The organism is Spirilliplanes yamanashiensis (assembly GCF_016863475.1).
Lineage (GTDB): Bacteria > Actinomycetota > Actinomycetes > Mycobacteriales > Micromonosporaceae > Spirilliplanes > Spirilliplanes yamanashiensis.
In genome coordinates this window covers 56,083-112,390 of sequence record NZ_BOOY01000001.1, presented here as the reverse complement: position 1 = coordinate 112,390, position 56,308 = coordinate 56,083, and the positions used below count along the sequence as shown (strand labels likewise).

Annotated in this window: 49 protein-coding genes and 4 pseudogenes (1 of these 53 cut by a window edge); 23 read left to right on the top strand and 30 right to left on the bottom strand. The window is 74.7% G+C overall.

Annotation, left to right across the window (positions count from 1 at the left end; genetic code table 11):
* Positions 1-52: 52 nt before the first annotated feature.
* The 7 genes from Sya03_RS00535 to Sya03_RS00505 all read right to left on the bottom strand — a co-directional run bounded on the left by Sya03_RS00535 (position 53) and on the right by Sya03_RS00505 (position 5,667).
* Positions 53-877, bottom strand: coding sequence for a RecB family exonuclease (locus Sya03_RS00535; protein ID WP_203936244.1), 825 nt, complete (start codon positions 875-877; stop codon positions 53-55).
* A gap of 252 nt (positions 878-1,129) precedes the next feature.
* Positions 1,130-1,747 (bottom strand): MarC family protein, encoded by a 618-nt coding sequence (locus Sya03_RS00530; RefSeq protein ID WP_203936087.1) that lies wholly within the window; start codon positions 1,745-1,747, stop codon positions 1,130-1,132.
* A gap of 12 nt (positions 1,748-1,759) precedes the next feature.
* Positions 1,760-2,608: a PHP domain-containing protein gene (locus Sya03_RS00525; RefSeq protein ID WP_373316095.1), complete on the bottom strand. Its 849-nt coding sequence runs from the start codon at positions 2,606-2,608 to the stop codon at positions 1,760-1,762.
* A gap of 393 nt (positions 2,609-3,001) precedes the next feature.
* Positions 3,002-4,015, bottom strand: coding sequence for a PH domain-containing protein (locus Sya03_RS00520; RefSeq protein WP_203936085.1), 1,014 nt, complete (start codon positions 4,013-4,015; stop codon positions 3,002-3,004).
* A 6-nt stretch (positions 4,016-4,021) separates the two neighbouring features.
* Positions 4,022-4,180: a hypothetical protein gene (locus Sya03_RS00515; RefSeq protein ID WP_203936084.1), complete on the bottom strand. Its 159-nt coding sequence runs from the start codon at positions 4,178-4,180 to the stop codon at positions 4,022-4,024.
* Positions 4,181-4,296: 116 nt separating this feature from the next.
* On the bottom strand, positions 4,297-4,971 hold the full coding sequence (locus Sya03_RS00510; protein WP_306892542.1) for a DUF6758 family protein: 675 nt from the start codon (positions 4,969-4,971) through the stop codon (positions 4,297-4,299).
* A gap of 60 nt (positions 4,972-5,031) precedes the next feature.
* Positions 5,032-5,667 (bottom strand): TrmH family RNA methyltransferase, encoded by a 636-nt coding sequence (locus tag Sya03_RS00505; protein ID WP_203936083.1) that lies wholly within the window; start codon positions 5,665-5,667, stop codon positions 5,032-5,034.
* Positions 5,668-6,737: 1,070 nt separating this feature from the next.
* Here Sya03_RS00505 and trxA point away from each other — a divergent pair.
* The gene (gene trxA / locus Sya03_RS00500; protein ID WP_203936082.1) at positions 6,738-7,100 is read left to right on the top strand and encodes a thioredoxin; all 363 of its coding nucleotides are present in this window, start codon (positions 6,738-6,740) and stop codon (positions 7,098-7,100) included.
* A gap of 66 nt (positions 7,101-7,166) precedes the next feature.
* Here trxA and helR read toward each other — a convergent pair whose 3' ends face one another.
* Complete coding sequence (helR, locus tag Sya03_RS00495; protein ID WP_203936081.1) at positions 7,167-9,302, bottom strand: RNA polymerase recycling motor ATPase HelR; 2,136 nt, start codon at positions 9,300-9,302, stop codon at positions 7,167-7,169.
* A 215-nt stretch (positions 9,303-9,517) separates the two neighbouring features.
* Between helR and Sya03_RS00490 the strand changes: the two genes are divergently transcribed.
* From Sya03_RS00490 to Sya03_RS00480, 3 genes are all read left to right on the top strand, one after another.
* On the top strand, positions 9,518-11,755 hold the full coding sequence (locus tag Sya03_RS00490; RefSeq protein ID WP_203936080.1) for an intein-containing Rv2578c family radical SAM protein: 2,238 nt from the start codon (positions 9,518-9,520) through the stop codon (positions 11,753-11,755).
* Positions 11,756-11,776: 21 nt separating this feature from the next.
* Positions 11,777-12,184, top strand: coding sequence for a CoA-binding protein (locus Sya03_RS00485; RefSeq protein ID WP_203936079.1), 408 nt, complete (start codon positions 11,777-11,779; stop codon positions 12,182-12,184).
* A gap of 160 nt (positions 12,185-12,344) precedes the next feature.
* Positions 12,345-12,848 carry a DUF4190 domain-containing protein gene (locus tag Sya03_RS00480; RefSeq protein WP_203936078.1) on the top strand — a complete coding sequence of 168 codons (504 nt, stop codon included), beginning with the start codon at positions 12,345-12,347 and terminating at the stop codon, positions 12,846-12,848.
* A 66-nt stretch (positions 12,849-12,914) separates the two neighbouring features.
* Here Sya03_RS00480 and Sya03_RS00475 read toward each other — a convergent pair whose 3' ends face one another.
* On the bottom strand, positions 12,915-13,790 hold the full coding sequence (locus Sya03_RS00475) for an SDR family NAD(P)-dependent oxidoreductase (RefSeq protein ID WP_203936077.1): 876 nt from the start codon (positions 13,788-13,790) through the stop codon (positions 12,915-12,917).
* A 615-nt stretch (positions 13,791-14,405) separates the two neighbouring features.
* Between Sya03_RS00475 and Sya03_RS00470 the strand changes: the two genes are divergently transcribed.
* A complete protein-coding gene (locus Sya03_RS00470; protein ID WP_203936076.1) occupies positions 14,406-14,978 on the top strand; it encodes a DUF4190 domain-containing protein in 573 nt (190 codons plus the stop codon).
* A gap of 332 nt (positions 14,979-15,310) precedes the next feature.
* On the opposite strand, the gene Sya03_RS00465 is transcribed toward Sya03_RS00470, so the two are convergent.
* Together Sya03_RS00465 and Sya03_RS00460 are read right to left on the bottom strand one after the other, a co-directional pair.
* Positions 15,311-15,808, bottom strand: a complete 498-nt coding sequence (locus tag Sya03_RS00465) for a hypothetical protein (RefSeq protein WP_203936075.1) — start codon at positions 15,806-15,808, stop codon at positions 15,311-15,313.
* A gap of 64 nt (positions 15,809-15,872) precedes the next feature.
* On the bottom strand, positions 15,873-16,571 hold the full coding sequence (locus Sya03_RS00460) for an HAD family hydrolase (RefSeq protein WP_203936074.1): 699 nt from the start codon (positions 16,569-16,571) through the stop codon (positions 15,873-15,875).
* 99 nt (positions 16,572-16,670) lie between these two features.
* Between Sya03_RS00460 and Sya03_RS00455 the strand changes: the two are divergent.
* Both Sya03_RS00455 and Sya03_RS00450 read left to right on the top strand, forming a co-directional pair.
* Positions 16,671-17,633, top strand: a pseudogene (locus Sya03_RS00455) (DMT family transporter); the annotation flags it as partial.
* A 282-nt stretch (positions 17,634-17,915) separates the two neighbouring features.
* Positions 17,916-18,410, top strand: a complete 495-nt coding sequence (locus Sya03_RS00450) for a hypothetical protein (RefSeq protein WP_203936072.1) — start codon at positions 17,916-17,918, stop codon at positions 18,408-18,410.
* A gap of 49 nt (positions 18,411-18,459) precedes the next feature.
* On the opposite strand, the gene Sya03_RS00445 is transcribed toward Sya03_RS00450, so the two are convergent.
* Positions 18,460-19,332: a PhzF family phenazine biosynthesis protein gene (locus tag Sya03_RS00445; RefSeq protein WP_203936071.1), complete on the bottom strand. Its 873-nt coding sequence runs from the start codon at positions 19,330-19,332 to the stop codon at positions 18,460-18,462.
* Positions 19,333-19,368: 36 nt separating this feature from the next.
* Between Sya03_RS00445 and Sya03_RS00440 the strand changes: the two genes are divergently transcribed.
* From Sya03_RS00440 to Sya03_RS00430, 3 genes are all read left to right on the top strand, one after another.
* Positions 19,369-20,613: a magnesium transporter MgtE N-terminal domain-containing protein gene (locus Sya03_RS00440; protein ID WP_203936070.1), complete on the top strand. Its 1,245-nt coding sequence runs from the start codon at positions 19,369-19,371 to the stop codon at positions 20,611-20,613.
* Positions 20,610-21,143 carry a DUF1003 domain-containing protein gene (locus Sya03_RS00435; protein ID WP_203936069.1) on the top strand — a complete coding sequence of 178 codons (534 nt, stop codon included), beginning with the start codon at positions 20,610-20,612 and terminating at the stop codon, positions 21,141-21,143. Before Sya03_RS00440 ends, Sya03_RS00435 begins: the two co-directional genes overlap by 4 nt.
* A 134-nt stretch (positions 21,144-21,277) precedes the next feature.
* Entirely contained in the window at positions 21,278-22,429 is a 1,152-nt protein-coding gene (locus Sya03_RS00430; protein ID WP_203936068.1) for an Mrp/NBP35 family ATP-binding protein, read from the top strand.
* Between the two features lie 27 nt (positions 22,430-22,456).
* Here Sya03_RS00430 and Sya03_RS31805 read toward each other — a convergent pair whose 3' ends face one another.
* Positions 22,457-22,978 carry a twin-arginine translocase TatA/TatE family subunit gene (locus Sya03_RS31805; protein WP_203936067.1) on the bottom strand — a complete coding sequence of 174 codons (522 nt, stop codon included), beginning with the start codon at positions 22,976-22,978 and terminating at the stop codon, positions 22,457-22,459.
* 69 nt (positions 22,979-23,047) lie between these two features.
* Positions 23,048-24,307 (bottom strand): annotated as a pseudogene (locus Sya03_RS00420) (S1C family serine protease); the annotation flags it as partial.
* Positions 24,308-24,923: 616 nt separating this feature from the next.
* Between Sya03_RS00420 and Sya03_RS00415 the strand changes: the two are divergent.
* Positions 24,924-25,628 (top strand): O-methyltransferase, encoded by a 705-nt coding sequence (locus tag Sya03_RS00415; protein ID WP_203936066.1) that lies wholly within the window; start codon positions 24,924-24,926, stop codon positions 25,626-25,628.
* Here Sya03_RS00415 and Sya03_RS00410 read toward each other — a convergent pair.
* Positions 25,618-27,012, bottom strand: coding sequence for a leucyl aminopeptidase family protein (locus Sya03_RS00410; protein ID WP_370872131.1), 1,395 nt, complete (start codon positions 27,010-27,012; stop codon positions 25,618-25,620). The genes Sya03_RS00415 and Sya03_RS00410 overlap by 11 nt on opposite strands.
* Positions 27,013-27,147: 135 nt before the next feature.
* Positions 27,148-27,315 carry a DUF3117 domain-containing protein gene (locus Sya03_RS00405; RefSeq protein WP_203936065.1) on the bottom strand — a complete coding sequence of 56 codons (168 nt, stop codon included), beginning with the start codon at positions 27,313-27,315 and terminating at the stop codon, positions 27,148-27,150.
* Positions 27,316-27,540: 225 nt separating this feature from the next.
* Between Sya03_RS00405 and Sya03_RS00400 the strand changes: the two genes are divergently transcribed.
* The 3 genes from Sya03_RS00400 (at position 27,541) to Sya03_RS00390 (ending at position 30,222) form a co-directional block, all read left to right on the top strand.
* Positions 27,541-28,359, top strand: coding sequence for a PaaX family transcriptional regulator (locus tag Sya03_RS00400; RefSeq protein ID WP_203936064.1), 819 nt, complete (start codon positions 27,541-27,543; stop codon positions 28,357-28,359).
* 133 nt (positions 28,360-28,492) lie between these two features.
* Positions 28,493-29,284 (top strand): enoyl-CoA hydratase-related protein, encoded by a 792-nt coding sequence (locus Sya03_RS00395; protein ID WP_203936063.1) that lies wholly within the window; start codon positions 28,493-28,495, stop codon positions 29,282-29,284.
* A 128-nt stretch (positions 29,285-29,412) separates the two neighbouring features.
* Positions 29,413-30,222: a S1 family peptidase gene (locus Sya03_RS00390; RefSeq protein WP_203936062.1), complete on the top strand. Its 810-nt coding sequence runs from the start codon at positions 29,413-29,415 to the stop codon at positions 30,220-30,222.
* 171 nt (positions 30,223-30,393) lie between these two features.
* On the opposite strand, the gene Sya03_RS00385 is transcribed toward Sya03_RS00390, so the two are convergent.
* The 4 genes and pseudogenes from Sya03_RS00385 to Sya03_RS31800 form a co-directional block, all read right to left on the bottom strand.
* The gene (locus Sya03_RS00385; RefSeq protein WP_203936061.1) at positions 30,394-30,975 is read right to left on the bottom strand and encodes a hypothetical protein; all 582 of its coding nucleotides are present in this window, start codon (positions 30,973-30,975) and stop codon (positions 30,394-30,396) included.
* A gap of 20 nt (positions 30,976-30,995) precedes the next feature.
* Positions 30,996-31,592 (bottom strand): DNA-3-methyladenine glycosylase I, encoded by a 597-nt coding sequence (locus tag Sya03_RS00380; protein ID WP_275411412.1) that lies wholly within the window; start codon positions 31,590-31,592, stop codon positions 30,996-30,998.
* Between the two features lie 146 nt (positions 31,593-31,738).
* Positions 31,739-32,230: an SRPBCC family protein gene (locus Sya03_RS00375; RefSeq protein ID WP_203936060.1), complete on the bottom strand. Its 492-nt coding sequence runs from the start codon at positions 32,228-32,230 to the stop codon at positions 31,739-31,741.
* Between the two features lie 911 nt (positions 32,231-33,141).
* Positions 33,142-33,705, bottom strand: a pseudogene (locus tag Sya03_RS31800) (DivIVA domain-containing protein); the annotation flags it as partial.
* A 77-nt stretch (positions 33,706-33,782) separates the two neighbouring features.
* Between Sya03_RS31800 and folP the strand changes: the two are divergent.
* On the top strand, positions 33,783-34,652 hold the full coding sequence (gene folP, locus Sya03_RS00365) for a dihydropteroate synthase (protein WP_203936059.1): 870 nt from the start codon (positions 33,783-33,785) through the stop codon (positions 34,650-34,652).
* Positions 34,653-34,771: 119 nt separating this feature from the next.
* On the opposite strand, the gene Sya03_RS00360 is transcribed toward folP, so the two are convergent.
* Positions 34,772-35,149 (bottom strand): NADH-quinone oxidoreductase subunit A, encoded by a 378-nt coding sequence (locus Sya03_RS00360; protein ID WP_203936239.1) that lies wholly within the window; start codon positions 35,147-35,149, stop codon positions 34,772-34,774.
* A gap of 259 nt (positions 35,150-35,408) precedes the next feature.
* Between Sya03_RS00360 and Sya03_RS00355 the strand changes: the two genes are divergently transcribed.
* Complete coding sequence (locus tag Sya03_RS00355) at positions 35,409-37,280, top strand: 2-oxoacid:acceptor oxidoreductase subunit alpha (protein ID WP_203936058.1); 1,872 nt, start codon at positions 35,409-35,411, stop codon at positions 37,278-37,280.
* Positions 37,273-38,310: a 2-oxoacid:ferredoxin oxidoreductase subunit beta gene (locus Sya03_RS00350; RefSeq protein WP_203936057.1), complete on the top strand. Its 1,038-nt coding sequence runs from the start codon at positions 37,273-37,275 to the stop codon at positions 38,308-38,310. Before Sya03_RS00355 ends, Sya03_RS00350 begins: the two co-directional genes overlap by 8 nt.
* Here the strand turns inward: Sya03_RS00350 and Sya03_RS00345 are convergent.
* Entirely contained in the window at positions 38,307-38,915 is a 609-nt protein-coding gene (locus Sya03_RS00345; RefSeq protein WP_203936056.1) for a TetR/AcrR family transcriptional regulator, read from the bottom strand. The two genes, Sya03_RS00350 and Sya03_RS00345, sit on opposite strands and share 4 nt — an antisense overlap.
* Before the next feature lie 55 nt (positions 38,916-38,970).
* On the opposite strand from Sya03_RS00345, the gene Sya03_RS00340 reads away from it, so the two are divergent.
* The gene (locus tag Sya03_RS00340) at positions 38,971-39,312 is read left to right on the top strand and encodes a cupin domain-containing protein (RefSeq protein WP_203936055.1); all 342 of its coding nucleotides are present in this window, start codon (positions 38,971-38,973) and stop codon (positions 39,310-39,312) included.
* Here Sya03_RS00340 and Sya03_RS00335 read toward each other — a convergent pair.
* Positions 39,302-40,324, bottom strand: coding sequence for a potassium channel family protein (locus Sya03_RS00335; protein ID WP_203936054.1), 1,023 nt, complete (start codon positions 40,322-40,324; stop codon positions 39,302-39,304). The two genes, Sya03_RS00340 and Sya03_RS00335, sit on opposite strands and share 11 nt — an antisense overlap.
* 182 nt (positions 40,325-40,506) lie before the next feature.
* Between Sya03_RS00335 and Sya03_RS00330 the strand changes: the two genes are divergently transcribed.
* Complete coding sequence (locus Sya03_RS00330) at positions 40,507-41,013, top strand: phospholipase (protein WP_203936053.1); 507 nt, start codon at positions 40,507-40,509, stop codon at positions 41,011-41,013.
* On the opposite strand, the gene Sya03_RS00325 is transcribed toward Sya03_RS00330, so the two are convergent.
* Positions 40,932-43,619, bottom strand: a complete 2,688-nt coding sequence (locus Sya03_RS00325; protein ID WP_203936052.1) for an ATP-binding protein — start codon at positions 43,617-43,619, stop codon at positions 40,932-40,934. The genes Sya03_RS00330 and Sya03_RS00325 overlap by 82 nt on opposite strands.
* A 597-nt stretch (positions 43,620-44,216) precedes the next feature.
* Positions 44,217-44,447 carry an FmdB family zinc ribbon protein gene (locus Sya03_RS00320; RefSeq protein ID WP_203936051.1) on the bottom strand — a complete coding sequence of 77 codons (231 nt, stop codon included), beginning with the start codon at positions 44,445-44,447 and terminating at the stop codon, positions 44,217-44,219.
* On the opposite strand from Sya03_RS00320, the gene Sya03_RS00315 reads away from it, so the two are divergent.
* The 4 genes and pseudogenes from Sya03_RS00315 (at position 44,346) to Sya03_RS00300 (ending at position 50,181) form a co-directional block, all read left to right on the top strand.
* Positions 44,346-46,340, top strand: a complete 1,995-nt coding sequence (locus Sya03_RS00315) for a lytic murein transglycosylase (protein ID WP_239107018.1) — start codon at positions 44,346-44,348, stop codon at positions 46,338-46,340. The two genes, Sya03_RS00320 and Sya03_RS00315, sit on opposite strands and share 102 nt — an antisense overlap.
* A gap of 69 nt (positions 46,341-46,409) precedes the next feature.
* Entirely contained in the window at positions 46,410-47,432 is a 1,023-nt protein-coding gene (locus Sya03_RS00310; RefSeq protein ID WP_203936050.1) for a GNAT family N-acetyltransferase, read from the top strand.
* 85 nt (positions 47,433-47,517) lie between these two features.
* Positions 47,518-49,812: pseudogene (locus Sya03_RS00305) on the top strand (endonuclease/exonuclease/phosphatase family protein); the annotation flags it as partial.
* A gap of 63 nt (positions 49,813-49,875) precedes the next feature.
* Positions 49,876-50,181, top strand: coding sequence for a hypothetical protein (locus Sya03_RS00300; protein ID WP_203936048.1), 306 nt, complete (start codon positions 49,876-49,878; stop codon positions 50,179-50,181).
* A 50-nt stretch (positions 50,182-50,231) separates the two neighbouring features.
* Here Sya03_RS00300 and Sya03_RS00295 read toward each other — a convergent pair whose 3' ends face one another.
* The 5 genes from Sya03_RS00295 to Sya03_RS00275 form a co-directional block, all read right to left on the bottom strand.
* Positions 50,232-51,566, bottom strand: coding sequence for a fibronectin type III domain-containing protein (locus tag Sya03_RS00295; RefSeq protein ID WP_203936047.1), 1,335 nt, complete (start codon positions 51,564-51,566; stop codon positions 50,232-50,234).
* Between the two features lie 399 nt (positions 51,567-51,965).
* A complete protein-coding gene (gene hemB, locus Sya03_RS00290) occupies positions 51,966-52,949 on the bottom strand; it encodes a porphobilinogen synthase (RefSeq protein WP_203936046.1) in 984 nt (327 codons plus the stop codon).
* A gap of 53 nt (positions 52,950-53,002) precedes the next feature.
* Positions 53,003-54,583, bottom strand: coding sequence for a bifunctional uroporphyrinogen-III C-methyltransferase/uroporphyrinogen-III synthase (locus tag Sya03_RS00285; RefSeq protein ID WP_203936045.1), 1,581 nt, complete (start codon positions 54,581-54,583; stop codon positions 53,003-53,005).
* The gene (hemC, locus tag Sya03_RS00280) at positions 54,580-55,497 is read right to left on the bottom strand and encodes a hydroxymethylbilane synthase (protein ID WP_203936044.1); all 918 of its coding nucleotides are present in this window, start codon (positions 55,495-55,497) and stop codon (positions 54,580-54,582) included. The genes Sya03_RS00285 and hemC overlap by 4 nt, the downstream gene beginning before the upstream one ends.
* A protein-coding gene (locus tag Sya03_RS00275) for a glutamyl-tRNA reductase (RefSeq protein ID WP_203936043.1) crosses the window boundary here: on the bottom strand, positions 55,494-56,308 show its 3' portion. 487 nt of this gene lie beyond the right edge of the window; only the last 815 of its 1,302 coding nucleotides appear in the window; the start codon falls outside the window, past its right edge; it ends in the stop codon at positions 55,494-55,496. Before Sya03_RS00275 ends, hemC begins: the two co-directional genes overlap by 4 nt.

Below are 56,308 nucleotides of genomic sequence, written 5' to 3'. Positions count from 1 at the left end.
AGGTCGGGGGTTCCACTGCGGTGGACCGACCGGGAACGACCAACTACGGCAGTCAATCCGGGCGGTCGACCGCCGTCCACGGCTCCTTCGCCGGCATGGCCGACCCCGCCGGGCACACCCGCCGGAAGTCGCACCAGCCGCAGAGCGTGCCGGGCTGAGCGGGGAACGCCTCGTCCGGATCACCCCCGGCCGTTACGGCCTTCTCCGCCGCGAGGATGTCCCGGGCCGTCTCCTCCGCCCGCCCCACGTGCCGGTCCAGCGACTCGGGCGTGTGCTCGTGCGCCGCGACGGTGCCGGTCGGCAGGTGGTGCAGCTCGACGCGGACGCACGGGCGGCGGAAGACACGGGCGGCCGCGTACGCGTACAGCGCCAGAGCTTGGGATCCGCGGGCGTCGTCGGCGTCCAGCTCGGAGCGGCCGGTCTTGTAGTCGACGATCACGGCCTCCGGGCGGCCGTCGTCGTCCACCCGGGCGTCGATGCGGTCGGCGCGGCCGTTGAAGGCCAGGACCGAGGTCTTGGCGGCGACGACCCGCTCGACGCCGAGCGGCTCGTCGGCCGGGTCGAGGCCGGTCACGTACGTCTCCAGCCAGCCGAGGGCGCGGTGGTAGACGGCGCGCTGCTGGTCGGAGTCGCGGTAGCCCTCGGACACCCAGGTGGCGCGGAGCAGGGCGGGAACGATGGACGGGTCGCGACGGTCGGGCGCGGTCGCGTACCAGTTCTTCAGGGCCGTGTGCACGCTCGCGCCGAGCGAGTTGTGCGCCCACGGCGGGCCCTTCTGCGGGGTGGGGCGGTCGACGTAGGAGTACCGGTAGCGGCGGGGGCAGTCGGTGTAGGCGCCCAGCTTGCTCGGGGTGCACACGAACAGCCGCTCGGGCATCCCGGCGAAACCGAGCTGTTCGGGGATTGCCGCGGAAACGGTGCGGGACCGGGAGGAAGCCACCCCCCGATCCTTCCAGCACCCACCGACATTCCCCGAACGGGGGAAGCCGCCCGAGCCCCCCGGCAGCCGACAGATGTCGGTGCGGCTGTCGAGGACAGCCGGGGTAGCTCCGCCGGCCAAGCCGGCCGAGGACAGCCGAGGACAGCCGACCGGAAGCAGCGGAGGCCGGGGCAGCCAGTGAGGGAACGCTCAGCCGCCCGCCGCGTACTGCCGCACGAACGCCGCCACCGCGTCCGCGATCAGCTGGACCGCGATCGCCGCCAAGAGCAGACCCGCGATCCGCGTCAGAACCTCGATCCCGCCCGGGCGCAGGATCTTGACGATCACGCCGGAGAAGCGCAGGACCAGCCACACCGACAGCATCACGGCGACGATGCCGGCGCCGATGGACACGTACTCGGCGGCGCTGCCGTCGGAGCGTTGGACGAACAGCATCGTGGCGACGATGGCGCCCGGGCCGGCCAGCAGCGGGGTGCCCAGGGGTACGAGGGCGATGTTGGACGTCGACTGGGTGGTGGGTTCGTCAGTTTTGCCGGTGAGCAGTTCGAGGGCCACCAGAATGAGCAGCAGGCCGCCGGCGCCCTGGAGGGCGGGCAGGTCGACGTGCAGGTAGTCGAGGAGGGTCTGGCCGGCGACGGCGAAGACCACGATGACGCCGAGGGCGAGCGCGACGGCCTGGGTGCCGGCGCGGTGGCGCTGGCGGGCCGGGAGGGCGCCGGTGAGGGCCAGGAAGATCGGGACCATGCCGGGCGGGTCGACGATCACCAGCAGGGTCACGAAGACCTCGCCGAACAGTTTCAGGTCCATCGTGCCCGGACCCTACAGCGCCGGCACGCCGGTCGCGGCGGCCACGATCTTGTCGTACGCCTCGGGGGCGGTCGTGTTCGCACCCAGGGCGACGGTCTTGTGGGTGCCGTGGAAGTCGGAGGAGCCGGTGACGACGAGGCCCAGCCGGCCGGCCAGGGCGCGGATCTGGTCGCGTTCCTCCGGGGTGTGGTCCTCGTGGTCGGCTTCGAGGCCGAACAGGCCGGCGGCGGCGAGTTCGGTGATCATGGCGTCGTCGACGACGCGGCCGCGGCGGCTGGCGCGGGGGTGGGCGAAGACGGTGACGCCGCCGGCGGCGCGGACGAGGCGGATGGCGTCGAAGACGTCGAGGTCGAACTTGGGGATGTGGTAGCGGCGGCCGAGCCAGCGGCTTGCGAAGGCCTCGCTGGTGGTGGCGACGAGGCCGGCCCGGATGAGGGCCTGGGCGATGTGGGGGCGGCCGACGGAGCCGCCCGCGGCGTAGCCGGCGACCTCGGGCCAGCTGATGTCGACGCCGTCGGCGCGCAGCAGCTCGACCATGCGTTCGGCGCGGCGTTCGCGGTCGGCGCGCATGGCGGTGAGCTGGGCGACGAGCTCGGGGGCCGTGGGGTCGAACAGGTAGCCCAGCAGGTGCAGCGGGATGGGCGGGTCGGAGCCGTGCCAGCGGCAGGACAGCTCGGCGCCGCGGATCAGGGTGAGGCCGGCCGGGCGGGCCTCGGCGGCGGCGTCCCAGCCGCCGGTGGTGTCGTGGTCCGTGATCGCCAGGACGCTCAGGCCGGCGGCGGCGCCGGCGGCGACCAGCTCCGCCGGGGTGAGCGTGCCGTCGCTCGCGGTGGAGTGCGTGTGCAGGTCGATCCGGGTCACGCGGTGTGAGGTTACCGGGTGGTCGGGTGCCGCCGTCCCCTGCATGAACATCCCGCGGCGGAGCGCCCCGGGGGGGCATAGACGCATATCAGTCAGGACCGCCGCGGACCGGCGGCCGGCGTCGTTGCGTCACCGGCGGACGACGGGGAGGGGTGAGGCGGCGTGACCATCGTGGTCGGCGCGCCCGCGCCGGTCCACGCCGGCCCATGCGGGCGACACATTGCCGGCGGCGCGATGCCGGGAATGAGCGAGGCGGCGGCGATCTGCCGGAGTGGGACGGTGTGCGGTGTGGACGCCGGGCGTGGTCCAGGGCGGCGCCGCAGGCGCCGGCCCGGGCCGTCGTACCAGTGCGTGACCTGCGGCTGGGAGTCCCCCAAGGCGGGGTGACCCGCGTCAGGCGTCGCCGACCGCCTCGTCGTCCTTGCCGAGGCGGGCCTCGACGGCCTGCGGCTCGTACATCTCCTCGACGACCCGCAGGTACAGCTCGTTGGGGTTCGGCAGGTGCTTGACCTCGCGCAGGGCCTGGTCCTGACCGGCCGACTCCAGCACGAACGTGCCGTAGTTGAGCAGCCGGCCGAGCGGCGACTGCTCGTACTTCATGTCGGTGACCCGCAGCAGCGGCATCATGGCGACCTTGCGGGTGATGATGCCGTTGACGACCATGACCCGCTTGTTGGTCAGGATGAAGCGGTCGAAGTACCAGTCCGCGACCTTCCACGCCACCCAGCCCATGACGCCGAGCCAGATGAGGACGGCCGCCGTGGTCAGGCCGTCCACGTTCTGCTTGGCGAGGAAGCCGGACAGGTAGCCGAGTAGGAACGTCACGCCCACGCCGATGAGCAGCGGGGTGGTCAGGTGGATGAAGTGCCGCTTCCACTCGCCGCGGTAGCGCTCGGTGGGGAACAGGTAGCGCGCGACGAGGGTGCTGGGCTCGTCCTCCAGCGGCAGCACGCGCCGCGGGCCGGTGGGCAGGCCGTTCTCGTCCGTGCCGAGGCCCTCGAGCTCCTCCGCCGTGAACTGCGGGACGTAGCCGTGCCGCCGCTCGAAGTCGTCGTCATCGTCGTCCCAGCCGCCGCCACCGCCGCCGGTGCCGCCGCCTCCACCGCCGCCACCGCCACCGCCGCCGCCCGCTGCGGCCGCCGCGGACGGGGCCTGGGCGCGGCCGGTGGCGCGGGTCTCGTCACCGCCGTCGCCGAAGCCGGCGCTGGCCGCGTACGACGGACCGTCGGCGTAGCCGGCGCTCTCCGCGAAACCCGGGCCGGAGCTGCTGCCGCGGGCATACCGCGGCGTCTGCCGTGGATCGTCGTCGTCCACGAAGGCCGGGTCGTCGAAGATGAAGTCCGTGTCGTCGTCGCGGGGGCGGCGCGGATCCTCGTCGCCGGCCGGACGGGGGGTGTCCGGGCCCATCGTGGACTACGCCACGAGGTTGGTGAAGAAAGCGCCGAAGCCCTCGGCGATGTCACCGATCGTGCTGCCGAGCGACTGGAAGACGTCGGCGGCAGAATCAGGGTTGAAGGCGATGAAGAAGATCAAGAACGCGATGCCGAGCCAGGTGAGGACCTTCTTGATCATGACTGGCCTTCTCCTCCGTGCGGTTGACGGTCGCCGCCGCAGCAATACTCACGGTATCAGTTGCTGTGCACAGTGTGAACGATGTCCGGGAATCTGCGCCATACCCGGCGAACAGGTCAGACCCGTCCGTGCAGGTACGGCGACGGTGCCCCGTACACCAGCTCGGGCGGCACCCACTCGGACAGGTCATGAAGGTCGACAGTGTCCGCGAGGATGTAACCCGCGCTTGCCGGCCACGCTACCGCATAGAGCCACATTCCTCGGGCCTCACTCACGTATGCGCTCCGGTCCGCCGGTGACTTCACGCACCACAGTGGAGTCGGGTGCCCCCCGGCCCTGACCTTGGCATGTGGACCGGCATGGGTGCCCGACGAGCCCATCGACTCGGCCAGCAGCGCACCCGGATCGAGCCCCGGGATGCCCGCCATGCGGTTGCCCAGCCCGACCCCCGGCTGCTCCGCGACCAGCACGACGTCGGCCGGCCCGTCGCCCAGCGGCCCCGGCCCGCTGCACGCCACCACGGTGCCGCGCACCCCGGTGCGGTCGTCGCCGGCCCAGCCGATGCCGGTCACGGTCCACCCCGGCGGCAACGGCCACGGGCACCACACCGGCGGCCGCTCCAGCGACCCCGCGCCCTGCCCGACCGCCGACGCCACGATCTCCGGACCGATGTGCTGCGGCACGTGCAGAGGCGGCACCTCGCCGCAGTCCATGCAACGCCACGCGCTGTGCATGAGATCCGGCGGCCGGACCTCAGCACCACACCTGGGGCAACTCACGGTGACGCCCACCACCACACCGTGCTCGGCGGACCGCCCCCCGTCAAGCGGATCGGCGATTCCCGCCCCGCATCAGGCCTGTTCGTACCCGGGCGGGGGTCCCGCGTGCGCCCGCACCCACGCGTGCATCGCGATGCCGCTGGCCACACCGGCGTTGATCGACCGCGTCGACCCGTACTGGGCGATCGAGAACAGCTGGTCGCACGCGGCCCGCGCCGCGTCCGACAGCCCCGGCCCCTCCTGCCCGAACAGCAGCACGCACTCCCGCGGCAGCGTCACGCTCTCCATCGGCCGCGACCCCGGCAGGTTGTCGATCCCCACCACCTGCAACCCGGCCGCCCGCGCCCAGCCCGCGAACCCGTCGATCTCCGGATGGTGCCGCACGTGCTGGTACCGGTCGGTCACCATCGCCCCGCGCCGGTTCCACCGCCGCAACCCCACGATGTGCACCTCGGCGGCCAGGAACGCGTTCGCGTTGCGCACGACCGTCCCGATGTTGAGATCGTGCTGCCAGTTCTCGATCGCGACATGGAAGGGATGCCGCCGCCGGTCCAGGTCCGCGACGATCGCGTCGTGCCGCCAGTAGCGGTAGCGGTCGACGACGTTGCGGCGGTCGCCCTCGGCGAGCAGCTCGGGGTCGTAGCGGGGATCGGCGGGCGGCTCCCCCGGCCAGGGCCCGACCCCGACGGCCTGCTCGTCACCACTCACGGCCGATGAGGGTACGTCGTGAGCGAGGGTTGGGGGTTGGCGGGCTTGCGCGCCCGACCAGGTGCGGCTTGCCGGTACGGGTGCGGCGCGGCGGGCGGCGCGGCGGGCGGCGCGGCGGGCGGCGCGGCGGGCGGCGCAGGCCGTGCGGCGGCCTCGGCGTAGCCCGGGGCGTTCGTGACGCCGCCGCGGTAGGTAGCGGCGATTTGGGCCACCAGGCGCGGCAGAACTAACGGATGAAGCAGTGGCTGGGCGAGTTGGGCGCTCGGCGACCCGCTGGGCCGCTGGCGGGTGACGCGCGTGGCGGCGCGGACCGCGCCGCCCGGAACGCGGCGGCGTGGCGGTCAGGGCCCCGGCAGCAGCCCGGCGCGGTGGCGCGCTCGCCGCTCGAACCCGGCGGCGCGGGTCCGAACCGGCAGAGGTGGGCGGGGAGTGGCAGGTCAAGCCCGGCGGGGTGACGGTCGAACCCGGCAGCACTGCGGCGGGGCGGCCCGGACGCGGTCCGGACCCGGCAGGGGTGGCGGCGGCGAGGGCCTCACGTCCGGCCGCCGGCCCGCCCCGCCCGAGGCGGCCGGCGCGCGGGGACCGATCCACCCACGCTTCGACGGCCACCGATCGGCGCCTCCGGGGAAAGGGGCCGGGGGCGTGCCCCCGGACCACCTGACCCTGGACGCAATGAGCGGCGGGGCCCTCCCCGGCACCCGCCGCCCACGCTCTGTTGCAACAGATTTTGCCTCACCCTCCGTACTGCCGGATAGGTTTCAGGGGTGTGACCCAGGTCTCATTTAACTTTCTTTCCCATTACCTTGCGTTGGGCGATCATGTGCGCCGCGCGGATCATGACCAGCAGTCCATCCGGTCAGACGGCGTCAAATACGGACAGAAAGCGATTACTCTGCGGGTTGACCCGTGAGAGCGCTCTCGCTACCCACTGTGATGCAGCGTCCAGATAGGCCCGACATCGCCCGTTCACGAACGTCGCTGGACGGGTGTCGGCGGGCCACCCCGGGGAATGACAGAGGGGCCGGATTGGTTCGATCAGGCGTAGCCCGATCTGGAGATGGAGACACACCATGGCCACCGTTGCCCTGACCGCTGAGAACTTCGACGAGGTGACGAGCCGCGAGGGCATCGTCCTGATCGACTTCTGGGCGAGCTGGTGCGGTCCTTGTGTCCGGTTCGCGCCGACGTACGAGCGCTCCTCGGAGAAGCACCCGGACATCACCTTCGGCAAGGTCGACACGGAGGCCGAGCAGGCCATCGCGGCCAAGTTCGACATCCGGTCGATCCCGACCATCATGGCCGTCCGCGACGGCGTGATCGTGTTCGCGCAGCCGGGCGCCCTGCCCGAGAGCGCGCTGGAGAGCCTCATCGAGCAGGTCGAGGCCCTCGACATGTCGGAGGTCAAGGACAAGCTCGCCTCGCAGCAGAGCTGACCGTTCACCACCCGCACGAAGGCGCCAGGGATTACCGGTCCCGGCGCCTTCGGCGTCTGGGCGGGCCTAGGCGCCGCTGAGGACGACCAGCCGCCCGGTCGCCCGGGTCATCGCGACGTAGCGGTCGACGGCGCCCTCGATGCCCGTGCCGAACGACTCCGGGTCGACCAGCACGACCAGGTCGAACTCGAGGCCCTTCGACAGCTCCGGCGTCAGCGAGCGGACGCGCGGCGTCGCCGTGAAGGACGGGTCGCCGATGACGCAGGCGGTGCCCTCGGCGTGGGCGGCGAGCCAGTCGTCGAGGACCGCGGGCAGGTTTGCCCGGCGGCCGTGGGTGACCGGGACGCCGCTGCGGCGGATGGACGTCGGCACGTTGGCGTCCGGCAGCGCCGCCCGGATGACCGGCTCGGCCTCCGCCATGATCTCCGCCGGCGTGCGGTAGTTGATGCTCAGCGACGCCAGCCCGATCCGGTCCAGGCCGACGCGCTCCAGCCGCTCGCGCCACGACTCGGTGAAGCCGTGCCGGGCCTGCGCGCGGTCGCCGACGATCGTGAAGCTGCGGGACGGGCAGCGCAGCAGCAGCATCTGCCACTCCGCGTCGGTCAGCTCCTGGGCCTCGTCCACGACGATGTGCGCGAACGGCCCGGCGAGCAGGTCCGGGTCGGCGGTGCTCAGGGCCGCCCCGCCGGCCAGGACGTCCCGCAGGTCCGGCTGGCGCAGCATCGTCATCAGGCCCTCGCCGTCGTCGTGCACGGCGGACGCGATCAGGTCGTCGACGACGCTGTCCATGCGGGCGCGCTCGGCGGCGGCCGTGGCGTCGTTGCGGCGCCGGCGGCGGGAGGCCTCCGGGTCGCCGAGCCGCTGCCGGGCCGCGTCCAGGAAGGGCAGGTCGGACACCGTCCAGGCCCGCGGGTCCGCGCGCCGCAGCCGCCGCAGGTCGTCCGGGCCCAGCCCGGGGGCGCATTTGCGCAGGTACGCGGGCACCGTCCACAGGTCGCCGACGACGTCGGCCGCCTCGAGCAGCGGCCACGCCCGGTTGAACGCGGCGAGCAGGTCCCGGCTGCGGGCCAGCTCGCGCCGGTCGCCGTCGTACCGGTCGCTCAGGATCGTGAGCAGTTCCTCCCAGACCGTGTCGCGCGCCTCGTTGTGCGGGGTGCCCGGGTCGGGCGCCTCGAACGCCTCGGCCCAGTCCGCCGCGGTCACCCGGACCTCGGCCCAGTCGGTGGCGACCGTCATGGTCCCGGTGGGCGGGTCCTCGTAGAACCGCACGGCCGCCTCGACGACGCGCGCCACGTCGGCGGACGCCTTCAGCCGGGCCGCCTCCGGGTCGGGCTCGGCCCCGGCGGCGGCGCCCTCGGCGACGAGGTCGCGCAGGGTGCAGGTCTGCACGTCGTCCTCGCCCAGGCTGGGCAGCACGTCGGAGACGTAGGCCAGGTACGGCTGGTGCGGGCCCACGAACAGCACGCCGCCGCGGCGGTGCCCGAGGCGGGGGTCGGAGTACAGCAGGTACGCGGTGCGGTGCAGCGCGACGACCGTCTTGCCGGTGCCCGGCCCGCCGTCGACGACCAGGGCGCCCTGGGAGCCCGCGCGGACGATGGCGTCCTGGTCGGCCTGGATGGTGCCCAGCACGTCGCGCATCCGCCCCGACCGGCTGCCGCCGAGGCTGGCGATGAACGCGGACTGGTCGTCGAGCGCGGCGTGGCCCTCGAAGCCGTCGGCGGTGAACACCTCGTCCCAGTAGTCGGTGATCCGGCCTCGCGTCCACCGGTACCGGCGGCGGCTGGCCAACCCCATCGGGTTGGCGTGGGTGCCGCCGAAGAACGGCTCGGCGGCGGGCGAGCGCCAGTCGACCAGCAGGCGGCGGCCGCCGTCGTCGGTGAGGCCGAGCCGCCCCACGTACACGGGCTCGCCGCCGTCCGCGCCGACCATGCGGCCCAGGCACAGGTCGAGGCTGAACCGGCGCAGCGCGCGCAGGCGGGACGTCAGCCGGCGCACCTCGTCGTCCCGGTCCACCGCCTGCCGGCCCTTGCCGCCGGGTGCGCGGCGCGCCGCGTCGAGGCGGTCGGACAGGTCCGCGGTCACCCGTTCGAGGCTGTCCGCGATGGCCGCGAAGTGCCGCTCGTCGACGTCGATCAGCGCCGGGTCGGCCTTCGCGGCGAGGCGCTCCGGGAGGTCGAACGCGCCGGCGATCAGGGGATTCACGTCATCAGCTCCATTGCCGTTTTCGCAGGTCACGGGCCTACGGACGACGATTCTGCGGCACGGGGTGGGTCTTGCCACAAGCCCCGGGGTGTGATATACGTTGAAGTTGGCGAGGAGTCCGTGACGTCACCCCGGACCGGATCGCCCATCCCCCGCACACACCGCTCGCGTGTTCCGCTTGCCACCGCAGTCGAACGTGTGTTCGAATTCTCGGCATGCGATGGGCGCACCTGTCGGCTCCCCCCGACGCGACCACCCCGGACGCAGCGCCGGCGGCACCACCCCTGCCGCTGGCGCTGCCCGGGGCGACGGTCCGCACGTTCGACACCCCCGGCTTCGCCGGCATGACGTTCTACGAGGTGCAGGCCAAGTCGATCATCAACCGGGTGCCGGGCGCGTCCCGCGTGCCGTTCGAATGGACGATCAACCCCTACCGCGGCTGCTCGCACGCCTGCTCGTACTGCCTGGCCGGCGACACCCCGATCCTGCTCGCCGACGGCACCCACCGGCCCCTGGCCGACCTGCGCCCCGGCGACGCCGTCTACGGCACGGTCGGCGTCGGCACCGACCGCCGCTACGTGCCCACGACCGTCCTCGACCACTGGTCCACCACGAAGCCCGCCTGGCGGGTCACCCTCGCCGACGGCACCCGGCTGGTCGCCAGCGCCGAGCACCGGTTCCTCACCGCCCGCGGCTGGCGCCACGTCGGCCCCGGCGCCGACCGCCCCCACCTGGCCGCCGGCGACGTCCTGCTGGGCCCCGGCGGCGGCTTCGCCGACCCGCCGAAGGAGGACACCGACTACCGCGCCGGCTACGTCTACGGCCTGGTCCGCGGCGACGCCGCCCTGGTCCGCCGCCGCCGGCACCTCCCGGGTACGCCGGCGGGGGCTCCGCCCGATCGGCGGGCCCCGGCGGACACAGCATCCGGTCGCGGCCCGCGCGCCGCCGCCGGCCCGCCGTGGCCGCTCCCGCAGGCCTGCCGCCCACACCCCGGCCGTCCGGCCGCCTCCGCCGCCGCACCGGCGCCGGCGGTCCCGGACCGTTCGGCGGGCGGCGCACGGACCGGCCGCGCCGCACCCCCTCACGACGCGGCCGGTCCCGCCCGATCCCGTCCTTCGGCCTCCTCCGCCGACCCCTGGGCCCGGGCCGACGACTACCTCAAGGACCTGCACCTGCCCCGCGCGCTGCAGCTGCCCGCCGTCCCGACCGAGAGCTTCGACCGCGGGCTGATCGCCGGCCTGCACGCGGCGGCCGGACGGCTCGACGGGCTCACGGTGCGGTTCGCGAGCCAGAGCGAGGAGCTGCTCGCGCTGGCCGCCGGGGCGCTGGCGCGGCTCGGGTTCGCGGCGCGCGAGGTGCGGCCCCGGCCGTTCGGCAGCCTGCCCACCCTGGAGGCCGGCGGCACGCTCGCCGAGGCGCTGCGGCTCTGGCACGTCACCGGCATGGACGGCGGCGCCCCGGAGGCGACCGGGCTGGCCGTCGAGGGCGCCGCCGGCTCGGCCGTGGTCGCGGTCGAGCCGCTCGGGCTCGACATGCCGCTCTACGACATCACCACCGGCACCGGCGACTTCGTGGCCGACGGGGTGGTGAGCCACAACTGCTTCGCCCGCAACACGCACACCTATCTGGACCTCGACGCCGGCCACGACTTCGACTCCAAGGTGGTCGTCAAGGTCAACGCGGGCGAGCTGGTGCGCCGCGAACTCGCCGCACCACGGTGGCAGGGGCAGCACATCGCGATGGGCACCAACGTCGACTGTTACCAGCGGGCCGAGGGCCGCTACCGGCTGATGCCGCAGATCATCGCGGCGCTGCGCGACTTCGCCAACCCGTTCTCCATCCTCACCAAGGGCACGCTGATCCTGCGCGACCTGCCGCTGCTGCGCCAGGCGGCCGAGGTCACGACGGTGGGGCTGTCCATGTCGATCGGTTTCGTCGACGAGCAGCACTGGCGCGACGTCGAGCCGGGCACCCCCAGCCCGCGGCGGCGCCTCGACGCGGTGCGGGCGCTCACCGACGCCGGCTTCGAGGTCGGCGTGCTGATGGCGCCGATCCTGCCCGGGCTCACCGACACCGATGAGTCCATCGAGGAGACCGTCGCCGCGATCGCCGCCGCGGGCGCCGCCAGCCTGTCGCCGTTGCCGCTGCACCTGCGGCCGGGCGCCCGGGAGTGGTACGCGCGGTGGCTGGGTCGCACCCACCCCGAGCTGGTGCCGCGCTACCGGGAGCTGTTCGGCCGCGGGTCGTACCTGCCGCAGGCGTACCAGCGGGAGATCACCGCGCGGGTCCGGCGGGCCGCCCGGCGGCACGGGCTGCACCGCGCCGAGCCCGGCGAGGCCCGCAGCCTGCCCGACGCCGGCACCGCCTACGGCCACCCGGGCGCGCCGGCGGAGCAGACCGGGCCGGGCGCCGTGGCCGCGAACTCGGCGGCGCAACAGCTGACCCTGCTGTGAGCGCCGTCGTAGGGTCGAGGCATGAGAGACGCGCAGCAGATCCTGGCCGACGCGGCCGTCATCGCGGTGGTCGGGGCGTCCCGGGAGGAGTGGAAGCCGTCGCACTCCGTGCCGCTGCAGATGATGCGGTACGGCTGGCGGATCATCCCGGTCAACCCGTTCGTCGACGAGCTGTTCGGCGTGCGCTGCTTCCCGTCGCTGGCCGACATCGGCGAACCCGTCGACCTGGTGGACGTGTTCCGGCCGGCCCGCGACGCCGTCGAGGTGGTGCGGCAGGCCGTCGAGATCGGGGCGCCCGCCGTGTGGCTGCAGTCCGGCATCGTGTCCGCCGAGGCGCGTGAGATCGCCACCGCCGCCGGCATCGACTACGTCGAGGACCGGTGCCTGGCCGTCGAGCGGGCCGTCGGCGGGCTGACCCGGGTCGGATAGCCGACGGTTGATCACAACTCGGCCACCGGCGGCTGCGTAACGCGCGCTTTGCGGGCTTTGGGCGTCGCTCGCACGTGCTTGGCCTCAGCAAACACCGTGTGGAGGTCCCCGGGAAGTCGGCCGGGTCTTGTACGGTGCCGGGGGAACTAGGAGGAATGACATGACGTATCCGCCGCCGGGCGGCTCGCCGGACCCTTACCAGCCGCAGCAGCCCTACGGTCAGCAGCCGTACGGCCAGCAGCCCACCTCTGGCGCGCCGGACCCGTACCAGTACTCGGACCCGTACGGTACGGGCGCCCCGTCCAGCGGCCAGCCGTACGGCGCGACCCCGTCGAGCGGCCAGCCGTACGGCGCCACGCCGTCCAGCGGCCAGCCGTACGCCCAGCCCGGCTACGGCACGCCCGGCTACGGCGCGCCGTACAACCCGACCACCAACGTGATGGCGATCCTGGCGCTGGTGTTCGCGTTCGTGTTCGCGCCGGTCGCGATCGTGCTCGGGCACATGGCCAAGAAGCAGATCCGCGAGCGCGGCGAGCAGGGCGAGGGCCTCGCCACCGCCGGCCTGGTGCTCGGCTACATCTTCACCGGCATCATGGCGCTCGTCTGCGTCTTCTACATCGTGGTCATCGTCGCGGCCGTCGGCAGCAGCGGCTCCAGCTACTGATCAACCCGTACCACGGAGACGGGCCGGCGCCAGCGCGCCGGCCCGCCGCCGTTGTCGGGGTGATCGTCAGCGGAACTGGGCCTCGCGGACGCTGTTGCCGCCGTCGACCACCAGCATCTGACCAGTGATGTACGAGGCGGCCGGCGAGCACAGGAACGCGATCGCCGCGGCGACCTCGTCCGGGGCGCCCGGGCGGCCGATCGGGGTGCCGAGGCCCTGCTTCAGCTCGGTCACCGTCGACGCCGCCGTGTAGATCGTGCCCGGCGCGACCGCGTTCACCGTGACGCCGTCCGCGACCAGCTCCATCGCCAGCGCCCGGGTCAGGCCCAGCACACCGGCCTTCGCCGCCGCGTACGCCGCCTCCGTCGGCAGCGCGTTCACCGGGCCGGCCGTGGCCGACAGGTTCACGATGCGGCCCCAGCCCGACTCCGCCATGCCGCCCACGAACGCGCGGCTGCACAGGAACGCGGTGCTCAGGTTGCGGTCGATCTCGGCGCGCCACTCGTCGTAGGTCAGCTGCGCGACCGGGCGCAGCACCTCCGGGCTCGTGCGGCTCGCCAGGCCCGCGTTGTTGACGAGCACCTGCACGTCACCCAGCGAGTCGGCGATCGCGTCGGCCAGCGCCCCCACCTCGGCCTCGTCGGTGAGGTCCGCGACGAAACCCGTGGCGCCCAGCTCGGCGGCCCGGTCGTGGATGCGCCGCGTCGTCGACACGATCGCCACCCGCGCGCCGAGCGCCACGAGCCGCCGCGCCGTCGCGTACCCGATGCCGTCCGGGCTGCCCGCCCCCGTCACCAGGGCGACGCGACCGTCGAGGCGGGAGGTGACGAGCGCCTCGTCGAGGGCGGCATCGGGCACGTCGGCCCCGCCCGGCACATCGAGGGAGGCGCCGGCCGCCGGGGCGGTGCGCTGCGGGTCATCGGGTGGGGCGTCGAATCCCATGCGCGAATCCTGCCTGCTCCCGCGACCCGGGGCAAACATCGTGCACGGGTGGCGCACCAACGGTGCGCCCCGCGAGGGGCGGCGGGGTGTCGCACGGGACGGATACCCTGGCGGGGCGCCGCAGGCCGGGGCGCCCTGAGCGACCACGGAGCCCCGATGACCGACCCCCGCGACCCCGCCCCACCGCCGGACCCGACGGCCGCGCCGCCACCCTCGCCGTGGTCCCGCCCGGCTGCCGACCCGACGTCCGCGGCGCCGTCGAGCAGCGGCGCGGCGGAGGGCTTCGGGGTGGCGCCGTCGATCGGCACACCGTCGAACATCGGCTCGCCGTCGTCGCTGAGCGGCGGGTCCGCGGCCCGGGCCGAGTCGTCGCCGCACGACCGGTCGGAGGCCGGGTCGGGGGCCGGATCTGAGGATCGCAACCCCGAGTCGTCGCCGGGTGACCGGTCGGCGGCAGGGTCGGGAACCGGATCCGCGGAGCGCGCCGCGTCGTCGCCTGCCGGCGATTCCGCGCCCCGGTCGTCCCTCGGCGAATCCGCCGCTTCTGCTCAGGGGCCTTCGTCCCACGGTGATCCCGCGGGCGGCGCCGGGTCGTCGGCCGGCTCGGGAGCGGACATGCCCCCGCAGGGCTGGACGCCGCCTCCCGGCGGCGTCGGCGCGCCGCAGGACCCCTACGCCGTCCCCACCGGCGAGGCCGGCGCGCCGGCCTACGCCCAGCAGGGCCAGATCTTCACCGGCTACGACCCGGCGAAGGGCTACGCCGCCTACGAGGCGCCGCAGTCCTACCCGCCGTACGCGTACGCGCCGGCCTACCCGCAGAGCGGCTGGGCCCAACCGGCCGCCCAGCCGTACGCCTACCCGTACCCGCCGGTCTACGGCTACGGGTACGGCGCACCGCAGCCGCGCACCAACGGCTTCGCGACCGCCTCGATGGTCACGTCGATCAGCGCGCTGGGGCTGATGCTCTGCTCGTACGGGCTCACGGGCGTCATCGGCGTCATCGGGGCGGTGCTCGGGCACGTGGCGCGGCGGCAGATCCGCGAGCGCGGCGAGGGCGGCGCGGGCATGGCGACGGCCGGGATCATCATGGGGTGGATCGGGTTCGGGATCTCGCTTCTCGTGGGCGGGCTGCTCGTGCTCGCGATCACGAGCGGCGCCTTCGACGACTCCGAGCCCTACACGACCTGACGCGGCGGCGCCCCGGTCAAGGGGAGAGAGCCTGAAGCGGACCCCGCCCCGGCGCTGACGCCGGAAGCGGGGTCTCGCGCAGGTTGTCCACCACCGGCGGGGATCGCCCGGCCACGAAGACCCACGCGGGGATCGCCCGACCACGAGGACACCGTGGGAGCCGGCTTTAGGCGCGACGCCCGCCGCAGATATTCTCCCCAACCCGCAAGGCTCGATGCGGAGGCTCACCCCAGCCGCGAGACCTGAGACGCAGACCGCAGCCAGCCGCCAGGGCCGCCTCGCCTCGGTCACGGGGGCGCCCCGAAGGCCGGCGGCGGAGCCGCGGCCTTCCGTTACTTGCGGCGGCGTACCCGATGGAGGCGGAAGGGGCGGCGGGCCGGGACCCGGGCCGGGGTTTCGCGTGGCGGCTCGGCCGCGGCGTCGTCCGGCAGGTCGCGGCCGGTGGTGCCGGCGCCGTCGGCGGGGGTGAGGGCCGCGACCAGGCAGCCGTCGGCCTGCCAGCGGGCGACGAGGGTTTCCGCCGTGCCGCTGGCGTTGAGGCGTTTGGCGGCGAGTTGGGGGGTGACCGTGTCCCACTCCTCCGTGCCGGGGGTGAGGGGGCGGACGGTCGCCGGGCAGTCGACGATGCGGCCGCCGTGGTCGCCGCGCAGCGTCAGGGTGGCCTCGGTGGCGCCGGCCAGGTCCGGGGCGGTCTGTTCGCCGGGGCCGGCGACCACGTAAAGGGAGCCGTCGTGCGGCATGCACCACAGGGCGTACGCGGGGCCGCCGGCGACGGAGACCCACACCACCGCCGCCTTCTTGATGGCCTCGGCCACCACCGGATGCGTCATGTCGCCATTCTCGCGCGCCCGGCGGCCCCCGCGACAGCCACCCGCCGGGGCCGGCCGGGGGCGGTCAGGCGGGGACGGGGACGCGGTCCAGCATGGCGAGGACCTCGGTCAGCGACGTGATGCTCGGGCCGGTGAAGCGGGCGTCCGGGTCGAAGACGAGGTGGTCGGCCAGGTCGGGGGCGGCCAGGCGGACGGCGGTCATGCCGACCTCCTCGGCGCCGCTGAGTTCCTGGCTGCCGCCGTCGCCCACGTACAGGCACTCCTCCGGGGCGACGCCGAGCTCGGCGCAGGCGGTCAAGTAGATCATCGGGTCGGGCTTGCAGCGGCCGACCTCGACGGAGAAGACGCGGGCGTCGAGCAGCGGGGCGATGGGCAGCTCGGGCAGGAACGCCGGCAGCTCGTGGGTGCAGTCGCTGATCACCGCGGTGCGCAGGCCGCGGGCGCGCAGCGCGCGGAGGGTGGACTCGGCGTCGGGACGCAGGCGGGTGTCGGCGCGCAGGGCGTCGACGCGGGCGGACAGGGCGGAGCGGAGGCGCGTGTCACACGGGTTGCCGCCGGCCTGCTCGCTGACCCAGCGCAGGGTAGCTTCGGCGGAGCCGAACAGGCCGCGGGCGCGGGCCCGGAACGACCTGTCGAGCACCCCCACGACGACGTCGGGGTCGCAGCCCAGACCGCGGGCGATATCCGCATGTAACGGTCCACGCTGGACACTTTGCGTAAGCGTCCCGAAGAAGTCGAACAGGGTCGCTCGGTATGTGGGCACAGCAATCAGTCTCCCGACTGGTTGAGGGGTAAATCGGGCGCAGGATGTTCGCCAGCGTAACGAGCCCTTCACTTTCCGTTCCACTCCGCGAGGCAAACCATGCTGCAGGGAGTGTGCAAGAAGGGACCCAAGCGGATGAACCCGCGTCCATCACCCGGCGTGCCGGCCATCGCCGCCGTCACCGTAGCCGTGGTCGCGGTGTCGTCGTCCGGGCCCCTCATCGCGTACGCGGCCGCTCCGGCCCTGGCCATCGCGTTCTGGCGCAACGCCCTGGCCGCCGCCGCGCTCACCCCCGTGACATTGATCACCAAACGCGGCGAGGTGCGTTCCGCCGGGCGGCGGCCGCTGGTGTTCTGCGTGCTCGCGGGCCTGGCGCTGGCCGCGCACTTCGGCACCTGGATGCCGGCGGTGCAGCTCAGCACCGTCGCCACCGCCACCGCCCTCGTCGCCACGCAGCCCGTCTGGCAGGGGCTCATCGCGCTCGCCCAGGGACGGCGGCTGCCCACGCTGGCCTGGATCGGCATCACGATCGCGGTGGCCGGCGCGGCCATCGCCACCGGCGCCGACTTCGGGCTGTCCGCCCGGGCCGTCGCCGGGGACGGGCTGGCGCTGCTCGGCGGCCTGTTCGCGGCGATCTACACGGCCCTCGGCGAGCAGGCGCGCACCAGACTCAGCACGGTCACGTACACGTCGGTCTGCTACGGGGTGTGCGCGCTCACGCTGCTGGTGGTCTGCCTCGTCGGCGGCGTCGACCTCGCCGGGTACGACGGGCGCACCTGGCTCGCCATCCTCGGCCTGGTCGCGGGCGCGCAGCTGCTCGGGCACTCGATGTTCAACTACGCCATCGCCCGCATCTCGGCGACCACGATCAGCGTGCTGATCCTGCTGGAGGTGCCCGCGGCGGCCCTGCTGGCCTGGGTGTGGCTGGGGCAGGCGCCCCGCACCGCCGCGCTGCCCGGGCTGGCGCTGCTGCTGGTCGGCGTCGGCACCGTCGTGCTGGGCACGGCCCGCCACGCGGCCCGGCCGGCGGCGCCGGAACTGGTCGGCGAGCCGGTCGAGCCGGTCGAACCGGCCGCCCTGGACGAACGACCCGGGCCCGGCGGGCGACCCGGGCCCGGAATGCGGCCCGGGTCCGGCGTGCGGCCCGACCCCGGCGGGCGGGAGGCGCCGGCGGAGCAGGGAGCGCGCGACCCCGACGGCCCGCGGCGGGCGGCGGGCGAGCCGCGCTGACGGTGGCGGCGGCGGGCCGCGCCGACGGGTGGCGGCGGCGGGCCGGGCTGACGGTGGCGGCGGCGGGCCGGGCTGACGGTGGCGCCGTGGGCCGTCCCGGGGTGGGATGGGGCGATGGAGTGGACGACGCCCGGGTGCGCGCTCAGCCGGCACCCGCACACCGAGGCCGGCATGCCCGTCACCCCGCCGGACCTCGCCGCCGTGATCGCCGCGATCGACGAGGCCGGCGGCCGCGACTTCGCCGCCGCGTACGCCGGGGTCGAGGTCGACCAGGCGGGGGTGCGGGCGATCGTGCACCGGGTCCCCGCGGCGGACTTCGACGCCGCCGTGCGCGGCCTCACCCCGGCCGGGGTGTGCGTCGTCGTGCGCGACGCCGCCCACTCCCGCGCGACCCTCGCCGCGCTGCAGGAGCGGATCACCGCCGACCTCGCGGAGTGGGAGGGGCGCGGTGTGCGGATCGAGACGGTCGGGGCGCGGCACGACGGGTCCGGCGTCGAGGTGGGTGCGCGGGACCCGGAGCGGGCCCGCGCCGAGCTGGCCGCGCGGTACGGGGCGGACGCCCCGATCGTCGTGGTCCGCAGCGGCCCGGTGGTGCCGCTGCCGGGCTAGCCCACGAACGGCGGCACGGCGATCGCGCCGCCGGCCGCCCGTCCCCCGGCTAGCCCACGAACGGCGGCACGGCGATCTCGCCGCGCGCCACCGGCTGCACGTGGCCGGCGACGGTGGCGGTGGTCGCGAAGCCCGCCGACGCCCGTACGGTGCAGTCCAGCACCGAGGGCCGCCGCAGCTCGACGCCCTGCCGCACCGTGTACGCCGAGCTGCCGTCGCCGGGCAGCCAGCCCGCCGCGACCAGCCACACCCCGAGGCCGAGGGCCGCCGAGCCGGTGGCCGGGTCCTCCGCGACCGCCACGCCCGGGCAGAAGACGCGCGCGTGCGCGGTGCGCGCCGTCTCGTCCCAGGAGAAGACGCTGATCTGCGACACCCCTAGCCGCGCCGCCACCGCCGGGTCCGCGGCGGCCCTGCTCACAGCCTCGGGTACGACGGGCAGGTACACGAACTCCAGGCCGCACCCCGCCCGCTGGGGCGGCGCCCCGCCGAAGTCTGCGCCGGACAGGCCCACCATGGCCAGCAGCGGCCCCGGGTCGAGCAGCCCGCCGAGGGTCGGCATCCCGCCGGTGAGGGTGGCCCGGCCCGCCTCGGTCACGTCGATGGGCAGCAGGCCCGCGCCGCACTCCTGGGTCACCGTCCCGGCCGCGAACAGGCCGCGGCGCAGGCTCGTCACGGCCGCGCCGACGCTGGGGTGCCCGGCGAACGGCAGCTCGACCTCGGGGGTGAAGATCCGGGCCCGGTACGTCGCCCCGGCGTCGGCGGGCGGGAGCACGAAGACCGTCTCGGACAGGTTGAACTCGCGCGCCAGGGCGTGCAGCTGGTCGGTGCCCAGGCCGTCGGCGCCGTAGACGACCGCGAGGGGGTTGCCGGCGAACGGGCGGTCGGTGAAGACGTCGACGATCTCGTACTCGAGGGTGGACATGCCCCTGAATCTAGAGCGTCGCCTACTGTAAGTGGCGTGACCGTCGCGACCCGGGTGTACGTGGCCCGCCTGGCCGGACTCGCCGCCCTGGACCCCAACGGTGACCAGGTGGGGCGGGTGCGGGACGCCGTCGTGCGGCTGCGCACCACCAACCGGCCGCCGCAGATCGTGGGCCTGGTCGCCGAGATGCCCCTGCGCCGCCGGATCTTCCTGCCGATCGGCCGGGTGACCAGCTTCGACCCGGAGGCGGTCATGCTGGCGACGGGCACGCTCAACCTGCGCCGGTTCGAGAAGCGGGCGAACGAGCTGCTGGTGCTGCACGACCTGCTGGACCGCCGGGTGGAGGTCGACGGGCGACCGGGCACCGTGGTCGACCTGGCGATGGAGCAGAGCCGCAACGGCGAGTGGCTGGTCAGCCGGGTCGCGGTCCGCGAGCACACCGGGCGCCTCACCCGCCGCGGCCACCTGCTCCAGGTCGAGTACGAGCGGGTGCGCGGCCTCATCGGCCCCACCGACACGCAGGGCACGGCGAGCCTGCTGGCGGTGTTCGACCGGATGCGCCCCGCCGACATGGCCAACGCCCTGCAGGACCTGCCCGACGCCCGCCGCAACGAGGTGGCCGCCGCGCTGGACGACGAGCGCCTCGCCGACGTCCTGGGCGAGCTGCCCGAGCACGACCAGGTGGAGATCCTGGCCGGGCTCGACCGGGAGCGCGCCGCGGACGTCCTGGAGGAGATGGACCCGGACGACGCCGCCGACCTGCTCGCCGAGCTGCCGAAGCCGGAGCAGGACGTGCTGCTCGACCTGATGCAGCCCGACGAGGCCGACCCGGTGCGGCAGCTGATGAAGTACCAGCGCGGCACCGCCGGCTCGGTGATGACCTCGGAGCCGGTCATCCTGACCCCGGACGCGACGGTGGCTGAGGCGCTGGCCCGCATCCGGGAGCCGCAGCTGTCGCCGGTGGTGGCGGCGCAGGTGTTCGTGGCGCGCGCGCCGATGGCCACGCCGACGGGTAAGTACCTCGGCATGGTCCACTTCCAGCGCCTGCTGCGCGAGCCGCCGTCGTCGCAGCTCGGGCACATCGTCGACAACGACCTCGACCCGCTGCACGAGAACACCACGCTGACCGAGATCACCCGCCGGATGGCGACGTACGACCTGGTCGCGATGCCGGTGGTCGACTCGGCGAACCGGCTCGTCGGCGCGGTCACCGTCGACGACGTGCTCGACCACTCGCTGCCCGAGGACTGGCGCGACCGCGACGCGGACGACGCCGCGTGAGCGACCTGCGGCGTGAGGCGCCCGCTCGGCTCGACCAGCCGCGCGAGCCCGGGCGCATCCGGCTGCCCCGGTTCGACCCGGAGGCCTTCGGGCGCTGGTCGGAGGGCATCGCCCGGTACATGGGCACGGCGAAGTTCATCTTCTGGATGACCGTGGTGATCGCCGCCTGGTTCCTGTGGAACACGCTGGCGCCGCGCGACCTGCGCTTCGACCCGTACACGTTCACGTTCCTGACCCTGATGCTGTCGCTGCAGGCGTCGTACGCGGCGCCGCTGATCCTGCTCGCCCAGAACCGCCAGGCCGACCGCGACCGGGTGACGATGGAGGAGGACCGGCGGCGGGCGCAGGCGCAGAAGGCCGACACCGAGTACCTGGCCCGGGAGATCGCGTCGCTGCGCATCGCCATGGGCGAGGTGGCGACCCGGGACTTCCTGCGCTCGGAGCTGGCCCGGCTCGCCGAGGAGCTGGACGAGGCGGCGCACCGCCGGCACAAGCAGCTGGAGCTCATCCACCGGGACGAGAAAGAGTGAAGCCGCGCGTCCCAAGGGGCTGGACGCGCGGCACGCTGCCCTCGATGGTCCCAGACGATCTGGACATCGTCCAGTCCGAATAGGTCAGCACGGGGCAATTCGGGCGGGCTTCGCGGCGACGTAGAGTTGACCTCATGTCAGCGCCCACCAGCACGCCGACGATGGAGGACGCCATCCGCGCGGCCCTCGCCACCGTCGACGACCCCGAGATCCGCCGCCCCATCACCGACCTCGGGATGGTCAAGGGCTTCACCATCACCGCCGGCCGCGTCCGCGTCGAGCTGCTGCTCACCGTCGCCGGCTGCCCGCTGAAGGACAAGCTGACCACCGACATCACCGCCGCCGTCACGGCCGTCCCCGGCATCGACGCCGTCGAGATCGACTTCGGCGTCATGAGCGCCGAGCAGCGCCAGTCGCTGCAGGCCAGCCTCCGCGGCGGCGGCCAGGCCGCGGAGCCCGTCATCCCGTTCGCGCAGCCCGGCTCCCGCACCCGGGTGTACGCGGTGGCCAGCGGCAAGGGCGGCGTCGGCAAGTCCAGCGTCACCGTCAACCTGGCGGCGTCGCTCGCCCGGCGCGGCCTCAGCGTGGGCGTCGTCGACGCCGACATCTACGGCCACTCGGTGCCGCGCATGCTCGGCGCCGACGGCCGCCCCACCCGCGTCGAGGACATGATCATGCCGCCGCAGTCGCACGGCGTGAAGGTCATCTCGATCGGCATGTTCACCGCCGGCAACGCCGCCGTGGTGTGGCGCGGCCCGATGCTGCACCGCGCCCTGCAGCAGTTCCTCGCCGACGTCTACTGGGGCGACCTGGACGTGCTGCTGCTCGACCTGCCCCCGGGCACCGGCGACGTCGCGATCTCGCTGGCCCAGCTGCTGCCGAACGCGGAGATCCTCGTGGTCACCACCCCGCAGCAGGCCGCCGCCGAGGTGGCCGAGCGGGCCGGCGCCATCGCCCTGCAGACGCACCAGCGCATCGTCGGCGTCGTCGAGAACATGTCCTGGCTCGAACTGCCCGACGGCTCCCGCATGGAGGTCTTCGGCTCCGGCGGCGGCGCCACGGTCGCCGAGTCGCTGTCCACCCTGGTCGGGGCCCCCGTGCCGCTGCTGGGCCAGATCCCGCTCGACACCCGGGTGCGCGAGGCCGGCGACGCCGGCAACCCGGTCGTGCTGGCCGCGCCCGAGGCGCCGGCCGCCAAGGCCCTCGACGCGGTCGCGGACCGGCTGGCCGTGCGGCGCGAGTCGCTGGTCGGCAAGCCGCTCAACCTGCGCCCCGTCGGGCGCTGACCCAGGCGCGTCCGGCCTCGGCGCGGCTCAGGTCGCGTCGAGGTCGAAGCCGTGCGCGGCGGGGGCCGGGGCGGGCGCGGCACCGCCGTTGACCGACGCGGTGCCGGCGGCCGTCGCACCGGCGGTCGCGGCGCCGTTCGCCGAGCCGTTCGCGCTGCCGTTCGCCGTCGCGCCGGTGGACTCCTGGCCGCGCCGGCCGGCGTGGCGGACGTCCTCGATGTCGTCGCGGACGCTGCCGAACTCGCCCTTCACGCCGTTCAGGTCGCTCTTGACGTCCTCGTAGAGGCCCTGGAGCGGCTTGCGGATCGCCTGCTCCTCCTCCTCGCTGAGGATGTGCTTGCGGATGAACGCCTTCGGGTGCAGGTCTTCCAGCTTGATGTCCGTGCCCAGCTCGCGGCTGAGGTCGGCGGTGGCGTTGGTGGCCATGTTGCGCAGGTTGCGCATCATCCGGAGGCCGTCGGCGATCACCTTCGGCAGCTTGTCGCCGAAGATCAGCAACGCCGCGATGAGCAGCGCGGCGATCTCCCACCAGTTCAGGTTCTGGAACACCGGGCGCCTCCTCTCCCCGGGGCAAGACTACGCACGGCGGGCCGGTCGCGGCAGACGCGGTCGATCACGTCACTTGGCGTCCGCCGCCAGGGTCACCGATGTTCGCTCGGCGGCCGTGCCCCGTCGGTACTCGACGGCCACCACCGCGCCCGGCGGGTACTTGCGGACCAGCGCGATCAGGTCGGTGCCCTCCTCCAGCACCCGCCCGTCGATGCGGGTCACGACGTCGCCGGACTTCAGGCCCGCGGTCGCCGCCGGGCCGCCCGCCTGCACGGACTGCAGCCGGACGCCGCCACCCGGGTTGCGGGTCGTCTGGTTCCCCACCTGGGCGCCGAACACGGTGCGGCGCGCCTTGCCGGTGTCGATGATCTCCTTCGCCACCCGCTCGGCCTGGTTGATCGGGATGGCGAACGCGAGGCCGATGTTGCCCGCCTCCTCGCTGTCGGCCGACAGCGAGCGGATCACCGAGTTGACGCCGATGACCCGGCCCGCGCCGTCGACCAGCGGGCCGCCGGAGTTGCCCTGGTTGACGGCGGCGTCGGTCTGGATGGCCGCGTAGTAGCGCACCTGGCCGCCCGGCTCGCCCGCCTGGATCGTGCGGTCGAGGGCGCTGACGATGCCCGCCGTGACGGTGTTCGCCAGGGCCAGCGGCGAGCCGATCGCCAGCACCGGGTCGCCGACCGCGATCTGGTCCGAGTCGCCCAGCTCCACCGGCTTCAGCCCGGTCTTCGACACCTTGATGACGGCGACGTCCGACTCCGGGTCGTGCCCGACGATCGCCGCCGACGCGGTCGAGCCGTCGCTGAACGACACCGAGGCCGCCCCGCTGGCGCCCTCCACGACGTGGTCGTTGGTCACGACGTATCCCTCGGCGCTGACGACGAAGCCGGAGCCCACCGCGCCGCCCACCCGGACGGTCACGACGCTCGGCAGCACCCGCTCCGCCACCCCCGCCAGCGAGTCCGGCGGGCGCTGCGCCAGGTCCGGGCCCTCCTGCGGCGGCGCCCCGAGCGACGCGCCGCCGCCGAGGCCGCCGCGCAGCGCGAACACGTACCCCAGGGTGCCGCCGAGGCCGCCCGCGAGCAGCGCGGTCAGCAGGCAGACGAGCAGGACGGGGGTCATGCCGCGGCGCTGCACCCGGTCCGGGTCCTCGACCGGCTCGGGGGCCGCCCCGGCGGGCGCGGACGGTGCGGGCACCACGACGGCGGACGGCGCGTACGGGTCGCGCCACGGGTCGGCGAGCGCGTCGGACCACCACGGCGAGTCGTCCTGCGCCGCCGACGCGGGCCGGGCCTGCGCGGGCGTGCCGTAGGCCGGCGGGCCCCAGGGGGCGCCGGGCGGCGGGCCGAACGCGGCGGGGCCGGGCTGCGCGGCCTGGCCGTGGACCGCCGCGCCGGGCGGCCCGTACGGGGCCGGGCGGCCGTACGCCGGGACGCGGGGGTCGGTGGGCTGGGTCCAGGCGGGCGGGGCCGACGGCACGGCGCCGAACGGCGGCGGCCCGGGGTGCGGCTCGAAGGGCGGCGGCGAGGCAGCGTACGGCTCGGTGGGCGGCGGGAGCTGGGGCTGCGCGAAGTCCGGCACGGCGGCCGACGGCTCACCCAGCCCGCGGACACCGGTGCCGGCGGTGTCGGTGGGCTCGGCCGCGTACGACGGCCACGTGGACGGGGAGTCGGCGACCTCGGCGCCCGCGGTCGGCGCCGGGCCGGCGGCGGGCTCGGGCGGCTGGGGACGCGCCGGGTCAGCCGGCGGTCGAGGCTGTTGCCAGTTCCAGCCGTCGGTCACAGTCGCCCTGCCTCCACTCGGTCGAACGGAGCCGCCCCCGCGCTCCACTCCCAGAATGACACGGATCGCTCGGCGCGACCGCCGCAGCCGCCCACCAGGGTCACCCCCGGCACGCTCGGGGTGCAGGCCGGTGGAAGTCACCCGACACCGGACCCTAGGCTCAATGTCTGCGCGAACCGGTCAGGCATGCTCGCGCGCACCCGAGGAGGACGTCATCGCCACCGTCGCCCGCACGTTCGGCGCGCACCCGGCGCCGTCGACAGGGTTCACCGAGTCGTACGTACCCGAGGACCTCGTCCTGCAGACGGCGCGCAGCCTCGCCGCGGAGGTGGGGCTGGGCGCGGTGTCGCCCGGCGCGGGGGCGCTGCTGCGCCTGCTGGCCGCCGTCGGCCCGGCGAAGGCCGTGGTCGAGATCGGCACCGGCACCGGCGTGAGCGGGGTGTGGCTGCTGCGCGGCATGCGCCCCGACGGCGTGCTCACGACGATCGACGTGGAGAACGAGCACCAGCGGGTGGCCCGGCGCATCTTCCTGGAGGCGGGGTTCGCGCCGTCGCGGACGCGGATCATCACGGGCCGCGCCCTCGACGTCCTGCCGCGGCTGGCCGACGGCGTCTACGACCTGGTGTTCGTCGACGCCGACGCCACCGAGTCGGGCGCGTGCGCCGACGCCGCCCTGCGGCTGCTGCGGCCCGGCGGGGTGCTGGCGGTGAACGGGGCGCTGGCGGGCGGCCGCATCGCCGACCCGGCGGCCCGCGACGTGGCGACCGTGACGGTGCGCCAGATGGTCACGGCTGTGCGGGAGTCGGACGAGTGGATCGAAGCGCTGGTGCCGGCCGGCGAGGGCCTGCTGGTCGCCGTCAAGCGATAGCGCTCAGCCAGCGCACCAGCGTGCGCACGCCCCACCCGGTGGCGCCCTTGGTCAGCTCGCCGTCGGCGGCGTCCGCCCACGACGGGGCCGACATGTCCAGGTGCGCCCACTGGGCGGTGTCGCCGACGAACTCGCGCAGGTACAGCGCCGCCACCACCGAGCCGGCGCCCTGGGCGGGGGCGCTGAACCGGTCCGCGATGTCGCTGCGCAGGTACGGCACGTAGTCCTCCGGCAGCGGCATCCGCCACACCTGCTCGCCGGCGGCCGCGGCGGCGCCCTCGAGCGCGGCGGCCAACTCGTCGTCCTGGCTGTACAGGGCGGCGGTGCGCTTGCCGAGCGCCACCGCGTTCGCGCCGGTCAGGGTGGCCAGGTCGACGATGACGTCCGGGTCGAGCCGGGCCGCCGCGTAGCCGAGCGCGTCGGCGAGCACGAGCCGGCCCTCGGCGTCGGTGTTGGTGGACTCGCTGGTCGTGCCGTCGAAGTGGGTGATGACGTCGCCGGGGCGCATCGCCGCGCCGCTGACCGCGTTCTCCGCCAGCGGCAGCAGCGTCGTGACGCGCACCGGCAGGCGCAGGTCCGCCGCGGCCAGGGTGGCGGCGGCCACCGCGGCGGCGCCGCCCATGTCCTTGCGCATCAGCGTCATCGCCGCCACCGGCTTGATCGAGATGCCGCCCGTGTCGAACGTGATGCCCTTGCCGACCAGCACAACGTGGGTGGTGGCGTTGGCCGGCGACCAGCTCAGCTCGACCAGGCGCGGCGGGCTGACCGAGCCGCCGCCGACGGCCAGGATGCCGCCGAACCCGGCCAGCTCGTCGCCCGCCAGCACCCGCGCGGTGAGCCCGGGACGCCCCGCCGCCTCGGCCGCGAACCGCCCGGCCAGCCACTCCGGGTTCTTCACCGACGACGGCATGTTGACCCAGTCGCGGGCCAGGGCGGTCGCGGCGGCGGTGGCGCGCGCCTCGGCCAGGCCCGCCTCCGGGGCGCCGACGAGCAGGATCTCCGCCGGGTTGGTGTCGTCGCCGTACGGCTGCGCCGGGTCGTCGGCGTCGCCGGGCGCGCGGAAGGCGTACCCGGCCAGCCAGGCCGCCTCGGCGAACGCCCGTACCCCATCGGGGTGCAGATCGTGCGCGGCGACCCGCAGCGCCTCGCCGGCCCGGGCCGCCGCGGTGATCGCGGCCCCCGCGGCCCGCCAGCCGGCGGCGTCGCCGGCGCCCACCCCGGCCAGCAGCACCCGCGCCGGGGTGCGCAGCGGCCGCGGCAGCACCTGGACGGCGCCGGGACGGCCCGGGTCGTCGGCGTCGCGCAACAGCTCGGCGGCCTCGGCCAGGACGTCCTGCGGGGCGCGCGCGGCGAGGTCGCCGCCGGCCCCCACGGGCAGGACCAGGGTGCCGTCGCCGGGATCGCCGGGGACGGACCGGATCGCGAACGAGCGCACTGCCTTCAGCTGCCTTCCGCCGACCTGCACCGGGCATGGAAGACCCGCCGGCCCGGCGCACCGGACCGGCGGGTCTGCGAGCGTCTAGCCCGCGGTGGCCTTCAGCGCGTCGCCGAGCGCGCTGGCCTCGTCGGGAGTCATCTCGACGACAAGCCGGCCACCGCCCTCCAGCGGAACCCGCATGACGATCCCGCGGCCCTCCTTGGTGACCTCCAGCGGACCGTCGCCCGTCCGCGGCTTCATCGCCGCCATGTTGTCTCCCCTCAGACCTACGTCAGGGTCGGTAGGTGTGCCTCACAACTTCACCGCCGTGCACAGCCCACGGCGCCGGTGCTTACCATCGGAGCGGGCCCGACCGCCGAGACGGCCGGGCCGATCAAACATTTTCCCTGATGAACACCGCTGGACCCAAACCGAGACCGGTGCGGTGTGACAGCGTCTAGCATAGTGGGTTTTTGACTGTCACAATGTGCGGTCATGCAGGCACGGTCGGCCCTCTTCGACCTGTACGGCGACTACCTGCGCCCACGCGGCGGCAGGGCCCCCGTCGCCGCCCTGGTCCGGCTGCTCGCACCGCTGGGCATCGCCCCACCCGCGGTGCGCACCGCCGTGTCCCGCATGGTGCGCCAGGGCTGGCTGCACCCCCTGCGCACGGTCGCCGGACCGGGCTACGCCCTCACCCCGAAGGCCGTCCGCCGCCTCGACGAGGCCGCCGGCCGCATCTACCGCACCGGCCGCCCCGCCTGGGACGGCAAGTTCGACCTCGTCCTCATCCGCACCCCGGTCACCCGCCGCGAGGGCCAGCGGCTCGCCGCCGGCCTGGCCTTCCTCGGGTACGGGATGCTCGACGAGCAGACCTGGGTCGCGCCCCGCAGCGCCGAGGACATCGACGCCGTCCTGGCCGAACACGGCCTGGAGTACGAGCGCTTCACCGCCGCCCACGCCGCCGGCACCCCGGGCGCGGCGGCGGTCGTCCGGCGGGCCTGGGACCTCGACGAGGTCGGCGCCGCCTACGAGCAGTTCGTCACCGACCAGCGCGCCCTCGTCGGCACCGTCACCGCGAAGAGCTCCGACGAGGACGCGTACTCGGTGCGGTTCCGGCTGGTCCACGCGTGGCGCACGTTCCTGTTCCGCGACCCGCAACTGCCGCCCAGCCTGCTGCCCGAACGCTGGCCGGGCACCACGGCCGCCGCGTTCTTCGACCGGCACGCGGCCCGGCTGCGCCCGGCCGCGGACCGGTACGTCACGGCCTGCCTGGACCACGCGGCCCGGCACCGACCGGCGGCCCGCCGCTGACGCGGCGCGCTCCCTCTCCCATGCCCCTTCGCGCTCCTGCGCCCTCCCTCATTGCCGCCGCGCGCCCGGCGGCCTCTCGCGCGCGCGGGCGTGTGAGACGCTGACTGATCAGCTGACGAAGGAGTGCCGCGCCGTGTCCGACCCGCTGCTCGTCGACCGCACCGACGCCGTCGTGACCCTCACCCTCAACCGGCCCGAGTCGATGAACTCGCTCGACATCCCGCTCAAGGAGGCGCTGCGCGACACCCTCGCCCAGCTGGAGACCGACCGCTCCTGCCGGGCCGTCGTGCTGACCGGCGCCGGGCGGGCGTTCTGCGTCGGGCAGGACCTGCGCGAGCACGCGCAGATCCTGGAGGCCGGCACGAGCGGCACGCTGGACACGGTGCGCGCCCACTTCAACCCGATCGCGCAGCGGCTCGCCAACCTGCCCAAGCCCGTCGTCGCCGCCGTCAACGGCACCGCGGCCGGCGCCGGCGCCGCCCTCGCGCTGCTCGCCGACTTCCGCATCGCCGGGCCGAAGACCAGCTTCCTCATGGCGTTCGCGAACGTGGGCCTCGCCGGCGACACCGGCATCTCGTGGTCGCTGCCCCGCCTCGTCGGCCACGCCCGCGCCGTCGAGCTGCTGATGCTGGCCGAGCCCCTGGCCGCCGCCCGCGCCCACGAGCTCGGCATGGTCAGCCGCCTCGTCGACGACGACGCCGCCGTCCTGCCCGCCGCCCAGGAACTCGCCGCCCGCCTCGCCGCCGGACCCACCGTCGCGTACGCCGCCATCAAGCGCGAACTGTCCATCGGCGACGCCGGCACCCTGTCCGACGCGCTCGCCGCCGAAGCCCAGGCGCAGGCCATCTGCGGCGCCACCGAGGACCACCGGGCCGCCGTCGCGTCGTTCGTCGCGAAGGAGAAACCCCAGTTCAGCGGCCGCTGACCCGCCGAACCGCCGACGATATGAGCTGAACGGGATACTCACCGACGCCGATACGCCACCTACGCTTCCGCCAAACGGTCGGTACGTGCACCCCACCGGTGACACGACCTGAAGTCCGGGGAGGACGCATGAACAGGTGGCGCAGGCTTCTGGGCACGGCGGCGGCGGCATTGGTGGCGGCGAGCGCCGGCACGCTGATGGCGACGTCGGCGACCGCCGCCCCGGCAGGTGACGGCCCCCAGCGCGTCGTCGGTGGCACCCGGGCCACCCAGGGCGAGTTCCCGTTCATGGTGCGCCTGTCCATGGGCTGCGGCGGCGCCCTCTACAGCCCCACCCTCGTGCTGACCGCCGCCCACTGCGTCGGCCGCACCGGCGCCACCACCAGCATCACCGCGACGCTCGGCTCGGTCGACCTGCAGTCGGCCAGCCGCATCACCCGCCGCTCGAACTACGTCTTCCGCGCCGCCAACTACACCGGCAGCCCGGACCCGAACAACGACTGGGCCCTCATCCGGCTCTCCCAGGCCGTCACCGGCGTCCCCACCCTGCCCATCGCCTCCGACGCCACCTACAACACCGGCACCTTCACCATCGCCGGCTGGGGCGCCAACCGCGAAGGCGGCTCGCAGCAGCGCTACCTGCTGAAGGCCACCGTCCCGTTCGTCAGCGACGCCACCTGCAACTCCCGCACGATGTACAACGGCCAGGTCGAGGCCGCCCAGGAGATCTGCGCCGGCTACACCCAGGGCGGCGTCGACACCTGCCAGGGCGACTCGGGCGGCCCGATGTTCCGCCGCGACGCCGCGAACGCCTGGATCCAGGTCGGCATCGTCAGCTGGGGCGACGGGTGCGCCCGCCCGAACAAGCCGGGCGTGTACACCGAGGTGAGCACGTACACGGCGCAGATCCGGTCGGCGGCCACCAGCCTCGGCGGCTGACCCGCCCCTTCGCTGGCTCGGTCGTTGAAGGAGCGACGGCGGTCCCGGGTGGGGTGAACCCCGGGGCCGTTGTCCCCTTCGCGGAGCGAACGGGCCGGGCGGCTGGGACAACGACGTCCCGGCCGTCCGGCCCGTTCCGCGTTTCCGCCGCCCTGCAGATCCCGCCGGCGGTCAGTCGTCGTCCTCGTCCTCCTCCGGGTCCTGGTTGGCTTCCTCGCCCAGCACGAACGCCTGCATCGCCAGCTCGTTGCCCGACGGCCACACGAACGTCGGCAGCTCGCGCGGCCCCAGCTGGCGCACGTACGACCAGAACTGGCGCACCGCCTCCGCCGGGGACTCCGCCTCGATCGGCAGGTCGACGCTCACCAGCCAGGTGCGCCGGTCGGCGGGCACGCCGAGGCGGGCCGCTAAGTCCCGGTAGGTGGCGGGGTCGAGCGGCTGGACCTGATGGCCGAGCGCTAGCCGTGGGGCGGGCACGGGGGCGTCGAAGGCCCGCCGGGTGTAGGCGACCACCACGGTGCGCCCACCCGCGGCCGGGGCCGCAGTAGCCGCCGGAGCCGTCGCGGGGGCTGGGGCGACGATGCGGCCCAGGCCGATCACCAGAGGGTGCTCCCCCGCCACGACGATCAGGGCCTCGTCGCCGTCCGCGGGCAGTTCGGCGCCCGCCGGGGACTCGACCGTGACCTCGTCGTGGTGGTAGAGCCGCTCGGTTTCGTACTGCTCTGCCGGGATGACCACCGCCCACTGCGTCATGGACCCATCGAACCACTCGCTCAGGTACCCGGGGGAACCGGCTCCGCGGTGCGCTGCGGGACGTGGCAGCCCTCGATGTGGTCGTCGACCATGCCGGTGGCCTGCATGAGCGCGTACGCGGTGGTGGGGCCGACGAAGCGGAAGCCACGCTTCTTCAGGTCCTTCGCCATCGCCGTGGACTCGGGGGTGACCGCCGGGACCTCGCCCGCGGCGGGGCGGCGTGGGCGCGGCGGCGGCGCGTACGACCACAGCAGGTCCGACAGGCCGCCCTCGAGGTCGGCGGCGGCGCGGGCGTTCTGGAGGGTGGCGTCGATCTTCATGCGGTTGCGGACGATGCCCGCGTCGGCCATCAGGCGGGCCACGTCCTGCTCGCCGAAGCGGGCCACCGTCTCGATGTGGAAGCCCGCGAACGCGCGCCGGAACGACTCCCGTTTACGCAGGATCGTGATCCACGACAGGCCGGACTGGAACGCCTCGAGACTGAGGCGTTCGAACAGGGCGTCGTCGCCGCGCAGCGGCCGGCCCCACTCCGTGTCGTGGTAGGGGATGTACTCCGGGGTGCTGCTGCCCCAGGCGCAGCGGGCGAGCCCGTCCGCGCCGATCATCAGGTCCGTCACGCCACTCACGCTACGACCGCCGACCGACAGAAACCCTCGTCGTACGCCCTCCACAGGCCCTTCCCGGGTACCCCCTGAGCCCGCTTACCGCGATACCGGCGTCTCCCCCGGGCCACGACGCCCCGACTTCCGCGATGTCGCGAAGATCAGGGCAGGCGCCCCTCCTCGACGAGCCGGCCGAACTTCTTCAGGGCGCCCTTCAGGCTCACCTTCGACCCGGGCCACAGCACCGGCCACGCCATCCGGCCCGCGGCGCCGCCCGGCAGGTGGAACCACTCGTGCCAGACCACCTGGGTGCGGTTGCGCTCCATCGGCGTGCAGCGCAACGATCCGGGGCCGCGCAGCAGCTTGCCGCAGTGCACCACCCGCACCTCGTACGGGGCGTCCACCCGCACCACCCGCATCTCGTCGCGCAGCACCGCCGGGCCGACGGTCGTGACCGCCTCGATCAGGCTGCCCTCGCCGCCGGTGCCCTCGACGACCCGGACCGTCGTGAACGGGATCCAGTCCGACTGCCGCTCCCACGCGGTGAACCCGGCGAAGACGCGCTCCGCGGGCGCGTCGACGATGACCGTGGCGGTGACCTCGCCCGCGCCGGGCTGGGCGGCGTCGCCGATGTTGCCGAGCGGCTCGGTCATCGCCGCTCCGCCGGCTCACCGTCAGGCGCGGCCCGGCCGGAATCGGCCGGGTCACCGCCGCGCTCGGCGGCCGACCCGGCGGAGCGGGACGGCGCGACGGGCTGCTCGGCAGCGGCGGGCGACGTGGCCGGGGTGGCCGGGGCGCCGGGAGTGGTCGGGGTGGCGGACGGCCCGGCGGCAGCCGGAGCAACGGCAGCGGCCGACGACCCGGCAGACGAGGACGACCCGTTCTCGGGCGTCGGGCCCGCAGCAGGGGCGGTGGTGGTGGTAGCCGCTTCTTCGGTGGCCGGCCGGACCGCCGGCGAGGCCGACGTGCCGCCCGAAGGGCCGGCCGGCGGCTCCGACCCGGTCGGTGCGGCCGGGGCCGGGGGCCGGTGGGCCGGTTCGTCGTGGACGACCGACGGCGGCACGGCGGCGGCCTCCGCGGCCGGACCGACCCGGTCGGGGTGATCGCCGGAGTGCCCGGCGGAGTGCCCGGAGTGCCCTGCGGCGGATCCGCCGGCCGAACCGGCCGCGGAGCCGGAAGTGGAACCGGAAGCGAAACCGGCCGAAGAACCGGCCGCAGATCCGGCAGCCGTATCACGGGCCGAGTCGGGGGCGTTCTCCGCGGAGCCGTCAGCCGAGGGGGCCGCGCGGTACATCTCCGCGAAGATCGGCGAGTAGTCGTCGTCGCCGGTGGCGGCCGGGGTGGTGGGCGCGGACAGCGGGTCGGCGAGGTCCGAGGGCGACCCGCCGATGGCCGGGTCGTCGGCGACGTCGCGCGCCGGAAGCGGCGAGGCCGCGGCGGCGACCGGCGCGGCCGCCGTCGCCGCAGCCGGCGCCGACGACGAAGCGGGAGAAGACGAAGCGGGAGAAACGGACGAGGGCGAGACAGGCGTGGCCGGCGAAGCCGCCGGCGGGATCGCCGACGAGATGGGCGAGGACGACGCCGCAGCCGCGGCGGACCCGGCCGGCGTGGCGAGCGAGGCGGGCGAGGCCGGCGCAGAGGCCGGCGAAGCGGCCGGCGAGTCCTCGGCGGGCGAAGAAACCGACGGCTCAGCGACAGCCGACACGGCAGCGGGCGACTCCGACGGAGCGTCGACAGGCGGAGCGTCGGCGGGCGGCGGGGCGGCGGGCTGGACGGCGGCCTCGCGGGCGCGGCGCAGGATGTCCGCGTCTTCCGTGCGGCCCTCGCGCAGGGCGTTGACCTCAGCTTCCAGGACGCCGATGAGTTCGCCCTTGTAGCCGATGTCGTACGCGGCCCGCTGGAGGGCCTGGTCGACCTGGGCCATGCGGTAGCCGCGGACGGCCGTGTCGAAGCGGACCTGCGAGACGTCCTCCTCGTCGAGCGGCCGGTTCGCGGGCAGGGGCACCGCGCGGCCGTCGGGCTCGACCGGGGTCAGGCCCGGGTCGCCGCCGCTGACCAGGACCGTGACGCCGAAGACAATCGCCGCGACCGTCAAGGCCACGACGAGAAAGAGGAAAAGCTCGCCCATGCGACGATCGTGGCATGGGCGCCCAGGACAGTGAAGCCCGCCACCCCGCACGCACGCGAGAGAGGCCGGTGGATGAGGTGAGCGGGACGCTGCGGCTGGGGGGACGGGAGTTCCCGGCGGGGTCGCCGGTGGTCATGGCGATCGTGAACCGGACACCGGACTCTTTCTACGACAAGGGTGCCACATTCGCCCCAGACAAGGCGTTGTCGGCCGTCGACCGGGCCGTGGCGGAGGGTGCGGAGATCATCGACGTCGGCGGCGTGAAGGCCGGGCCGGGCGACGAGGTGACGGCGGCGCAGGAGATCGAGCGGACGGTCGGCTTCGTGGCGCGGGTGAAGGAGGCGTACCCGCAGGTGGTGGTCTCGATCGACACCTGGCGGGCGGAGGTGGCCGTGGAGGCGGTGGCCGCCGGCGCCGATCTGATCAACGACACGTGGTCGGGGGCGGACCCGGCGCTGGCCGAGGTGGCGGCGCGGACCGGGGCGGGGCTGGTGTGTTCGCACGCGGGCGGGCTGACGCCGCGGACGCGGCTGCACCGGGCGGCGTTCGACGACGTGGTGGCGGACGTGGTCGCGCGGGTCACGGAGCTGGCGGAGCGGGCGGAGCGGCTGGGGGTGCGGCCGGACGGCATCCTCATCGACCCGGCGCACGACTTCGGCAAGAACACCCGGCACTCGCTGGAGGTGACGCGCCGGCTGGACGAGCTGGTCGCGACGGGACGGCCGGTGCTGGTGGCGCTGTCGAACAAGGATTTCGTGGGCGAGACGCTTGACCTGCCGGTGGACCGGCGGCTGCCGGGCACGCTGGGCGCGACGGCGATCTCGGCCTGGCACGGCGCCCGGGTGTTCCGCGCGCACCAGGTGGCGGAGACGAAGCAGGTGCTGGACATGGTGGCCGCCATCCGCGGCGACCGCCAGCCGGCGGTCTCCCGCCGCGGCCTGGCCTGAGACCGGCGCCGCGAGCCGGGCCGGGACCACGGCCGCGGGGCCGACGTCGCGCGCGGCCTAGGACCAGCGCCGCGAGCCGGCCTGCGACCACGGCCGCGGGGCCGACGTCGCGCGCGGGCCTAGGACCAGGTCAGGACGCCCTTGCGCCACGCGTACACGATGCCCAGCGCGAGGACCGCGACGAAGATGCCCATCTCGGCCACGACGGCGGCCCCGTAGCCGGGATCGGCGAACACGACGGCCCAGGGGAACAGGAAGACGCTCTCCACGGCGAACAGCACGTAGAGGAAGGCGTACACGTAGTAGCGGATCTGCATCTGGGCCCAGTTGCCGCCGACCGGGTCGATGCCGGACTCGTACGCGACGCGCTTGCCGGCCGGCTCGGCCGGGTTCGCGGGGCGCAGCAGCCGGTTCGCGCCGAACGCCCCGACGAACACCAGCGCGCCCGCGAGCAGGAGCAGCCCGAGGACGGCGTACGAGCCGAGGTAGCCGGTCATCCTGCCGAGATTAGTCGACATAGTGACGAGCGCGACGTCCCCGGGCGGCGGGAACCGCTGGTTCGCACCGATCACCCGTAGCTACTGTGGTCAGGTCCGATTCCCGGCAGCGATCCTGACCGCGTTACGGGCTGCCGGAGGTGTCCGACAGGCGAGCGCGCACGATGGCGCCTCGCGTCGCGACGTAGGCTTCATCTATCGTCTGCGGGTTTCGTTCATCGACGTGCGCACCCGCCGCGCGACCCCAGGAGGTTCGACCGTGGCCGAGCAGGTTTCGGATGCTGCTCCCGCGAAGCAGGTGCAGCAGCTCGAACGCGTCGTGATCAGGTTCGCCGGTGACTCCGGCGACGGCATGCAGCTGACCGGTGACCGGTTCACGTCGGAGACGGCGCAGCTCGGCAACGACATCTCGACGCTGCCGAACTTCCCCGCCGAGATCCGGGCGCCCGCCGGCACCCTGCCGGGCGTGTCGAGTTTCCAGGTGCACTTCGCGGATTACGACATCCTCACCCCGGGTGACTCGCCGAACGTGCTGGTGGCGATGAACCCGGCGGCGCTGAAGGCGAACGTGGCGGACCTGCCGCCGGGCGCCGACATCATCGTCAACACCGACGAGTTCACCAAGCGCAACCTGATCAAGGTCGGGTACGCGGTCAGCCCGCTGGAGGACGGCTCGCTGGCCCGGTTCCGGGTGCACCCGGTGGCGCTGACGTCGATGACGGTGGGTGCGCTGGCCGACCTGGACGTCTCCAAGAAGGACGCGGAGCGGGCGAAGAACATGTTCGCCCTCGGCCTGGTGAGCTGGATGTACTCGCGGCCGCACGAGTCGACGCTGCGGTTCCTGGAGCGCAAGTTCGCGAAGCGCCCGGAGCTGGTCGCGGCGAACATCGCCGCGTTCAAGGCGGGCTGGAACTTCGGCGAGACCACCGAGACCTTCACGGTCCGCTACGAGGTGAAGCCGGCCAAGATGGCGGCCGGCACCTACCGCAACATCACCGGCAACGCGGCGCTCGCGCTGGGCCTGGTGGCGGCGGGCGTGCGCGCGCAGCTGCCGGTGTTCCTGGGCGCGTACCCGATCACCCCGGCCTCGGACATCCTGCACGAGCTGAGCAAGCACAAGCGGCTCGGCGTGACCACCATGCAGGCCGAGGACGAGATCGCGGCCGTGGCGGCGGCGGTCGGCGCGGCGTACGGCGGCGCCCTGGCCGTCACCACCACCTCGGGCCCGGGCGTGGCGCTCAAGGGCGAGTCGATCTCGCTGGCGATCGCCCTGGAGCTGCCCCTGGTGATCGTCGACGTGCAGCGGGCGGGCCCGTCCACCGGCATGCCGACGAAGACGGAGCAGGCCGACCTCAACATGGCCCTGTACGGCCGGCACGGCGAGGCGCCGCTCGCGGTGATCGCGCCGAAGTCGCCGTCGGACTGCTTCCACGCCGCGATCGAGGCGGCCCGCATCGCGCTGACGTACCGCACGCCGGTGATCCTGCTGTCGGACAACTACGTGGCGAACGGCTCCGAGCCGTGGCTGCTGCCCGAGGTCGGCGACCTGCCCGACCTGCGCGTCGAGTTCGCCACCGAGCCCAACGGCGAGGACGGCCGGTTCCTGCCGTACCTGCGCGACCCGGAGACGATGGCCCGCCCGTGGGCGGTGCCGGGCACGCCGGGGCTGGAGCACCGCATCGGCGGCCTGGAGAAGGCCGACCGGACCGGCGACATCTCGTACGACCCGGCGAACCACGACTTCATGGTCCGCACCCGCGCCGCCCGCATCGACGGCATCCCGGTGCCGGACGTCGAGGTGGACGACCCGGACGGCGACGCGTCGGTGCTGGTGCTGGGCTGGGGCTCGACGTACGGCCCGATCGGGGCGGCGTGCCGGCGGCTGCGCCAGCGCAACCTGCCGATCGCGCAGGCGCACCTGCGGCACATCGCGCCGCTGCCGGCGAACCTCGGCGAGGTGCTGCGCCGCTACGACCGGGTGGTCATCCCCGAGATGAACCTCGGCCAGCTCGCCCACGTCATCAGGGCCAAGTACCTGGTCGACGCGCTCCCCTACAACCAGGTCCGCGGCCTGCCGTTCACGGCCACGGAGCTCGCGAACATGCTGGAGGACGTGGTCAAGAATGGCTGAAGCGACCATTCCCCTGAAGCTCACCGCCAAGGACTTCAAGTCGGACCAGGAGGTCCGCTGGTGCCCCGGCTGCGGCGACTACGCCATCCTCGCCGCCGTGCAGCAGTTCATGCCGGAGCTGAACATCCCGCGCGAGAACATCGTCTTCGTCTCCGGCATCGGCTGCTCGTCGCGCTTCCCGTACTACATGAACACGTACGGGATGCACTCGATCCACGGCCGCGCCCCGGCGATCGCCACCGGCCTGTCGGTGTCGCGCCCCGACCTGTCGGTGTGGGTGGTGACCGGTGACGGCGACGCGCTGTCCATCGGCGGCAACCACCTGATCCACGCGCTGCGCCGCAACGTCAACCTGAAGATCCTGCTGTTCAACAACCGGATCTACGGCCTGACGAAGGGCCAGTACTCGCCGACGTCCGAGCTGGGCAAGATCACCAAGTCGACGCCGACGGGCTCGGCGGACTCGCCGTTCAACCCGCTGTCGCTGGCGCTGGGCGCGGAGGCCACGTTCGTGGCGCGCACCATCGACTCCGACCGCAAGCACCTGCAGTCGGTGCTGCGCGCGGCCGCCGAGCACGACGGCTCGGCGTTCATCGAGATCTACCAGAACTGCAACATCTTCAACGACGGCGCGTTCGAGCTGCTCAAGGACCCGGGCACGAAGGACGACCACCTGATCCGGCTGGAGCACGGGCAGCCGATCACGTTCGGCGCGCAGGGCCAGTTCTGCGTGGTGCACCCGGCCGGCGGCTTCGGCCTGTCGGTGCGCGAGACCGCGTCGGTGGCGCCGGAGGACGTCCTGGTCCACGACGCCACGGTCGACGACCCGGCGTACGCGTTCGCGCTGTCCCGGCTGTCGGGCTCGGACCTGGGCACGACGCCGATCGGGGTGTTCCGCTCGGTCCGGCGGGAGTCCTACGACACCCTCGTGCAGGAGCAGCTCGCCACGGCGAAGGCCGGGGCGACCGGCACGCCGGAGGAGATGCTGAGCGGCCTGCTCGCCTCCGGCGACACCTGGACGATCCTCTAGTCCCGTCGCTCGTCCTCCGCCCGGGCCGCTCGCAGCAGCGCCCGGGCGGACCAGGACGCCAGGTCCGCCAGCTCGGCGCGCCCCACACCGGCCACATCGGTCAGCCAGACGAGGGCCTCGATGCCGGCGGCCGCCCGGATCGCGACGGCCAGCCGCCGCACGTCGATGCCGGGGTGCGTGTCGCGCAGCGGGCCGAGCGCGTCCTCGATCCAGCCGATGGCCCGGCCGCCGCGCAGCACCGGCGGCTCGCCGGACCGGCCCGCCTCCAGCGACAGCCGCAGGGCGGCGCGCAGCTGCGGCTCCCAGTCGAGGTTGATCCGGGCGAGTTCCCGGACCACCAGGTCGAGCCGCCGCTCGACGTCGGCGGGGGCGTCGGCGGGCAGCAGCGACGTCCGGTCGATCTCGGGGTGCGCGGCGAGCAGCAGCTCCCGCTGGCCGGGAAAGTACCGGTAGGCCGTGGTGCGGGAGATCCGCGCGGCCGCGGCCGCCTGCTCGACGGTCGGTTCGACACCCTCCGCGAGCAGGGCGCGGGTCGCCGCGACGAGGGCCTCCCGGGTGCGCGTCTTCTGCTGGATCCGCCCGGTCGACTCGTACGGGATCGCCATGCCTTCATGGTACCGTCGTCCCATATGGCACTCGGGTACCACGAAGGAGGCCGCGATGAGCCAGGACCCGACCGTCACCGACCCGGGCGCGTACCGGGTGCTTCTCGAGAACGACCGGGTCCGCGTGCTGGAGTATGTCGACCAGCCCGGCTACACCACCTCGCCGCACCGCCACCCGGACAGCGTCATGGTCACGCTCGGGGCGTTCCGGCGGCGCCTGATGGCCGGCGGCCGGGAGGTGGACGTGGCGCTGGGGGCCGGCGAGGTCCGCTGGCTCGACGCCCAGACCCACGCCGGCGCGAACATCGGCGACACCCCGACCCACTCGATCTTCATCGAGCTGAAGGAGCCGGGCTCCGGCACGGCCGGCCCGGCGGTGCTCGGCCCTAGACCGTGAGCGGCCGCTCGTCGGCGCCGTCGCGGTCGTCGTGGATGTAGACGAGCATGTCGCCCGTCTCGATCTCGACGGTGGCGGCGCCGCCGAGCGGCAGCACCTTGCCGCGCCGGATGAGCGCGACGACCAGCGTGTCGAGCTGGCGCGGGTTGCTGCCGACCTCGTCGCGCTTCGCCGACCGCATCGCCAGCGCCATGCCCTGGCCGGGGGTGAGCAGGTCCTCGACCACGTCGATGAGCGGCGGGGCGGTCGTGGTGAGGCCGAGCAGCCGGCCGGCGGTGGCGGACGAGACGATGACGTGGTGGGCGCCGCTCTGCTTGAGCAGGGGCAGGTTCTCGGACTCGCGGACGGCCGCGACGATGCGCACCTGGCCGCCGGTCAGCTGGCGCACGGTGAGCGTGATGAGCACCGACGCGTCGTCGCTGTCGGTGGCGATGATGACGGCCTTGGCGCCCTTGACGTCGGCCTGGTTGAGCACGGCCGACCGGGTGGCGGAGCCCTCGATGGCGACGAGCCCGGCGGAGACCGCCTGGCGGACGGTCGACTCGTCGTTCTCGATGACGACGATGCGGTGCTTGTCGAGGCCGCCCTCCAGCAGGGCGGACACGGCGGCGCGGCCCTTGGTGCCGTAGCCGCAGATGATGATGTGGTCCTTCAACTTGTGCCTCCACCGCGCCTCGCGCAGGTTCCGCCGGTACTGCTCGGTCAGCACCTCGAGGGTGGTGCCGACCAGGATGATGAGGAAGAGGACGCGGGCCGGCGTGATGATCAGGACGTTGACCAGCCGGGCGGCCTCGGTGACGGGCGTGATGTCGCCGTACCCGGTGGTCGAGAGCGAGACCACCGCGTAGTAGAAGCAGTCGAGAAGGGTGAGTCCGTCCTCGTTGACGTCGCGGTAGCCGTCGCGGTCGGCGTAGATGACGGCGACCGCGCCGAGGATGAGGGAGATCGCGGCGCCCAGGCGGATGCCGAGGGCGCGCGCGGGTCCCTGCCGCACCACCGGAAGGTGGATCATGCCGGCGCCTCCTGGTCCCTGCCACCGCAAACGTCGGACCGACCTTAGTGCACCTGGCCGGGGTGCGGCGGCGGGCTTGCGTACCGGGCACCCGGCCGTGACACTGATCCCACCCCGTAACTACGCGATCACCCCCAGTCACGTCAGGCCCTCACGAGGGGCCGTCCGCTCGGAGGTTCGCCATGCCCGCTGCCCGCCGTGCCCTCCTCGCCCTCCTCGCCACCGCCGCCCTCGTCCTGGGGCTCGCGAACCCGGCCGCGGCCGCCACCGCCGCCCAGAAGCTCGCCGTGCTGTCGAGCTGGACCCAGACCTCCGCCGCCAGCTACGCCGCCTGGAACACCGCCCGCGCCGACCGGGGCGCCTGGGGCCCCTACGGCTTCGACTGGACCACCGACGACTGCTCCTCCAGCCCCGACCGGCCGCTCGGCTTCGACTTCCGGCTCGCCTGCAAGCGGCACGACTTCGGCTACCGCAACTACAAGAAGGCCGGCCTGTTCGCCGCGAACCGGGCCCGCCTCGACAACGCCTTCCACGCCGACCTCAAGCGCAAGTGCGCCACCTACTCGCCCGTCGTCCGGCCCGCCTGCTACAGCCTGGCCTGGACCTACTACACCGCCGTCGACGCGTTCGGCTCGCTGGCCGCCGTCGAGCCCGCCGACGTCGAGCGGGCGGAGCGGCTGATCGGCTGAGCCGGGGCCGGGGCCGGCTCGAACCGCGACGAGCCGGCCGCCAGGTCCGGGTGCTCCACGGCCAGCGCCAGCGCGACCGCCTCGTCCAGCTCCAGGCGGGTCCCGGCGGCGTACGCGGCGTCGAACGCGGCGTCGCCCGCCCGGGCCCGCGCCAGCACCTGCTGCCGCGCCGCCCACGGGTCGAGCGCCACGTCCCGGCCCGCCCCGAACAGGGTCGCCGCCGTGACCGGATCGCCGCCGGTCGCGCAGCGCACCGCCATCGCCGCCAGGCTCTCCACCGCCGGCCGCCGGAACCCGTGCCGCACCCGCGACCGCAGCGCCACCGCCAGGTGGTCGTGCGCGGCGACCAGGTCGCCGCGGCGCAGGGCCACCCACCCCAGAAGCATGTCGACGGTACGGCGGCCGCGCTCCTCCGCACCCGCCGTCTCCCACGGCCGCGCGGCGCCCAGCAGCTCCGCCGCCTCCGCCACCTCCCCGCGCCGCCACAGCAGGTCCGCCAGGCAGTACACGGCGGGCAGCACCGCGCCGGTGAGCGAGCGGCGGCCCGCCCAGCCGATCGCCTCCCGGCACGCCCGGTCCGCCTCGGCCGGCCTACCCAGCGCAACCAGCGCCGGGCCGCGGGCGGCCAGGGCCCGCGCCAGCACCGCCGGGTCGCCGGCGCGCCGGGCCGCGCGCTCCGCGTACCGGACGAACCGCGCCTGCTCCGCCGGCTGCCCGTCGGCGGCGGCCTGCGCGGCGTGCACCAGGAACGCGCGGGCCAGCTCGGCGTCCGGGACCCGCTCGCCGCCGCACGACAGCCGCGCGTACAGGGCGGCCAGCAGCCGCCGCGCTCCCCCGGCGCCGCCGCGGTCGCGCCACCACGGGTCGAGGCCGCCGGCCAGCCGCAGGCCGAGCCGCGCGCTGCCGCCCGTCGCGCACCAGCGCAGCGCCGCCTCGCCCTCCGCGGCCAGCGGCGTCACGTCGTGCAGCGACAGCGTCACCGGCCGGCCGGCGCCGTCGGCGCGGACCCGGCGCAGCGCCGCCAGCACCCACGACACGTGCCGGTCGCGGGCGCGGGCCGCGTCCCCGGCGTCGGCGAGCCGCCGCGCCGCGAACGCCCGCACCGGCCCCAGCAGCCGGTACCGCGACCCGGCCGGCGCCGGCTGCGCCTCCACCAGCGACTTGTCGACCAGCGCGGCCAGCTGCGCGAACCCGCCGCCGTCCGTCATCGCGGCCACCGCGCCGAGGTCCACCGGCCCGGCGAACACCGACAGCCGGCGCAGCAGCTCCGCCTCGTCGGCCGCCAGCCGGTCGTACGACCACGCCACGGTGGCCGCCAGCGACCGGTGCCGCCGCTGCTCCTCCGGCCCGCGCGCCGCCCGCCCGTCCTCCAGCACCGCGTACCCGTCGTCCAGGCCCGCGGCCAGCTCGTCCGCCGACAACATGCGCAGCCGGTTCGCGGCCAGCTCCACCGCCAGCGGCAACCCCTCCAGGCGCCCCGCCACCCGCGCCAGGCCCGCCCGCTCCGCCGCCGCCGGCGCCCGCCCGCCGCGCGCCGCGGTGGCCCGTTCGTCCAGCAGCCGCACCGCGTCGGCCAGCGGCGGGATCCGCCACACCACCTCGCCGGACACCCCGAGCGACTCCCGCCCGGTCACCAGCACCCGCACCCCCGGCGCCGCCGCGGGCAGCCGGTCCGCGACCGCCGCCACCTCGTCCGGCCGCGCCTCGCAGGTGTCCACGACGACCAGCAGGCGCCGCGCCGCCGCGTACTCGACCAGGGTCTCGATCGCGGCGCGGCCCGGCTCGGGCCGCAGCCCGGCCGCCGCGACCAGGGCCTCCGCGACCGGCTGCGGGCCCGCCGCGTCCACCAGCCACACCCCGTCCGGGTACGCGGGCAGCAGGCCCTTCGCCACCTCGACCGCCAGCCGCGTCTTGCCCGCCCCGCCCGCCCCGGTCACCGTGACCAGCCGGTGCCGCTGCAGCAGCCCGGTCAGCTCCGCCCGCTCCGCCTGCCGCCCCACGAACGACGTCGTCGCCGCGGGAAGATTGTGCGCCGGCGCCCGCTCGGTGCGCGGCCGCGGAAAACTCTGCCGCAGCCCCGGCGCCACCAGCTGGAACAGCCGCTCGTGGTCGTCGAACCCGCGCAGCCGGTGCAGCCCCAGGTCCAGCAGCGACGCCGACGGCGGCAACACGTCGGCGTACCGCGCGGTCGCCGCCGAACACAGCACCTGCCCGCCGTGCGCGGCACTCGCCACCCGCGCGGCCCGGTGCACCTCGGCGCTCGTGTACTCGTCGCCGAACGGCTCCGCCCACCCCGTGTGCAGGCCCATCCGCACCAGCGGCGCCGCCTCGGGCCCCGGCCACTCGTGCCCGGCGAGCGCCCGCTGCGCGCTCAGGCAGGCGCCGAGCGCCGCCCCCGCGTCCGCGAACGCCGCGAAGAACGAATCCCCCTCGGTCGACAACTCCCGGCCGTCCGACTCGGACAGCACCCGCCGCACCAGCCGCCGATGCTCCGCCAGCACCGGCCGGTACCCGGCACCGAGCAGCCGGGCCAGCCGCGTCGACCCCTCGATGTCCGTGAACATGAAGGTGACCAGGCCGCCGGGCAGCTGGGTCCGGACCGACACGTCTGACCTCCGCCCCCATACGAGCTGACCGCGCCCATGCTGCCGCACCCCGTCTACCCGCACATCAGAGAAACGGACGGCATTGACCACTCTGCGTGTCTTGGCGGTCACGCAAGAAGCACACGACGCCCCGACGCAGGGGTAACGACACGCCGCAAGCAGCGGTTGCGGGCCACTCGCCCGGGTGACGGATCCTCGGCGGCGGTGCCACTGGCCAGCAGTTTCGCGTGCCAGAGGTCGGCTGACACATTTCCGACTAATCGGACAGTGCGCTGGTGGGCGGCGGTGTGGTCGATCTCTTCGCGTCGGCCTCGGCCAGCTCCCGGCCGCCGCCGTGCCGCCCGCCCGCGCCCTCGCGGCGCCGCAGCGGGTACCGGTCCGCGCCCCTCGCGGCGCCGCAGTGGGTACCGGTCCGCGCCCCTCGCGGCGCCGCAGTGAGTACCGGTCCGCGCCCCTCGCGGCGCCGCAGCGGGTACCGGTCCGCGAGCCGCGCCGCGCCGCGCCGCGATGGGTGGCAGTGTCGCGGACCTCGCCGCGACGCAGCCGGTGCCCATTCGCAGACCTCGCCGCGCCGCGATGGGTGCCCGCTCGCAGGGGTCAGCCGCAGCAGCCGCCTCCGCAGCAGCCACCACCACCGCCGCCACCGCCTGCTGCCGGGGCGGCCGGGCCGGACCCGCCGCCACGCCCGCCCACGGACACGGCGGACAGCAACTTGACGGTGTCCGCATGACCCTGCGGACAGGCGGCCGGATCACCGGACGCCCGCATCGGACGGTCGACCTCGAACGTGTCGCCGCACGCGCGGCAGCGGAATTCGTACCGGGGCATCGCCACAGCTTACGGCCCGTCGGCGCCCTGCAGCAGACCATGCACAGCCGGGTTATCCACAGGCGGACAGTGGGCCGACAAGCATCGACGGACGACGGTAGTCTCGTCCAGGTGGCGGATGGGGACGACACGGTGAAGCGCAGGCTCCGACCGGCCGCGCCGTCCTTCGCGGGGCCGCTCGGCAGCTCGGGCGCCGCTCCGGAGGAACCGGCGGCGGGCGGTGGGTCCGTGGGGGCTGACGGCGAGGCCGGTGGGGTCGGTGCGGGTGACGCCGCGGCGAGCGGAATTGCTGGCGGCGGGTCGCCGCGCGCCTCGGGCTCCACGACGGCTGCGTCGGGCTCCACTCCTGCCGGATCGGCGGAGGCGACGCCCGCTCAGGCCCACGGGACTCCGCAGGCCGGGACCGCACCCGAAAGCCGGACCGTCCCTCAGACCATGACCTCGGCCGCTGCCGAGTCCGTGCCCGGCGGCGAAGCCCCAGCCGACGGCCAGGCCGCGGCTGGCGGCACGACCACGCCCGAGCCGGGCACCTCAGCCATGCCGACGACCGGCCAGGAAGGCAAGACCTCGGACGCCGGCCAGGTCGCACCGGACAGCACAACCGCTACCGGCGGCATCGCCGCGCTCGACGGCCGGACCACATCTGACGGCGGGGTCGCGGCCGGTAGCAAGGTCACGCCGGATAGCGAGGTCGCCGCCGGCGGCGAGGTCACGCCCGACGGCAAGGCCGCCGCCGACGACAAGGTCACGCCCGCCCGCGAGACCGCCGCCGGCGGCGAGGCAACGCCCGACCGAAAGACCGTCACCGACGACAAGACAACGCCCGACGGCGGAGCCAAGCCCGACGGCAAGCCCACCGCCGACGACAAGGCCGCACCCGGCAGCCAGACCGCCACCGACGACAAGACCGCGCCCGACGACAAGGCCGCCGCCGACGACAAGGCCGCCGCCGACGGCAAGGCCGCGAAGCGGCGGATCCGCGTCCCCTTCGCGCACAAGCTGCGCCGCCCCACCCGTCAGTCGGTGGTGCGGGCCGGGCGGGCGGTCGTGGTGTGGGGGCGTAAGCCGCGGGGGCGGCTCGTGGTGCTCGGCGGGTTGGCGCTGGTCGTGCTGGGTGGGGCGGTCGCGGCCGGGGCGTGGGTGGTGCCGAAGGCGCTGGTGGCGCAGCCGGTGGCGTCGGCGCCCGCGCAGCCGTCGACGGCGGTGCCGCCGGTGGCGCCGTCGGCGGGGACGGTGGCGCCGGTGCCGGGGAATCCGTTGCCGGGGTTGAGCACGGGGTTCGCCACCGGGTTGCCGTCGGCGGGGCCGGTGGGGCGGGGGCGGCCGGCGGACGCGTTGCAGGCGTGGGCGGGGCCGGTGGCGGCGTCGACGGGGATTCCGCTGGTGGCGGTGCAGGCGTACGGGTATGCGGAGCTGGTGGTGGCGCGGACGACGCCGGCGTGCAAGTTGAGCTGGACGACGCTGGCGGCGATCGGGCGGGTGGAGTCGGCGCACGGGAGTGCGAACAACGCGACGTTGAGCGTGGACGGGGAGGCGTTGCCGCCGATCCGGGGGTTGCCGCTGGACGGCAAGGGTGGCCGGATGCAGATCGCGGACACGGACCGGGGGCTGCTGGACGGTGATCAGCAGTTCGACCGGGCGATGGGGCCGATGCAGTTCATCCCGACGACGTGGCGGGAGATGGCGGTCGACGCGGACAACAACGGTGTGACGGATCCGAACGACATCGACGATGCGGCGATGGCGGCTGCGAACTATCTGTGTCGGGGTGCGCGGGACATGTCCACCTCGGAGGACTGGTGGGCGGCGATCCTGTCCTACAACGACGTGCGGGTTTACGCGCAGGACGTGTTCGCGGCGGCGAACGACTACGGGCTGCGGAGCCGTACGTAGAGTAGTCGCGCCCGTACCTTGGAGCACTTCCCCCTTTCGGGAAGGTCGTTGTACCGGCAAGCTGTACGGGTGAGGGTGCGCGAATGGGATCCGCGGTCGGCGACGGCCGAGGAGATCCGCGCGTTGGTGGCGACGCTGAACGCGGTGCTCGCCGTCGACGTGCCCGAGGATCCGCCGTGGCAGGACGACATGGTCAGGGAGTACCTGGCCGAGACGATGCCGGGGGAACGCCGCATCTCGTGGGTGGCCGAGGAGGAACCCGGCGTCGAGGGCGACAGCCGGCTGCTGGGCCACGTGAGCGTGCTGCTGCTGGGTGACATCGGGGTGCTCGAGGTGTTCGTGCACCCGGAGGCGCGGCGGCGTGGGCTGGGGCGCAAGCTGGTGGCGGTGGCGGCGCGGCGGGTGTACCTGGAGGGGTTCTCGTCCATCGGCGTCGAGGTGATCGGCGGGACGTCGGCGACGGCGTTCTTCGAGGCGCTGGGGTTCGAGCGGGAGTACGTGGAGACGCGCAGCGTGCTGACGTTGTCCACGGTGGACTGGCTGGCGCTGGGCGAGATGGCCCGCGGCATCGCCAGTGGTTACCGCATCGAGTTCCACCCGGGCGGGCCGCCGGAGGCGCTGATCGAGGCGTACGCGAAGGCGAAGCTGGAGCAGCAGGACGCCGACGAGCCGGACCTGGACCTACGGCCGAGCTCGTCGGACCCGCAGCGGCTGCGGGACAGCCTGAGCTGCCTGCACGCGCGGGGCCTGAAGCCGTACATCGTGCTGGCGATCCACGAGCGGTCGGGTGCGGTGGCGGGGCTGACGGAGGTGGTGGTGCCGGCGCAGCACCCGGTGCGCGCCGACCAGTACGACACGATCGTGACGCGTGATCATCGCGGGTACGGCGTGGACCGGGCGATCAAGGCGCGGATGCTGTTCGAGCTGCGGTCGGCGGAGCCGGGGCTGCGCGAGGTGCAGACGTGGAACGCCCAGCACAACGAATCGATGCTCAAGGTCAATGCGGAGTTGGGCTTCCAGGCGGACCGTGACTGGTATGAATACGGGGCCGACGTCGCCCAACTGGTGACGAGGCTCGAGTCCGAGGTGTAGAACCACCGTTCTTCCTGGAGGCTTCGTGCGACCCCTCGCCGTGCTGTCGTCCCTCGCTGCCCTCGTGGCGGTGACCGTGCCGGCGGTGCCGGCGCTGGCCGCCGCGGAGCCCGTCCTGACGGTCGGTCAGGTCCAGGGGGTGACCCGGGAGCTGCCGCGCACGCACCGGTCGCCGCTGGCGCCGGCGACCGGCAACAACCCGAGCGCGGCCGCGTACCAGGTGCGGGGTGTGATCACGCAGCGGACGCTGGCGCGGACGGCGACCGGCGCGGACCAGCACGGGTTCTTCCTGCAGTCGCGGCGCGACGCGGCGGACGGCGACCCGGCCACGTCGGACGGCGTGTTCGTGTTCATGGGGGCGTTCACGGACCTGCGCGGCGGTTACGTGCCGGTGGTGGGCGACGAGGTGGTGCTGAGCGCCCGCGTGTCCGAGTACTTCTCGATGACGCAGCTGTCGGGCGCGTCGCTGGTGGCGAAGCTGGCGTCGGGAGTGACGGACGTCGAGGTGGCGGACGCGGCCCCGCCGGCGGAGCTGGCCGCGGCGGAGCTGTGGTGGGAGCGGCACGAGGGCATGCAGCTGCGGGTGCGCGACGGCGCCGGGGTGGTGTCGGGCCGCAACGTGTTCGCGGGGACGGCGGACGCGGAGACGTGGGTCCTGGACCGCGACGACCCGGCGCTGGACCGGCCGGGGTTCGCGGCGCGCACGTTCCGGGACGCGCACCCGCTGGACCGGGTGCCGGACGGCAACGGCGGGCGCGTCCTGCTGGGGTCGCTGGGCGTGAAGGCGGCGGCGCGGGACAACACGGCGCTGCTGGCGCCGGCGCACACGTTCGACCGGCTGTCCGGCGACGCGGTGGGCGGCGTCTACTACAGCTTCAACAAGTACGGGGTGCAGCCGGCGGCGGCCGCGTTCGAGGCGGGCCGGGACCCGTCGGCGAACCACCCGCCGCGCCCGGCCCGGCGCGCCGCGGAGGTGGCGATCTCCACGTACAACGTGGAGAACCTGTACGACTTCCGCGACGACCCGTTCGACGGCTGCGACTTCGCCGGCAACCCGGGCTGCCCGGGGGTGCGGCCGCCGTTCGACTACGTGCCGGCGTCGGCGGCGGAGTACACGGCGCAGCTGGCGGCGCTGGCGGACCAGATCGTGGCGGATCTGCACGCGCCGGACCTGATCCTGGTGCAGGAGGCGGAGGACCAGGACATCTGCGCGGTGTCGGGCGGCGAGCTGGTGTGCGGGGCGGCGAACGACGCGGACGGCGCGCCGGACACGTTGCAGGAGCTGGCGCTGGCCGTCGCGGCGGCCGGCGGGCCGGAGTATCGGGCGGCGTACGACCGGACGGGCGCCGACGACCGCGGCATCACGGCGGCGTTCCTGTACCGGACGGACCGGATGGCGCTGGCGGCGCCGCGGTCGGTGCTGACCGCCGATCCCCGGGTGGAGTACCGGGCGGCGGCGCTGCCGTCGAACGCGCAGGTGTCGAACCCGAAGGCGCTGAACGCGGTGCGCCCGTCCGACATGGACACCTCGACGGGGGTGGACGGCCCGAACGTGTACACCCGCGCGCCGCAGGTGGCCCTGTTCACGGTGCGGACGCCGACCGGCGGCTACCCGCTGTGGGCGGTCAGCAACCACTTCTCGTCGACGCCGGACGCCCGCGTGGGGCAGCGCCGCGAGCAGGCCCGGTACGGCGCCGCGATCGTGACCGCGCTGCCGGCGGGCGAGCGGGTGGTGTACGGCGGCGACCTGAACGTGTTCCCGCGGCCGGACGACCCGACCCCGGCGGCGCCGGGCGACCAGCTGGCCGCCCTGTACGACGACGCGGGCCTGACGAACCTGTGGGAAAGGCTGCCGGCGGCGTCGGCGTACTCGTACGTGTTCGACGGTCAGGCGCAGACGCTCGACCACGTCTTCGTCAACGACGCCCTGCTGGGCGACCTGGTGGAGATGCGCGCGGCGCACGTCAACGCGGACTGGCCGGCGGAGTTCGCGGGCGACGGTTCGCGCGGGTCCAGCGACCACGACCCGCAGGTGGCGCGGTTCCGGTCCACGCCGGCGCTGTCGGTGGGCGACGCGTCGGCGGCGGAGGGCGCGGGGGTGCTGCGGTTCCCGGTGACGCTGAGCCGGCCGGTCGACGCGGCGCTGCCGGTGTGCGGGTTCACGCTGGGGCTGTCGGCGGTGGCGTTCGCGGACTTCGAGCCGTGGGCGGGCTGCGTGACGGTCCCGGCGGGCGCGACGTCGGCGGTGATCGAGGTGACGGTGCGGGCGGACGCCCGGGCGGAGCGGGACGAGCGGTTGTCGCTGGTGGTGGCGGGCCTGGCGGCCGGCGTGCGGCTGGCGGACCCGACGGCGACGGGCACGATCACCGACGACGACTGACGGCGGCGCATGGTTGCCCGGCCGGTGGGCATGACACGTTCACCAGGCGAAACGGAGGCAGCCATGTCCGATCACCCACGGAGCTCCGGCAACGACCTGCCGCTCGACGGCGGCGACCCGATGGCGGAGGGCACCGCGACCGACGTGGCCGAGCAGCGGGCCGCGCAGGACCCGACGGCCCGGGACGCGACCCGCACGGGCGGCGGCAACGACACACCCGCGTACGACAGTGACGAGCAGTCCGAGCCGCAGGCCGGTGAGCAGGGCGGCCAGCCGAACCTGACGCCGGACCCGGCGGTGTCGGGCCGGCGCAGCAACTTCGGGCAGGGCTCGACGGACGACTCCCCGGGCACGCCGTCCGGGCTGTGACGCGGCGAGGCCCCGGGGGGTGCGTTCCCCCGGGGCCTCGCGCGGTCCGGTCAGACGGTGCGGCGGCGCCGCGTGGCCAGCACCAGGGCGGCGCCGGCGAGCAGGAGTGCCAGGGCGACGCCGGCGGTGGCCGTGGCGCCCGGGCCGGTGACGGGCAGGCCGCCCTCGTCCTCGTCGCCCCCGCCGCCGCCCGTGGCGGCGGCGACGCGCACGTCGATGTCCTGGCTGAGCGGGCGCCCGCTCGCCCCGACGCCGAGGGCGCGGACGGTGTGCGCGCCGAGCGCGGCGCCGGCGGGCAGCGCGGCGGTGAGCGTGGCGACGCCGTTGCCGCCGGCGGTGGCGGACCCGAGGACCACCGGGGTCGAGTAGAACGTGAACCGGACGGACGCGCCGGGCCGGTAGCCCTCCGCGCGCAGGGTGACGGTGCCGCCGGGCTCCACCGACGCCCGGTCGATGGCGATGTCCTTGTTGGCGGTGCGCACGGGCGTGGTGGTGTTGCTGGCCGCGCTGGCGGGCGACGGTCCCTGGTCGGAGGTCGCGGTCACCGTGAACCGGTAGGCGACGCCGTTGCTGAGGCCGCCGATGAGGCAGGTGGTGGCGCCGGCGCCGCCGGTGCAGGTGGCGCCGCCGGGCGCGGCGGTGACGACGTACCCGGTGATGGTGGAGCCGTTCGCGGCGGGCGGGGCCCAGGTGATGGCGGCGGAGCTGTCGCCGGCGACGGTGGTCGGCTTGGCCGGCGCGTCCGGCGCGGCCGGGGCGGGCGGCGTGGCGGTGCCGGTGACGGCGGTGTTCGCGGAACCGGTGAAGCCGCTGTTGTTCTTCGCGGTCGCGGTGACGGTGACCGTGGAGGAGGCGCCCGCGGCGAGGCCGGTGACGGTCACGAGGCCGTTGCCGTCGTCGGTGGCGGTCGCGCCGTTGGTCTCGCTGAACGTGTAGTCGTACACGGCGCCGTTGTAGTTCGTGATGGTGAAGGTGAAGCCGGTGGCGGTGGCGGTGGCCGCACCGGTCGCCGGCGCCTGCGCCGGGGCGGTGGTGGCGCTGTTCGCGTACGAGGAGCAGGCGGTGCCGCCGTTGGAGAGGTCGGCGTTGACCTGCACGGTGGAGCTCTGGCCGGGGTTGAGGCCGGTGACGGTGGCGACGAGCGGCGGGGCGCCGTTGGTCCAGCTGGTCCCGCTGATGGTGGCGGTGCCGTTGTTCGCCTGCACGGTGATGTTGGAGGCGCTGGGGAACGACGACGTCACCTCGAAGGTGAAGCCGCTGGTGCTGCGGACCGGGTTGCCGTACAGGAGGCCGTGGCACGCCCACGCCGGGGAGGCGGTGCCGGTGACGACCGCGGTGGTGCCCGCGGCGGCGAGGAGGCCGGCGACGAGGATGCGCGCGGGCATCCGGCGGGACCTGCTCCGCCGGGTTGACTGCTGGACCATGCTGCTCCGTTCGACATCGCCGGACCGACGGACGGTTCCGGTCGGGTGCCAGTAAAACGTCATACATTTCGTATGTCGAACTAAACGGACAGCGTGTCGCCCCGCGCGGACGGCACGGCGGAACCACGGAACGTCCGGCCGATGGGCGACGGCCGCTCCGGGCTGCTGTCCGGGGCGTGGGTGGTGGTCGACGCGGGCGCCGTCATCGCCGTCGCCGGCCTGGGCGGCGTCGGGCCCGGCGGCGTCGTCGGCACGCTCGGCCTGCTGTGCCGTGCCGTGGCGGTCCACCACGGGGCGCCGCGTACTACCAGGTCATGGCGTGGCCGCCCCGGGCCCGGACATGGGCGCCCGGTTCCTCGGCTAGAGGCGGGTGCGCAGCAGCTGGGCCGCCTCGGCCGCCCAGTACGTGAGGGTCAGCTGGGCGCCCGCGCGCTTGATCGACGTCAGCGTCTCCAGCATGACCCGCTCGCGGTCCACCCAGCCGTTCGCGGCGGCCGCCTCGACCATCGCGTACTCACCCGAGACCTGGTACGCGGCCACCGGCACGTCGACCCGGTCGCGGACCGCCGAGACCACGTCGAGGTACGGCAGCGCCGGCTTCACCATCACCAGGTCGGCGCCCTCGGCCACGTCCAGCTCGACCTCGCGCAGCGACTCGCGCAGGTTCGCCGGGTCCTGCTGGTAGGCGCGCCGGTCGCCCTCCAGCGCCGACTCGACGGCGTCGCGGAACGGGCCGAAGAAGGCGGACGCGTACTTGGCGGCGTACGCCAGGATCGCGGTGTCCTGGAAGCCGGCCGCGTCGAGCGCCCGGCGCACGACGCCGACCTGGCCGTCCATCATCCCGGACGGGCCGACCATGTGGACGCCGGCGGACGCCTGCGCGACCGCCATCGCCGCGTAGGCCTCCAGGGTGGCGTCGTTGTCGACCGTGCCGTCGGCGGCGAGCAGGCCGCAGTGGCCGTGCGAGGTGAACTCGTCCAGGCACAGGTCGCTCATGACCACCGTGGAGTCGCCGACCTCGGACACCACGTCGGCGATGGCCACGTTGAGGATGCCGGCCGGGTCGAGCCCGGCCGACCCGGACGGGTCGCGGGTCGTGGGCACCCCGAACAGCATGATGCCGCCGACCCCGGCCTGGACGGCGGAGACCGCCGCCTTGCGCAGCGAGTCGCGCGAGTGCTGGAACACGCCCGGCAGTGACGCGATGGGGCGGGGCTCGGTCAGCCCCTCCTTGACGAACATCGGCAGGATCAGCTCGGCCGGCGCGACCCGGGTCTCCTCGACCAGGCGGCGCAGGGCCGCGGTGCGGCGCAGCCGCCGCGGCCGGATGTCGGGGTACGACACGGGTCCACCTCTCCGGTGGGCCGCCCCGGCCGGGGCGGCCCGTCCGACGGACGTCAGCGGAAGCGCAGCGCCGTGGGGCCCTGCACCTTGGAGCCGCGGCGCTGCTTCGCCGGCATGGCGGCCAGCTTCTCGCGCAGCTCGACGGCGTACTCGGCGAGCGCCTCGACCAGGTCCGGCACCGAGGCGTGCGACGGCTGCACGTCGACCCGCAGGCCGAACTCGGTGGCCGTCTCGGCGGTCTTCGGGCCGATCACCGCGACGACCGTGCGGGCGTGCGGCTTGCCGGCGATGCCGACCAGGTTGCGCACCGTCGAGGACGACGTGAACAGCACGGCGTCGAACCCGCCGCTCTTGATCGCGTCGCGGATGTCGGCGGGCGGCGGCGCCGCGCGCACCGTGCGGTACGCGGTGACGTCGTCGACCTCCCAGCCGCGCTCGATGAGCCCGGCGGCGAGCGTCTCGGTGGCGATGTCGGCGCGCGGCAGCAGCACCCGGCCGACCGGGTCGAGGATCTCGTCGTGCGGCGAGAACTCGGCCAGCAGGCCCTCGGACGACTGGTCGTCGGCCGGGATCAGCTCCGGCTGGATGCCGAAGTCGCGCACCGCGGCGGCGGTGGCCTCGCCGATGCAGGCGATCTTCACGCCGCCGAAGTGGCGGGCGTCGAGGCCGTGCTCGGCGAACTTCTCCCACACCGCGCGGACCGCGTTCACCGAGGTGAAGACGACCCAGGCGTACCGGCCGTCGACGAGGCCCTTGACGGCGCGCTCCATCTGCGCGGGCGTGCGCGGCGGCTCGACGGCGATCGTCGGCACCTCGCACGGGATCGCGCCGTACGCGCGCAGCCGGGCGCTCATCGCGCCGGCCTGCTCCTTGGTGCGCGGGACCAGCACCTTCCAGCCGTACAGCGGGCGGTTCTCCCACCAGCCGAGCTTGTCGCGCTCGGCGACGGCCGGGCCGACGGTGAGCACGGCGCGGCCGGTGAAGCCGAGCGCGGCGGCGACGAAGCTCTCCACCGTGGAGCCGGTCGTGTACTGGGTCTCGCCGGTGCCGTCGCCCGTGATGCCGACCGGCGTGCCCGGCTCGACGCCCGCGGCGAGCAGGCCGTCGCGGACGGCGGCGAGGTCGCCCGCGTCGACGGCGACGGCGAAGCCGCCCCGCGCGACGGCCGCGGCGAGCGCGTCGAAGTCCAGCTCGGCGACGTCGTCGATGTCGGCGGCGGTGCGCACCCCGGCCAGCGGGACGCCCGCGTACGCGGCGACGCCCTCGGCCTGGCCGATGCCGGGCACGACCTCGAAGTGCACGGCGGTGCGGGCGACGGCCTGCACCTCCTTGACGACGGCGTCGTGGCCGAACGGGTCGCCGGCGACCAGGTGCACGGCCGACAGGCCGGACTTGGCCGCGGACAGCAGCACCTTGGCGACGTCGCCGGGGCCGCCCTCGGCGGGGCTGAACTGGGCATCCGGCTGGGCCTCGGCGCGGATCGCGTCGAGCAGCGTTTCGGGCACGCCCCGGTCGTACACCACCTGGTCGGCGTCGACCAGGGCCTCGTGTGCGCGTCGGGTCAGCAGCCCCGGGTCGCCGGGTCCGGCGCCCACGAACGCGATGCGTCCGACGGGCTTGCGCGTGCGGGTCATTCTGTGCTCCCCATCAGGGTGTCGGCGCCGTTGTCGAGGAGATCGGCGGCGAGCGCCTTGCCGATCTCCGCCGCGTCGGCGGGCGTTCCGGTGCGGGACAGCCGGATGTCTCGGGCCCCATCCAAGCTGAACACCGCACCGCGCAGGTAGATCTCGTCGCCGTCGTCACCTTCGGCGACCTCCGCATATGCCGCGACCGGGGCATTGCACCCGGCCTCGAGCGTGGCGAGCAACGACCGCTCCGCCGTGACGGCGGCGCGGGTCGGTGCGTGGTCGAGTGCGGCCAGCAGCTCGACCAGTTCGGTGTCGTCGGCCCGGCACTCCACCGCCAGTGCCCCCTGGGCGGGGGCGGGCAGCATGAGCATCGGGTCGAGCGTCTCGGACAGCTCGGCGGTGCGACCGAGCCGTGCCACCCCGGCCCGCGCGAGGACGACCGCGTCGAGGTCGGCCTGGGGGCCGAGCACCCGCGCGATGCGGCTGTCGACGTTCCCGCGGATCGGCGTGACGCGCAACTGTAGGCCCAGAGCCTCCAGTTGCGCGATTCGGCGCACCGCCCCGGTGCCGACGGTGGCGCCGGGCGGCAGCTGGTTGAGCAGGAGGCCGTCGCGCGACACGAGCGCGTCGCGCGGGTCCTCGCGCGGCGGGATCGCGGCGATGTGCAGCGCCGGGTGCCCCGCCGACGGCAGGTCCTTGTACGAGTGGACGGCCACGTCGATCTCGCCGGCGAGCAGCGCGTCGCGCAGCGCCGACACGAACACGCCGACGCCGAGCGTCGCGACGGGCGCGCTGGACGCGTCCCCGGCGGTGACGATGCGGACCAGCTCCACCGGCCGGCCGGTGGCGGCGGTGATCGCGTCGGCCACGTGGGTGGACTGGGCGAGCGCGAGCGCGCTGCCCCGGGTGCCTAGCTTCATGCGGGATCACCGATCTCGGGGACGGCGTCGGCCTGCGTCGCCGTGGGCACGTCCAGGTCGAACAGCTCGCGCAGCAGGGCGGCGTACTGGTCGCCGCCCGGCTCGGCGGCGAGCCGGCGCACCCGCACGGTGGGCGAGTGCAGCAGCTGCTGCACGACCCGGTGCAGGGTGTGCGCCACGTCGGCGCGCTGGTCGTCGGTCAGTTCCGGGCGGCGGGCGGCGAACCGGCGCAGCTCGGCGGTCACCACGTCCTCCGCGCGGGTGCGCAGGGCGGCCACGGTGGGGGCGATGTCGGCGCCGCGCAGCCAGCCGAGGAAGTGCTCGACCTCGCCGGCGACGATCTGCTCGACGGCGGCGGTCTCGGCGGCGGCCGGGGCGGCGCGGCGGCTGGCGGCCAGCGCGTCGATGTCGACGACGTGCACGCCGGGCAGGTCGACGGGCTCGACGTCGCGCGGCACCGCCAGGTCGAGCACGACCAGCGGCTCGGTGCGGCGCGCGGCCACCTCGGCCAGCATCGGCGCGGTCAGCACCGGCTCGGGCGAGGCGGTGGCGCAGACGACCACGTCGGCGGCGAGGACGGCCTCGGGCAGGGTGCCGAACGGCACCGCGACCGCGCCGTACGCCTCGGCGAGGCGGGCCGCCCGGTCGGCGCCGCGGTTGGTGACCCGGACCGGGGCGACGCCCGCCCGGGTGAGCGTGGCCATGCTGAGCGCGCCCATGGCGCCGGCGCCGACGATCAGCGCGGAGCGCCCGGCGAGGCCGTCGGCGAAGTGGGTGGCGGCCACGTCGAGGGCCGCCGTGACGACGCTCT

What these genes read in the sequence shown, in the direction of transcription:
- Sya03_RS00345 (WP_203936056.1), bottom strand. Translation starts at nt 38,915, where the DNA reads ATGGCGATCCCGTACGAGTCGACCGGGCGGATCCAGCAGAAGACGCGC.
- Sya03_RS00320 (WP_203936051.1), bottom strand. Translation starts at nt 44,447, where the DNA reads ATGCCCCGGTACGAATTCCGCTGCCGCGCGTGCGGCGACACGTTCGAG.
- Sya03_RS00405 (WP_203936065.1), bottom strand. Translation starts at nt 27,315, where the DNA reads ATGGCGGCGATGAAGCCGCGGACGGGCGACGGTCCGCTGGAGGTCACC.
- Sya03_RS00530 (WP_203936087.1), bottom strand. Translation starts at nt 1,747, where the DNA reads ATGGACCTGAAACTGTTCGGCGAGGTCTTCGTGACCCTGCTGGTGATC.
- Sya03_RS00520 (WP_203936085.1), bottom strand. Translation starts at nt 4,015, where the DNA reads ATGGGCCCGGACACCCCCCGTCCGGCCGGCGACGAGGATCCGCGCCGC.
- hemC (WP_203936044.1), bottom strand. Translation starts at nt 55,497, where the DNA reads ATGAAGCTAGGCACCCGGGGCAGCGCGCTCGCGCTCGCCCAGTCCACC.
- Sya03_RS00515 (WP_203936084.1), bottom strand. Translation starts at nt 4,180, where the DNA reads ATGATCAAGAAGGTCCTCACCTGGCTCGGCATCGCGTTCTTGATCTTC.
- Sya03_RS00285 (WP_203936045.1), bottom strand. Translation starts at nt 54,583, where the DNA reads ATGACCCGCACGCGCAAGCCCGTCGGACGCATCGCGTTCGTGGGCGCC.
- Sya03_RS00295 (WP_203936047.1), bottom strand. Translation starts at nt 51,566, where the DNA reads ATGCCCGCGCGCATCCTCGTCGCCGGCCTCCTCGCCGCCGCGGGCACC.
- Sya03_RS00375 (WP_203936060.1), bottom strand. Translation starts at nt 32,230, where the DNA reads ATGACCGAGCCGCTCGGCAACATCGGCGACGCCGCCCAGCCCGGCGCG.
- Sya03_RS00350 (WP_203936057.1), top strand. Translation starts at nt 37,273, where the DNA reads ATGGCTGAAGCGACCATTCCCCTGAAGCTCACCGCCAAGGACTTCAAG.
- Sya03_RS00300 (WP_203936048.1), top strand. Translation starts at nt 49,876, where the DNA reads ATGTCCGATCACCCACGGAGCTCCGGCAACGACCTGCCGCTCGACGGC.
- Sya03_RS00400 (WP_203936064.1), top strand. Translation starts at nt 27,541, where the DNA reads ATGCAGGCACGGTCGGCCCTCTTCGACCTGTACGGCGACTACCTGCGC.
- Sya03_RS00390 (WP_203936062.1), top strand. Translation starts at nt 29,413, where the DNA reads ATGAACAGGTGGCGCAGGCTTCTGGGCACGGCGGCGGCGGCATTGGTG.
- Sya03_RS00450 (WP_203936072.1), top strand. Translation starts at nt 17,916, where the DNA reads ATGGAGTGGACGACGCCCGGGTGCGCGCTCAGCCGGCACCCGCACACC.
- Sya03_RS00535 (WP_203936244.1), bottom strand. Translation starts at nt 877, where the DNA reads ATGCCCGAGCGGCTGTTCGTGTGCACCCCGAGCAAGCTGGGCGCCTAC.
- Sya03_RS00480 (WP_203936078.1), top strand. Translation starts at nt 12,345, where the DNA reads ATGACGTATCCGCCGCCGGGCGGCTCGCCGGACCCTTACCAGCCGCAG.
- Sya03_RS00445 (WP_203936071.1), bottom strand. Translation starts at nt 19,332, where the DNA reads ATGTCCACCCTCGAGTACGAGATCGTCGACGTCTTCACCGACCGCCCG.
- Sya03_RS00335 (WP_203936054.1), bottom strand. Translation starts at nt 40,324, where the DNA reads ATGATCCACCTTCCGGTGGTGCGGCAGGGACCCGCGCGCGCCCTCGGC.
- Sya03_RS00340 (WP_203936055.1), top strand. Translation starts at nt 38,971, where the DNA reads ATGAGCCAGGACCCGACCGTCACCGACCCGGGCGCGTACCGGGTGCTT.
- Sya03_RS00465 (WP_203936075.1), bottom strand. Translation starts at nt 15,808, where the DNA reads ATGACGCATCCGGTGGTGGCCGAGGCCATCAAGAAGGCGGCGGTGGTG.
- Sya03_RS00315 (WP_239107018.1), top strand. Translation starts at nt 44,346, where the DNA reads ATGACCCTGCGGACAGGCGGCCGGATCACCGGACGCCCGCATCGGACG.
- Sya03_RS00360 (WP_203936239.1), bottom strand. Translation starts at nt 35,149, where the DNA reads ATGACCGGCTACCTCGGCTCGTACGCCGTCCTCGGGCTGCTCCTGCTC.
- Sya03_RS00485 (WP_203936079.1), top strand. Translation starts at nt 11,777, where the DNA reads ATGAGAGACGCGCAGCAGATCCTGGCCGACGCGGCCGTCATCGCGGTG.
- Sya03_RS00385 (WP_203936061.1), bottom strand. Translation starts at nt 30,975, where the DNA reads ATGACGCAGTGGGCGGTGGTCATCCCGGCAGAGCAGTACGAAACCGAG.
- trxA (WP_203936082.1), top strand. Translation starts at nt 6,738, where the DNA reads ATGGCCACCGTTGCCCTGACCGCTGAGAACTTCGACGAGGTGACGAGC.
- Sya03_RS00330 (WP_203936053.1), top strand. Translation starts at nt 40,507, where the DNA reads ATGCCCGCTGCCCGCCGTGCCCTCCTCGCCCTCCTCGCCACCGCCGCC.
- Sya03_RS00475 (WP_203936077.1), bottom strand. Translation starts at nt 13,790, where the DNA reads ATGGGATTCGACGCCCCACCCGATGACCCGCAGCGCACCGCCCCGGCG.
- Sya03_RS00490 (WP_203936080.1), top strand. Translation starts at nt 9,518, where the DNA reads ATGCGATGGGCGCACCTGTCGGCTCCCCCCGACGCGACCACCCCGGAC.
- Sya03_RS00430 (WP_203936068.1), top strand. Translation starts at nt 21,278, where the DNA reads ATGTCAGCGCCCACCAGCACGCCGACGATGGAGGACGCCATCCGCGCG.
- Sya03_RS00470 (WP_203936076.1), top strand. Translation starts at nt 14,406, where the DNA reads ATGCCCCCGCAGGGCTGGACGCCGCCTCCCGGCGGCGTCGGCGCGCCG.
- Sya03_RS00415 (WP_203936066.1), top strand. Translation starts at nt 24,924, where the DNA reads ATGTCTGCGCGAACCGGTCAGGCATGCTCGCGCGCACCCGAGGAGGAC.